At 46.2% G+C, this 57,671-nt stretch carries 49 protein-coding genes (2 of these 49 running past the window's edge); 11 read left to right on the top strand and 38 right to left on the bottom strand.

Annotation, left to right across the window (positions count from 1 at the left end; all coding sequences use genetic code 11):
* The 6 genes from pknB to NSQ38_RS15400 form a co-directional block, all read right to left on the bottom strand.
* Positions 1 to 1,471, bottom strand: partial view of a Stk1 family PASTA domain-containing Ser/Thr kinase gene (gene pknB, locus NSQ38_RS15425; RefSeq protein ID WP_339782774.1) — the 5' portion only. It extends 740 nt beyond the left edge of the window; only the first 1,471 of its 2,211 coding nucleotides appear in the window; it begins with the start codon at positions 1,469 to 1,471; its stop codon lies beyond the left edge, outside the window.
* Positions 1,468 to 2,244 (bottom strand): Stp1/IreP family PP2C-type Ser/Thr phosphatase, encoded by a 777-nt coding sequence (locus tag NSQ38_RS15420; protein ID WP_036614606.1) that lies wholly within the window; start codon positions 2,242 to 2,244, stop codon positions 1,468 to 1,470. Before NSQ38_RS15420 ends, pknB begins: the two co-directional genes overlap by 4 nt.
* Positions 2,245 to 2,251: 7 nt before the next feature.
* Positions 2,252 to 3,292 carry a 23S rRNA (adenine(2503)-C(2))-methyltransferase RlmN gene (rlmN, locus tag NSQ38_RS15415; RefSeq protein WP_017687452.1) on the bottom strand — a complete coding sequence of 347 codons (1,041 nt, stop codon included), beginning with the start codon at positions 3,290 to 3,292 and terminating at the stop codon, positions 2,252 to 2,254.
* 259 nt (positions 3,293 to 3,551) lie between these two features.
* Complete coding sequence (locus NSQ38_RS15410; protein ID WP_339782772.1) at positions 3,552 to 4,505, bottom strand: hypothetical protein; 954 nt, start codon at positions 4,503 to 4,505, stop codon at positions 3,552 to 3,554.
* A gap of 11 nt (positions 4,506 to 4,516) precedes the next feature.
* The gene (locus tag NSQ38_RS15405) at positions 4,517 to 5,611 is read right to left on the bottom strand and encodes a DUF3696 domain-containing protein (RefSeq protein WP_339782770.1); all 1,095 of its coding nucleotides are present in this window, start codon (positions 5,609 to 5,611) and stop codon (positions 4,517 to 4,519) included.
* Complete coding sequence (locus NSQ38_RS15400) at positions 5,604 to 6,884, bottom strand: DUF262 domain-containing protein (RefSeq protein ID WP_339782768.1); 1,281 nt, start codon at positions 6,882 to 6,884, stop codon at positions 5,604 to 5,606. The genes NSQ38_RS15405 and NSQ38_RS15400 overlap by 8 nt, the downstream gene beginning before the upstream one ends.
* Before the next feature lie 57 nt (positions 6,885 to 6,941).
* Between NSQ38_RS15400 and NSQ38_RS15395 the strand changes: the two genes are divergently transcribed.
* The gene (locus NSQ38_RS15395) at positions 6,942 to 7,133 is read left to right on the top strand and encodes a hypothetical protein (protein ID WP_339782766.1); all 192 of its coding nucleotides are present in this window, start codon (positions 6,942 to 6,944) and stop codon (positions 7,131 to 7,133) included.
* 163 nt (positions 7,134 to 7,296) lie between these two features.
* On the opposite strand, the gene rsmB is transcribed toward NSQ38_RS15395, so the two are convergent.
* From rsmB to NSQ38_RS15335, 12 genes are all read right to left on the bottom strand, one after another.
* A complete protein-coding gene (gene rsmB, locus NSQ38_RS15390; RefSeq protein WP_339782764.1) occupies positions 7,297 to 8,811 on the bottom strand; it encodes a 16S rRNA (cytosine(967)-C(5))-methyltransferase RsmB in 1,515 nt (504 codons plus the stop codon).
* On the bottom strand, positions 8,808 to 9,761 hold the full coding sequence (gene fmt, locus NSQ38_RS15385) for a methionyl-tRNA formyltransferase (RefSeq protein ID WP_339782761.1): 954 nt from the start codon (positions 9,759 to 9,761) through the stop codon (positions 8,808 to 8,810). Before fmt ends, rsmB begins: the two co-directional genes overlap by 4 nt.
* 12 nt (positions 9,762 to 9,773) lie before the next feature.
* Positions 9,774 to 10,262, bottom strand: coding sequence for a peptide deformylase (def, locus tag NSQ38_RS15380; protein ID WP_145322836.1), 489 nt, complete (start codon positions 10,260 to 10,262; stop codon positions 9,774 to 9,776).
* A gap of 117 nt (positions 10,263 to 10,379) precedes the next feature.
* On the bottom strand, positions 10,380 to 12,929 hold the full coding sequence (priA, locus tag NSQ38_RS15375; protein ID WP_339782759.1) for a primosomal protein N': 2,550 nt from the start codon (positions 12,927 to 12,929) through the stop codon (positions 10,380 to 10,382).
* A 3-nt stretch (positions 12,930 to 12,932) separates the two neighbouring features.
* Positions 12,933 to 14,168, bottom strand: a complete 1,236-nt coding sequence (gene coaBC, locus NSQ38_RS15370; RefSeq protein ID WP_339782758.1) for a bifunctional phosphopantothenoylcysteine decarboxylase/phosphopantothenate--cysteine ligase CoaBC — start codon at positions 14,166 to 14,168, stop codon at positions 12,933 to 12,935.
* Between the two features lie 138 nt (positions 14,169 to 14,306).
* Positions 14,307 to 14,519: a DNA-directed RNA polymerase subunit omega gene (rpoZ, locus tag NSQ38_RS15365; RefSeq protein WP_091028645.1), complete on the bottom strand. Its 213-nt coding sequence runs from the start codon at positions 14,517 to 14,519 to the stop codon at positions 14,307 to 14,309.
* A gap of 157 nt (positions 14,520 to 14,676) precedes the next feature.
* Positions 14,677 to 15,249, bottom strand: a complete 573-nt coding sequence (gene gmk, locus NSQ38_RS15360; RefSeq protein ID WP_017687445.1) for a guanylate kinase — start codon at positions 15,247 to 15,249, stop codon at positions 14,677 to 14,679.
* Between the two features lie 13 nt (positions 15,250 to 15,262).
* A complete protein-coding gene (locus NSQ38_RS15355; protein ID WP_006209218.1) occupies positions 15,263 to 15,523 on the bottom strand; it encodes a DUF370 domain-containing protein in 261 nt (86 codons plus the stop codon).
* A gap of 51 nt (positions 15,524 to 15,574) precedes the next feature.
* Positions 15,575 to 16,474, bottom strand: a complete 900-nt coding sequence (locus tag NSQ38_RS15350) for a YicC/YloC family endoribonuclease (RefSeq protein ID WP_339782756.1) — start codon at positions 16,472 to 16,474, stop codon at positions 15,575 to 15,577.
* Between the two features lie 19 nt (positions 16,475 to 16,493).
* Positions 16,494 to 18,383: a bifunctional homocysteine S-methyltransferase/methylenetetrahydrofolate reductase gene (locus NSQ38_RS15345; protein ID WP_017687443.1), complete on the bottom strand. Its 1,890-nt coding sequence runs from the start codon at positions 18,381 to 18,383 to the stop codon at positions 16,494 to 16,496.
* A 215-nt stretch (positions 18,384 to 18,598) separates the two neighbouring features.
* A complete protein-coding gene (gene dapF / locus NSQ38_RS15340; RefSeq protein WP_036614947.1) occupies positions 18,599 to 19,432 on the bottom strand; it encodes a diaminopimelate epimerase in 834 nt (277 codons plus the stop codon).
* A gap of 182 nt (positions 19,433 to 19,614) precedes the next feature.
* Complete coding sequence (locus tag NSQ38_RS15335; protein WP_339782754.1) at positions 19,615 to 22,473, bottom strand: cation-translocating P-type ATPase; 2,859 nt, start codon at positions 22,471 to 22,473, stop codon at positions 19,615 to 19,617.
* Between the two features lie 357 nt (positions 22,474 to 22,830).
* On the opposite strand from NSQ38_RS15335, the gene NSQ38_RS15330 reads away from it, so the two are divergent.
* Positions 22,831 to 24,603 carry an NFACT RNA binding domain-containing protein gene (locus NSQ38_RS15330; protein ID WP_339782752.1) on the top strand — a complete coding sequence of 591 codons (1,773 nt, stop codon included), beginning with the start codon at positions 22,831 to 22,833 and terminating at the stop codon, positions 24,601 to 24,603.
* A gap of 415 nt (positions 24,604 to 25,018) precedes the next feature.
* A complete protein-coding gene (locus tag NSQ38_RS15325) occupies positions 25,019 to 25,465 on the top strand; it encodes a GNAT family N-acetyltransferase (RefSeq protein ID WP_101313589.1) in 447 nt (148 codons plus the stop codon).
* Positions 25,466 to 25,609: 144 nt separating this feature from the next.
* Here the strand turns inward: NSQ38_RS15325 and NSQ38_RS15320 are convergent, their stop codons facing one another.
* The 8 genes from NSQ38_RS15320 to NSQ38_RS15285 all read right to left on the bottom strand — a co-directional run bounded on the left by NSQ38_RS15320 (position 25,610) and on the right by NSQ38_RS15285 (position 33,890).
* The gene (locus NSQ38_RS15320; protein WP_339782750.1) at positions 25,610 to 26,479 is read right to left on the bottom strand and encodes a PHP domain-containing protein; all 870 of its coding nucleotides are present in this window, start codon (positions 26,477 to 26,479) and stop codon (positions 25,610 to 25,612) included.
* Between the two features lie 66 nt (positions 26,480 to 26,545).
* Positions 26,546 to 27,469 (bottom strand): selenium metabolism-associated LysR family transcriptional regulator, encoded by a 924-nt coding sequence (locus tag NSQ38_RS15315; RefSeq protein ID WP_036614641.1) that lies wholly within the window; start codon positions 27,467 to 27,469, stop codon positions 26,546 to 26,548.
* Between the two features lie 132 nt (positions 27,470 to 27,601).
* Complete coding sequence (locus NSQ38_RS15310) at positions 27,602 to 28,039, bottom strand: hypothetical protein (RefSeq protein ID WP_017687436.1); 438 nt, start codon at positions 28,037 to 28,039, stop codon at positions 27,602 to 27,604.
* Between the two features lie 165 nt (positions 28,040 to 28,204).
* Positions 28,205 to 28,468, bottom strand: coding sequence for a YlbG family protein (locus NSQ38_RS15305; protein WP_026080981.1), 264 nt, complete (start codon positions 28,466 to 28,468; stop codon positions 28,205 to 28,207).
* 30 nt (positions 28,469 to 28,498) lie between these two features.
* Positions 28,499 to 28,936, bottom strand: a complete 438-nt coding sequence (locus NSQ38_RS15300) for a YlbF family regulator (RefSeq protein ID WP_036614642.1) — start codon at positions 28,934 to 28,936, stop codon at positions 28,499 to 28,501.
* Between the two features lie 152 nt (positions 28,937 to 29,088).
* Positions 29,089 to 30,798 (bottom strand): helicase-associated domain-containing protein, encoded by a 1,710-nt coding sequence (locus tag NSQ38_RS15295; RefSeq protein ID WP_339782749.1) that lies wholly within the window; start codon positions 30,796 to 30,798, stop codon positions 29,089 to 29,091.
* Between the two features lie 35 nt (positions 30,799 to 30,833).
* A complete protein-coding gene (locus NSQ38_RS15290) occupies positions 30,834 to 32,528 on the bottom strand; it encodes a DNA repair helicase XPB (RefSeq protein ID WP_339782748.1) in 1,695 nt (564 codons plus the stop codon).
* A gap of 192 nt (positions 32,529 to 32,720) precedes the next feature.
* Positions 32,721 to 33,890 (bottom strand): M20 family metallopeptidase, encoded by a 1,170-nt coding sequence (locus NSQ38_RS15285; protein WP_076318910.1) that lies wholly within the window; start codon positions 33,888 to 33,890, stop codon positions 32,721 to 32,723.
* 210 nt (positions 33,891 to 34,100) lie between these two features.
* Here NSQ38_RS15285 and NSQ38_RS15280 point away from each other — a divergent pair, with 210 nt between their 5' ends.
* Both NSQ38_RS15280 and ftsW read left to right on the top strand, forming a co-directional pair.
* A complete protein-coding gene (locus tag NSQ38_RS15280) occupies positions 34,101 to 34,448 on the top strand; it encodes a YugN family protein (protein ID WP_017687430.1) in 348 nt (115 codons plus the stop codon).
* 13 nt (positions 34,449 to 34,461) lie between these two features.
* Positions 34,462 to 35,751, top strand: a complete 1,290-nt coding sequence (gene ftsW / locus NSQ38_RS15275) for a putative lipid II flippase FtsW (protein ID WP_091028619.1) — start codon at positions 34,462 to 34,464, stop codon at positions 35,749 to 35,751.
* Between the two features lie 175 nt (positions 35,752 to 35,926).
* On the opposite strand, the gene NSQ38_RS15270 is transcribed toward ftsW, so the two are convergent.
* On the bottom strand, positions 35,927 to 36,289 hold the full coding sequence (locus NSQ38_RS15270) for an Asp23/Gls24 family envelope stress response protein (RefSeq protein WP_017687428.1): 363 nt from the start codon (positions 36,287 to 36,289) through the stop codon (positions 35,927 to 35,929).
* Between the two features lie 183 nt (positions 36,290 to 36,472).
* Between NSQ38_RS15270 and cax the strand changes: the two genes are divergently transcribed.
* Positions 36,473 to 37,543, top strand: coding sequence for a calcium/proton exchanger (gene cax / locus NSQ38_RS15265; RefSeq protein WP_036674882.1), 1,071 nt, complete (start codon positions 36,473 to 36,475; stop codon positions 37,541 to 37,543).
* Positions 37,544 to 37,904: 361 nt separating this feature from the next.
* Here the strand turns inward: cax and NSQ38_RS15260 are convergent, their stop codons facing one another.
* The 5 genes from NSQ38_RS15260 to NSQ38_RS15240 all read right to left on the bottom strand — a co-directional run bounded on the left by NSQ38_RS15260 (position 37,905) and on the right by NSQ38_RS15240 (position 42,961).
* On the bottom strand, positions 37,905 to 38,198 hold the full coding sequence (locus tag NSQ38_RS15260; protein ID WP_017687426.1) for a YlaN family protein: 294 nt from the start codon (positions 38,196 to 38,198) through the stop codon (positions 37,905 to 37,907).
* A 209-nt stretch (positions 38,199 to 38,407) separates the two neighbouring features.
* Positions 38,408 to 38,653 carry an HPr family phosphocarrier protein gene (locus NSQ38_RS15255; protein WP_339782747.1) on the bottom strand — a complete coding sequence of 82 codons (246 nt, stop codon included), beginning with the start codon at positions 38,651 to 38,653 and terminating at the stop codon, positions 38,408 to 38,410.
* Between the two features lie 96 nt (positions 38,654 to 38,749).
* Positions 38,750 to 39,865 (bottom strand): aminopeptidase, encoded by a 1,116-nt coding sequence (locus NSQ38_RS15250; RefSeq protein WP_339782745.1) that lies wholly within the window; start codon positions 39,863 to 39,865, stop codon positions 38,750 to 38,752.
* Between the two features lie 111 nt (positions 39,866 to 39,976).
* On the bottom strand, positions 39,977 to 40,834 hold the full coding sequence (locus tag NSQ38_RS15245; protein WP_339782743.1) for a hypothetical protein: 858 nt from the start codon (positions 40,832 to 40,834) through the stop codon (positions 39,977 to 39,979).
* A gap of 135 nt (positions 40,835 to 40,969) precedes the next feature.
* A complete protein-coding gene (locus NSQ38_RS15240) occupies positions 40,970 to 42,961 on the bottom strand; it encodes a sensor domain-containing diguanylate cyclase (RefSeq protein WP_338587877.1) in 1,992 nt (663 codons plus the stop codon).
* Between the two features lie 465 nt (positions 42,962 to 43,426).
* Here NSQ38_RS15240 and rpsD point away from each other — a divergent pair, with 465 nt between their 5' ends.
* The 3 genes from rpsD (at position 43,427) to NSQ38_RS15225 (ending at position 49,645) form a co-directional block, all read left to right on the top strand.
* Positions 43,427 to 44,026 carry a 30S ribosomal protein S4 gene (gene rpsD / locus NSQ38_RS15235; RefSeq protein WP_062835377.1) on the top strand — a complete coding sequence of 200 codons (600 nt, stop codon included), beginning with the start codon at positions 43,427 to 43,429 and terminating at the stop codon, positions 44,024 to 44,026.
* A 188-nt stretch (positions 44,027 to 44,214) separates the two neighbouring features.
* A complete protein-coding gene (locus tag NSQ38_RS15230; protein ID WP_339782741.1) occupies positions 44,215 to 46,320 on the top strand; it encodes a methyl-accepting chemotaxis protein in 2,106 nt (701 codons plus the stop codon).
* Between the two features lie 229 nt (positions 46,321 to 46,549).
* Entirely contained in the window at positions 46,550 to 49,645 is a 3,096-nt protein-coding gene (locus NSQ38_RS15225; protein ID WP_339782739.1) for a transglycosylase domain-containing protein, read from the top strand.
* Positions 49,646 to 49,884: 239 nt separating this feature from the next.
* Here NSQ38_RS15225 and acsA read toward each other — a convergent pair whose 3' ends face one another.
* Positions 49,885 to 51,609 carry an acetate--CoA ligase gene (gene acsA / locus NSQ38_RS15220; protein WP_339782737.1) on the bottom strand — a complete coding sequence of 575 codons (1,725 nt, stop codon included), beginning with the start codon at positions 51,607 to 51,609 and terminating at the stop codon, positions 49,885 to 49,887.
* A gap of 295 nt (positions 51,610 to 51,904) precedes the next feature.
* Between acsA and NSQ38_RS15215 the strand changes: the two genes are divergently transcribed.
* Positions 51,905 to 52,537, top strand: a complete 633-nt coding sequence (locus NSQ38_RS15215; protein ID WP_339782735.1) for a GNAT family N-acetyltransferase — start codon at positions 51,905 to 51,907, stop codon at positions 52,535 to 52,537.
* Between the two features lie 137 nt (positions 52,538 to 52,674).
* On the opposite strand, the gene NSQ38_RS15210 is transcribed toward NSQ38_RS15215, so the two are convergent.
* From NSQ38_RS15210 to NSQ38_RS15195, 4 genes are all read right to left on the bottom strand, one after another.
* Positions 52,675 to 53,370: a 5'-methylthioadenosine/adenosylhomocysteine nucleosidase gene (locus tag NSQ38_RS15210; protein ID WP_339782733.1), complete on the bottom strand. Its 696-nt coding sequence runs from the start codon at positions 53,368 to 53,370 to the stop codon at positions 52,675 to 52,677.
* 120 nt (positions 53,371 to 53,490) lie between these two features.
* A complete protein-coding gene (gene ccpA, locus NSQ38_RS15205) occupies positions 53,491 to 54,504 on the bottom strand; it encodes a catabolite control protein A (protein WP_062835383.1) in 1,014 nt (337 codons plus the stop codon).
* A gap of 92 nt (positions 54,505 to 54,596) precedes the next feature.
* Positions 54,597 to 54,944, bottom strand: a complete 348-nt coding sequence (gene ytxJ / locus NSQ38_RS15200; protein ID WP_076211424.1) for a bacillithiol system redox-active protein YtxJ — start codon at positions 54,942 to 54,944, stop codon at positions 54,597 to 54,599.
* Positions 54,945 to 55,066: 122 nt separating this feature from the next.
* The gene (locus NSQ38_RS15195; protein WP_338587884.1) at positions 55,067 to 55,480 is read right to left on the bottom strand and encodes a hypothetical protein; all 414 of its coding nucleotides are present in this window, start codon (positions 55,478 to 55,480) and stop codon (positions 55,067 to 55,069) included.
* A gap of 276 nt (positions 55,481 to 55,756) precedes the next feature.
* Here NSQ38_RS15195 and NSQ38_RS15190 point away from each other — a divergent pair, with 276 nt between their 5' ends.
* On the top strand, positions 55,757 to 56,281 hold the full coding sequence (locus NSQ38_RS15190) for a type 1 glutamine amidotransferase domain-containing protein (RefSeq protein ID WP_339782732.1): 525 nt from the start codon (positions 55,757 to 55,759) through the stop codon (positions 56,279 to 56,281).
* Between the two features lie 120 nt (positions 56,282 to 56,401).
* On the opposite strand, the gene ptsP is transcribed toward NSQ38_RS15190, so the two are convergent.
* A protein-coding gene (ptsP, locus tag NSQ38_RS15185; protein WP_036674873.1) for a phosphoenolpyruvate--protein phosphotransferase crosses the window boundary here: on the bottom strand, positions 56,402 to 57,671 show its 3' portion. The gene runs 491 nt beyond the window's last position; the window shows 1,270 of its 1,761 coding nt (coding positions 492-1,761); its start codon lies beyond the right edge, outside the window; the stop codon is at positions 56,402 to 56,404.

Here is a 57,671-nt window from a genome sequence, read left to right as displayed (position 1 = left end):
TCTGAACTATCGCAGGATCAAATTCCTCATTCACACCCGGTGTCTGGGAAATAACAGAACCTGAAGCCACATCATTGGAGAAGTCATCTTTCCGCTGAATCTGATCTTCCTTAATGCCAAGCGCAGTCAACTTCTTGACAGCCTCATCATAAGGGTCTTGCTTGACATCAATCATCTTCACCAGTTCTTTTTCTGCACCAACACTGATCTGGACCTCCGAACCTTCTTTGACAACATCGCCTTCTTTTCTGCTCTGGTCATAGACGATACCCGGTTCAACACCTTCCTGGTACATACGGATGACCTCATCACTGACGACGAGTCCTTTCTCCTCAAGCATTTCACGAGCCTTTTCTTCCGTCTGGGTAATCACGTTAGGTACGGTTACTTCAGGTACAACGAGCATACCCTTGACATACCATACAACGCCCACCATGGCGATTAGAATAAGAACGGTTAATGAAATGAGTAGAGCTGGCTTCTTCCAGCTCTTCGATTTTGCCTTACCCTTTCCCGTTTCTTCGTCAGACTCCATCACAGGCACTGCACCCGTCGATGTAACTCCGCGAGGTTCAGGCTTGATGGCTGGCATAACGCGAGTCTGATCTATATCATCCTCATCCGGAAAATCAATCTTCGTTTCATTACGTCTCTCCGGCATCAGGCAAGTTTCCAGATCGGTCTGCATTTCTTTGGCCGACTGATAACGTTCCTGAGGATTTTTACGCATGGATTTTAAGATGACATTTTCCACACTTTGCGGAATCAACGGATTGAATTTGCGTGGTTCATCGAATTCTTCCTGCAAATGTTTCAATGCCACACTGATTGGACTTTCACCCAGAAACGGAAGTTGCCCGGTAAGCATTTGGTAAAGTACGATCCCAAGAGAATATAAGTCCGATTTTTCACCAGTAACGATGCCTTTGGCATGCTCCGGTGAGAAGTAATGTACAGAACCAACTACGGAACCCGTCTGCGTAATCGTTGTAGATGTAACCGCACGGGCAATCCCGAAATCCGTTACTTTCACGCGGCCATTCCGGCCAATTAATATATTGTGGGGTTTGATATCCCGATGAATGATTTGATTATGATGTGCATGATCAAGAGCATCTGCAATCTGGGAAGCGATTCGCACCGATTCGTCCACCTGCAGAGGGGCGCGTTCTTTAATAATTTCATTCAGGTTTTTGCCTTCCACGTACTCCATGACAATATAATGAACGTCATCTTCCTGCCCCACGTCATAAATACTAACTACATTCGGATGAGACAGCGATGCTGCCGACTGTGCTTCCCTGCGGAAACGGCGAATAAACTCTTCGTCATGCACAAACTGTTGTCTAAGGACTTTGATCGCTACATTCCGGTTTAACAGAAGATCCTGGGCTTTGTACACAAGAGCCATGCCGCCACCGCCGACACGCTCAATCACTTCATAGCGTCCGCCTAGCTGGTGCCCAATCATGACTCACACCCCGTTTCCGTATCCACGGAACCTTCCCTCTGCAACTCGAACAAAGCAACCGTGATGTTGTCGTCTCCCCCAGCAAGTAAAGCCAACTGAAGCAGTCGGTCTGCACGATCCTCCAATGCCAGTTCCAGATTGCCGGCAACCTGAATAATCTGCTCATTGCTGACCAGGTTACTGAGACCATCACTGCACAGGAGAAGAACTTCGCCTTCCTCCAGCTTGACAGTATCCAGATCTACCTTCACCTCGGCATCTGTTCCAAGCGCACGAGTTAGTACGTTGCGACGTGGATGATGGGACACATCTTCTTTGCTAATCTGACCATTTTTGAACAATTCATTCACCAGTGTATGGTCCTCGGTTAGCTGGATCACAGCTTTGTTCGCAATTTTGTAGGCTCTGCTATCACCGATGTGTCCAATAACACCTTCCGTATCGTTCAATAATGCCGCAACCACCGTTGTTCCCATGTTATGGTACTTGTCATCTGTGGATGCCGTGCGGAAGATAACTTCGTTGGCATGCAAAATAGCATCGCTGAGAGCTGCAGACAGAGACGCATGTGACAGACCTGGTTCCAATGTTCCCAGATCTTTCACCAACGTCTCTACTGCCAAGCGGCTTGCCGTATCCCCTGCAAGGTGTCCACCCATGCCATCGGCAACAATACCCAGAATATATCCTGTATCGAGATTACGAATCCAGGCTGAATCTTCATTCACCGAACGCACTCGTCCGATATGGCTCACATGAACTGTTTTGATCAAAACGTTCTCACCTCAACTCCATATGCTTTGCACGAAGCTGACCGCAAGCGGCAGCAATATCATGTCCCTGTTCACGACGAATGGTTACATTAACACCCTGTTCCGAGAGAATCTTTTGAAAATTGAAAATGTCACTTCTCGATGTTCTTACGTATTTGCGTTCAGGTACATGGTTAACCGGAATCAGATTCACGTGGCACAACATGTTCTTAAGCACACTTGCCAGTTCTGCTGCATGCTCTGGCTGATCGTTTACCCCACCAATAAGTGCATACTCAAACGTAATTCTGCGACCTGTTTTGGCCAGATAATAACGAAGGGACTCCATCACGTCTTCAAAAGGAAAACGCCGGTTAACCGGCATCAATTTCGAACGCAGTGCATCATTTGGTGCATGGATCGAAATGGCGAGGTTAATCTGTGTATCTTCATCTGCAAACTTGTAGATGTTCGGAACGATTCCGCTCGTGGATACCGTGATGTGGCGCTGACCGATGTTCAGCCCTTTTTCATGAATCATAATGCGCAGGAAAGTCATCGTAGCTTCATAGTTTTCGAAAGGTTCACCCGAACCCATGATCACGATGCTGCTGACACGCTCGTTGCGTTCATCCAAAATTTTCTGAGCCTGCACAACCTGGGCAACAATCTCACCAGCCGTAAGGTTACGCTTGAGTCCACCCAATGTGGATGCACAGAACGTACAACCAATACGACAACCAACCTGTGTGGTTACACAGATGCTGTTCCCGTAATTATGCTTCATAATTACTGTCTCAATGGCATGATCATCATGAAGACCAAAGAGGAATTTAACCGTGCCATCTTTGGATTCAAACTTGGTAATTTCCTTAAGCGTTACAAATTCAAATTGCTCTGTCAGCTTTTCACGCAATGGCTTGGACAGATTGGTCATTTCACTGAAATCATTCACACGTTTTACATAAATCCAGTCAAAGATTTGGCCACCGCGAAACGCCGGCTCCCCATTCTCCACAGCCCATTGCTGCAGTTGTTCCAGAGAATAATCATATATAAAAGGTTTCATTTTGTTGTCAACACCTATTCCTTCTTTTCTTGTCGTTTGGCTTCCTTCTTTTCGTTCCATTCGTCCTATTCTATCACAAAAAAGGTCATACATCCACGTTACACCAACAATACACGATTCACTCATCGTTGTGAGCAAACTGCTACAATCGCATCCTAACATTAGAATAGGTTCGGAGCAAGTCGATCTGTAGTATGGAAAAAGCGACCAATCTGGTCGCCTTTAACAAAAATTATGATTATTGAATATGATTATTGAATTAAAATCGTTTTGTTTTTAAATGTTTTCCAACATATCCTATGTAGCATTTTTGGTTGGCTTTGTCGGGAAGAAAATGTATTCTGCCGCTGTAGTTCCCTGTGAAACTAATGTGGTCAAAAAAATAAGCCGTCTCCCCATTGGGCTTACAAAACAATCTTTGTTGTTTTAAACTAGGATTTTGTTGTACCGATTCAGATTCTGTACGAGCTTTCATGCCCAAAATATGCGGATTGTACTCTGTATCTTCATTACCAAAATACATATTCATCCGTCGGAATTTCGCCAAAATTTGCTTGATATGAAAATTTTGAGAATCCTCAACCAACTGATATTTAACACTTTCGCAGAACTCTAAGTGGGGGAACAAAACAGTTCTTTTTTCCCATAAATCTTGTCCTGAAGAAATATATTTAAAGGTGTCCTCCAGGACTTCATCTTGCAGTAACGTAATTTGGTCAGAGTGGAAAAGATTATCTATCTGCTCTTCTGTGCATTGTATGTCATCTGTATCAAGATCTAACAACATATACTCGCCTTTAATTTTATGATGATTCCACAACGAATGGGTATTCAAGCTAATGTTCTTACCACCTAATTCAAAAGCTATAAGACAGCCTATACCTCGGATTGATTCTTCTCCTACACGCACTTTAAAATCACTTAAAATATAATTTTCTTCATGCACACGTTGACATTTATTACCTAGGACAACTCGCATAAAGTCCTTATCTTTCTTGGCGACATTACTGTCTTTAAACCAATCTTGAATACCATAGTCCCGAGTTACAGAAAAAGAATAAAAATCTTCTGTAACGATAAAACTCTTAATCCCCATATGTGAAATAAGTCCGTGTAACAAGTTAACCCATTGATTGATGATCGTTCTAGCTTCTTGTGGCGTCTGTACATTATTTACCTTTGATAGGGACAATTCATTTATAACAATATTCATACCCTCTCCCCCTAGAACAACTCCTCAATTGCCTTATCCCACTCGTCAAAGAAACCATCTGGCCAATCGGAAAGACTGCCATCATCCAGAATAGCTGGCGAAGATTTTGCATGAATTAAGCGGTTCTCCAAAAGATAACGATAAAAATAGTTTATTCTGATCATATTGCGATCAAGTTCTTTCTTTTTTACCGCAAGGCGAAAACCATTCAACAAATGATCACTATGCGTCTCCACGATTATCTGTACACCACCAGCACAAGCTTTGGCAATAAGTTCCCCCATTTTCCGCTGCCCTTTAGGATGCAAATGAGCCTCTGGGTTTTCAATAATAATTAAATCACCAGGCTTCGCCTTCAATATAGATACAATGACAGGTAGAACATAACTTATTCCAAAGCCCACATTCAATGGATTGAAAGAGTAAGAGGCACCACCAACTGCATATGAGACACCAACAACACCGACTTGTTTATTTTCTTCTATTCCTAACTTTATATCCGGACTGATCTCGGATAACCAAGCTTCTGTTTGCAAAAGCAAACCATTGTCCGTACCTTTATACAAAACACTACTGTTGGACACTTTTTCGTCCAGACCACCTTCAGCTAGATAGTCGGCGAATAGTTCTCCTTTGTAACCGACTTGCTTTTTCTCAACAACTTGATGGTATGATTTTTTGTAAAAGCGTTGTGGTCCAATGCGATCAGCCGAGATATAACTAAAATTGGGTTGAAAAAGATTCAACGTCTCAAATTCGCTATGATCAATTGATTCGGATATAAGCTTGATATAATCCGAATCTCTAGAGTAATCGAAATTCCAATGGAAATTATGACTCTGAGCAGTAATATCTACACTAATTTCATCTCGGTTACTGTCACGATAAAGTAAATCAACGCCTATCCCAATGTTGACCATCTCTCCATTGAGATGAAGTCCATGCGAGATCGATCCAAGATCGTAGGATTGTCTCAATAAGAGTAGAGCTTGAACTAATGTAGATTTACCCATACTATTAATTCCGCACAGAACATTAAGGTTGGACAGTTCTACATTTAAAGTTTCGAAGCATTTGAAGTTTTGAAGTTGTACATTTTTAATCATGCGTTCGCTCCTCCTCAAGCACTTTTTTAACAAGATCCAGCACCATCTTAATTCTAAGACTAACGGAACTACGTTCGCTTCCTTTGAGAGCATTTGTAAATGTATGCTGCTCACATAAATCAATAAACTTTTCTTGGATAAGATACTTATTATTGATAATAATATCTAAACTATCCGAACTCTTAAAACTGTAAATAACAAGTGACCAAGTTTCATAGAGTGCTTTATTTATGGGTCTCCTTCTTCCATCAAGAGACATCTTTCGAAAAGCGTGTTTTCCAAAGATATTATGACATGCCGTCATAACACGAATAAAACTACTCGTAATTCTTTCTCTTTCATTTGCAGTTGTTTCATTGAGATAGACCATAGTATCATTTAGAAAATCATCCACCACACCATTGTACGAGCTTAGTGGCAGACAAGTAAAAGCAACATATCTTAAGCAAAATTCTCTGTCAAGCATTCTATCTACTTTGATGCTACCATCAGTTACCTTTAAAAAAGCAGGTTGTTTTGCCAATTCATTAATAAACTTTGTCGCATGTCCCTGATATAATGCATTTCTAATCTCCTGTGCTTCTAACGTCAGTCCTCCAGTATTAATTCTTTTGAAGATGTTGAATTTAACATTTGAAGGTGTAGTGGGGCTAACCAAATAAGTATTAATGTTCGTCTCTTCAATCCTTCTTTGAAGAGAACGGGGCAACTCCTTGAATTTGAGACCATTGAGCTCTTTTAAGAACTCCATACCAATTAACTCAAAACTCTGCTCAACCACAAACTCTTTAATCGTTGTGACGCGTTGAAGTCCATCAATAATCAAATACTTTTCCTCATCACTTGCATCAAAATAGAAAGCCGGTAGAGGTATTCTTAACAATAGGGATTCAATCAACTGGCTTTTCTGGACATTTTTCCACAATCCAGCCTTCCTCTGAAAATCTGTAGTGAATTCGAAAGCCTCATCTTCAATTCTTCTAATTAGCGAGTCAATCGTCATTTTATCCATCTTGATATCAATCTTGTTGGGATCAAATGGTTTTATCTTATTATCAGAATCTAAATTTTCTGTGTTTTCAATATGATCTGGCTCGACATCAGAAAAAATAACTTCAATATCATTTTTTTCAAAAAATTCCAGAACACTCTCAATTTCTTCTGACTTGGGTTTAATGGTAATAGCAACAAAAGAGAAATTGATCTGATTCTCTTGTTCTTGCGCTATTTTCTTTAGTTGATCTAAGTCTTGATTGTACTTTTCGGGTAACATATCGTGTATATCCTCCTCATATGGTTAAGAATATGTAGTAAGGAAGGAAGTGCTGCTATGCAACAACCTGCTTACAAAGTTGAGATTGGAGTAACACCAAACAACAGTGATAACAATAAGCAGCCATATTATTGGGTTTTGTATGTGTACACTAGTACTTGGTGTAACGAGGCAGCTGGTTGGGCAAGTACACCAGAATCAGCTTGGGAAGAAGCCTATCGTTTTTTTACTCGATATAAAAAATTATAATCTTGTAATTCCGAAGTTCCATACTCACTATAGTATAGGCATTAATGCAACTACAAGAAAATCCGCCAAAATCGCTTATGGCGGATAAGTTAAATCATCTAACTACAATTAACCTTTCAAAAGAATCATTTAAAAGCGACAATACTGTTAATAATTTTAGAAACTATCTAGCTCTCACTAGTCGTGCGATGAAAAATCCGTCACTGTGAGCGTATTGTGGCAAAATCTGAACGCCTCCGTTTACAACCTTCAAGTTTGCTGTCTCCGATTCAGACCAAACGGATGCTTCTGCTGGACGATATTCCGGATGTCGATTCAAGAAATCTGCAACCATATCCTCATTTTCAGCAGGCTCAATCGTACATGTGCTATAAACCAAAATACCCCCTGGTTTTAACAACGGCGCAACCCTATTAAGCAGTTCACGCTGTAAGCCTGCGATATCTTCGATATCTTCTACGGATTTGGTCCATTTTACATCTGGCTTGCGGCGAATAACACCCAGACCGGAACATGGTGCATCCAGCAAAATGCGGTCAAACGACGCTTCCGGGTACCGCTCGTTCAGATCAAGGGCATCTCCCGTTACAGCATCGATGCAACTCAGACCAAGACGCTCCGCCTGATCCAGGATCAGCTGGCGCTTGTGAGCATGTACATCGTTAGCGACAATACGACCACGATCGTGCATTTTCTCCGCCAAGTGAGCTGTTTTACCACCTGGAGCTGCGCAGCAATCCAATACAAGTTGGTCTTCTTCCGGCGCAACGGCTTCAGCGACGAGCATGGAACTTTCGTCCTGTACAGAGAACAAGCCATCCCGATACCAGGACGTTAGAGCCATATTTCCGCCACTACGTACAAGAATACCATCGGAACTCAGGCGAGAAGCTTCAACAATTGCACCTGTGCTTGCCATCTCATGCATCAGTTTCTCCCGTGTGGTCATTGTTGTGTTAACTCGCACACTCACTGCTGGCGGCTCATTATTCGCACGACAGATGGCTTCCGCTGTCTCCTCGCCGAAGTGGGCAATCCAACGTTCAACCATCCATAACGGGTGGGAATGTTCAAGTGAAATACGTTCAGCCACGGGCAGATGTTCTGGAATACGAAGTTCATCCCGATTGCGAATCATATTGCGCAGTACACCATTCACCATACCCGAGATTCCCTGATGGCCCAGTTTTTTCGCCAGATTAACCGCTTCGCTCACCACGGCATGCTCCGGAATACGATCCAGGTATATCATCTGATATACACTGATCCGCAGCAGGCTACGAACCCATGGTTGCAGTTTGGATACTCCTTTGGCGACGTAACGTTCCAGAAAATAATCAAGTGTATTCAATCTAGCGATTGTTCCGTACACCAATTCGGTAGCTAGTCCAGCATCCGCAGGGCTTAAATCCGCCTCTTTCAGACGACGGTTCAACTCCAGATTACTGTATGCTCCATCTTGCTCAACAGCACTCAGAACTTTGACTGCCAATGCACGAGCAGATGTTTTCGGTTTCTGGGAGCGAGATGCACCACCTGAGGCAGAATGGGATGCAGAAGCATTTCCAGGACCACCCGATTTTCCCGAATTCGGGCGGCGGTTTCCTTCACGCCCGGATGCATTTCCTGTGGCTTTATGACTTTTTCCCGACAAACGACCTGGTGTGTTACCACTCATCGCAGCACCGTTCCAGGTTTCAGTGTACCACCACGGGCAAAGTCAGCGGCTTGCATCACCTTTTTGCCTGCAGGTTGCACTTCAGTCAACCAGAGGGACCCATCGCCTGTGCGAACTTCGATCCCTGCCTTGCCCAATTGCAGGACGGTTCCCGGCTCTGCTTGTCCAGCATCCGAAGAAGTTGCCAGATCTACTTGATTGGGGTTAGCCGCAGCCCAGACTTTGAAGACCTGATCTTCCCACATCGTAAATGCACCGGAGAACGGCACAAGACCACGAATCTGATTGAACAGTTCACGTGAAGTACGACTCCAGTCCATTTTCTCATCATCCCGAGTCAGATTGCGAGCATATGAAGCCTCGGCATCATCCTGAGGGACCGCCGTTGTCTCGCCTGCAATCAATCGGGGCATTTCTGCCTGAAGCAGTTTGGAACCCGCCTCACTTAATTTATCAAACATCGATCCGGATGTATCTTCATCCGTAATTGGTAGTTCCACACGCGAGATCATATCTCCGGTGTCCAGGCCTTCAGCCATATACATCAATGTGACCCCTGTCACGGATTCTCCGTTAATAATGGAACGTTGAATCGGAGCTCCTCCCCGATATTTCGGCAAAAGAGATCCATGCACGTTCACACAACCACGAACAGGCATATCCAGCACGGCTTTGGGCAGAATCTGTCCAAAGGCCGCGGTCACGATCAGATCCGGCTTCCATTCAGCCAAGCGGGCTACGGCTTCCGGATCACGCAATTTAACAGGTTGAAACACCGGCAGACCGTGGCGTTCTGCCGCGGCCTTAACCGGTGTTGGCGTAAGTACTTTTTTGCGTCCCTGTGGTTTATCAGGCTGAGTCACCACACCCACCACATTGTATCCCTCTGCCATCAGCATATCGAGAGAAGGAACTGCAAATTCAGGTGTTCCCATAAAAACAATATTCAAATCGATCACTCCTTAATTACGACGCGGTCCCGTTTGATCGGCCGCAATTTCGTACACTTTCTCGGCGATATCCGTAAAGAGTACGCCATCCAGATGATCAATTTCATGCTGGAATGCACGGGACAGCAAGCCGCTACCCGTAATAATCAACTCTTTGCCTTCACGATCCAGCCCTTTAACCGTAACGGTCTCGAAACGGCGAACATCACCATTAATTCCAGGGATACTCAAGCAACCTTCCGGTCCAAATTGCTCTCCCTCACTTGCAATGATCTCCGGGTTAATCATCTTGATCAGCCCTTGCTCATCACCTGCGTCAATAACAATCAGACGTTTCAAAATTCCAACCTGCGGCGCAGCAAGACCTACACCTTCCGCATCGTACATGGTATCAGCCATATCATCCAGCAATTTTTGTACGTTTGGTGTAATTTTGGTTACTTCTTTGGCTCTCTTGTGGAGCACCTCATCTGGTTCTTGCACGATAATGCGAATCGACATGTTGTAAGCACCTTCCTAATCCTCATCATAATTTCAGGACGATATTCTGTATTTTTGGGGTATTCATTTTAATCTATGTTTATACCGCTTGTTTACATCCGCATCGCTGCAAAATGCTTACATTAACATTTGCGGGTCTACATCCAGACTAATAAGCAATTTCTGCGCCTGAACATCATCGTCCATGCGCCGGGCTGTTGCCAGAGCGAGTCCTATGGCGTCTACATCCCCCCGCCATTTTATCATACATTGGAATCTGTATCTATTCTTGATCCGAGGAATCGGGGACGCTACCGGCCCTAATACATCAAAGGCATCATTGCTGAAACGATCCAGACTGCCGAGCCATCCGGCCGCATTAGCCTTCTCTTTCAGTATCCGCGTGTAGTTCTCCGCAAGACGAATCAGTACCGGAAGCTGCTCATGCGAAAAGGTCACCAGAATCAGGCGACAGTATGGCGGATATTGTAGATTGCGACGGTGCAGCAGTTCCTCACGTACAAACGACACGTAGTCATGCTGACTCGCATGACCAATGGAGTAGTGCTCCGGCGTATAGGACTGAACAAACACTTCACCAGGCAATTGGTGCCGACCCGCTCGGCCTGCTACCTGTGTTAGTAACTGAAACGTTTTTTCGGCAGCACGAAAATCAGGCAAATTCAATGCTGAATCCGCTGTTATCACGCCAACCAGAGTCACATCCGGGAAATCAAGTCCCTTCGCAACCATCTGGGTGCCAAGCAATACGTCAGCCTTTTTCTCACGAAATTGTTTCAGCAGCTTCTCGTGAGCCCCTTTTTCCGTTGTTGTATCCACATCCATCCGTATGACCCGAATACCCGGAAATAGCTTCGCAAGCTCTTCCTCGACCCGTTGTGTACCTGTACCAAAGTATCGAATATGCTCACTTCCACAATCCGGACACACTTCCGGAGCGGCTTCCGCATACCCGCAGTAATGACAACGAAGATTATTCGAGCGCTGATGGTACGTCAGTGAAATATCACATTCGGGACAACCTGCCACATATCCACAACTTCGGCACATGACAAAGGTCGAATACCCACGGCGATTCAGCAGAAGCACCGTCTGTTCACCACGTTCCAAGCGCTCCTCCAGCCCTTTGTGCAAAGCCCTGCTGAACATGGAGCGGTTGCCATCCTTCAACTCTTCGCGCATATCAACGATTCGCACCTCTGGCAGCTTGTTACCCAATGCCCGTGTTGGCATCTCCAGCAAGAGTGGTGCAAAATCATCGTTGCTCTGCGAGCGTGCCGCATAATAACTTTCCAGCGAAGGTGTCGCTGAACCCAGAACAACCACGGCCTGATGCTGCTGTGCTCTTTTTACCGCTACATCACGAGCATGATATTTCGGAGTTTCCTCCTGTTTGTAGGAAGTCTCGTGTTCTTCATCCATAATGATCAACCCAAGCCGACTGAATGGAGCAAATACGGCTGAACGCGCCCCAATCGCAACCTTCACCTGACCCTCACGAATCTTGCGCCATTCATCATAACGTTCACCGCCAGACAGACGACTGTGCATAACAGCAACTTGATCCCCAAATCGCCCTTTAAAACGTTCTACCATCTGTGGTGTGAGTGCAATCTCGGGCACCAGTACGATAGCCTGCCGATCCTGTTCGATGCATTGTTGAATGGTTTGGAGATAGACTTCCGTTTTGCCACTTCCCGTAACACCATGTAACAAAAATACTCCATGCCGTTGTTCCTGCAATCGGCCATTGATATTGTCGTAGACAAGTTTTTGCTCATCGGTCAGAACCAGCGGTTCAGTCGCTTTGAACGTCCTGCCCTGATAAGGGTCACGGAAGACCTCAACATCCTCGGTGACGATCAATCCCTTTTCCTCAAGACCCTTAATCGTTGCGGCTGATACCTGCAGTGTAGATAACACTTCTTTCATCGGCATGGGCAGCAGTTCTTTCATTTCCAGCAAAAAAGCCAGAATCTCCTTCTGCCGCTGTGCTTTCGCCGGGAATGAAGCAAGTGCTTCCTGCGCAGCAGCAATATCTACAGCCAGATCAACGGACTTCATCGTTTTTTTATTTAACTTGTCCTTGATGGCCTGACTCTCCAGCAGTACACCACCAAGCAATAATTTCTTGATTAGTGCAGCATGATTGGGATATTTTCGACTCAGTTGTTGCAGCGGTACCTGACCCCGACTTTTGACAAAACGGATGATATCCTGCTGTACTTTCTCGGTCGTAGACTCTTCTCCCCAAACAAATAACACCTCATCATCCGGTTGTGCACCCGCCATCTGTCCATCAAGTGCATCTCCCAGCGAGATGTATCGCTCTGCTTTCCCTTTCAATGCCGTCGGCACCATGACCTGCAATGACAAAATCCGGTTACTGGCGTAACGTCCACTCATCCATTCAGCCAAATCAACCAAATCCTTTGACAACGGGGGAACAATGTCCAGCAACTCCTGAATCTGCTTAAGCTTGAATGATTCCTCTCCGGTACGCGGCACAAGATCAATCACGAATCCCTGCACCGTCCGATGCCCAAAAGGTACACCCACCCGGCTGCCAATCTCGATCCATTCCTTCATCGATTCAGGTACCAGGTAATCAAACGGCCGGTCTGTTTCCTTCACGGGAACATCGACTATGACCTTGGCAATCTCCATATCCTAATTCCTCCCGGCAATGCGCTCCGCCGCAATCCGGAGCAACCGATGAGCCACATCGTCCTTGGCCAACACTGGAAGCTCCTCCAACAAACCTTCCCGGTCATAGATATGTACCGCGTTGGTGTCTGTTCCAAATCCTGCACCCGTGCGGGTTACATCATTGGCTACGATCAGATCACAGTTTTTCCGTTCCAATTTCTCACGTGCATACATCTCAACCGACTGAGTCTCCGCAGCAAAACCAATCAAAAACTGATGGGTCTTCTGTTTGCCCAGCGTTTCAAGAATATCTATATTTTTAACAAGTTCGAGCGACAGCGTGTCGCCTTTCTTCTTGATCTTCTCGGTATAAACTTCCTTTGGACGGTAATCGGCAACTGCCGCCGCCTTAACCACGATATCAGCATCGTCCCACTCGCGTGTTACGGCTTCATACATATCCTGTGCAGACTGTACAGGGATCAGCTCAACGTTCTCCGGTGGCTTGGCTTGGGTACTGCCCATAACCAATTTCACATCCGCCCCCAGATCACGCGCAGCTGCAGCTATGGCAAATCCCATTTTGCCAGATGAATCGTTCGTAATGTATCGTACTGGGTCAATGCGCTCAATGGTACCTCCAGCCGTAACAACAACCTTCTTGCCTTGTAACAATGAAGCTTGTCCCTGCTGGCTAATGTCTGCAGACTCGCGCTGTTCAAAGAAACGTTCCACCACATCCACAATGCTCTCCGGTTCTTCCAGACGTCCCTTGCCCACATATCCACACGCAAGCAAACCTTCACCCGGTTCAATCATCATGGCGCCCCGTTCAACAAGCAGGTTCATATTATGCTTTACAGCTGGATGATCATACATATGTACATTCATCGCTGGAGCAATCATGACAGGGGCTGTCGTCGCAAGAAGAGTTGTTGAGAGCATATCATCTGCCATGCCATGCGCCATCTTGGCAATCACATTGGCTGTTGCCGGAGCAACCAGAACAAGATCCGCCAGATCGGCCAGATGAATATGAGATACAACTGCTGGTTCACGCTCATCAAATGTATCGGTATATACGGTGTTTCGGGTCAACGTTTGCAGCGTCAATTCGGTAATAAACTGTGTAGCGGAAGCTGTCATAATTACATGAACATCCGCTCCCTTTTGTACCAGTCTGCTGCATAATGTTGCCGCTTTGTAAGCGGCTATGCCGCCAGTCACACCAAGCACGATTTTTTTACCGTTCAACATGTTTATTTCCCCCGATATTTATACGACGTCTAAGTAAGATTCCGTTAAAATATGCTTATTCGTAAAAAAATAACAACCTCGCGGTTGTCAATTAATCCGGCTTGCGCCGTATGCAGTTGAAGAGCAGCCGCAGGCGGCTTACTCTTCTTCTTCGTCCTGTCCTTTGATGACAACGAGCAGGTCTCCATAGATTTCTTCCAGTGCAACGCCAACTTGTTTATGGGATCTCGCACCTCTTAAATCCGATTTTTCACCTTCACGTAGCTGTCTAGCCCGGCGGGAAGCAGCAACAACAAGGGAATACTTGCTGTCGACTTTGTTCATCATTTCATCAATAGAAGGATACAGCATATTAACAAACACCTCTTCGCATTAGTATAATCACAAGTTGCCGCCTGACAGAACTGATGTGGCATGTCTTCACACCCGGGCATCCCGAGAAGGAGTGCTTCAGTATATGATATGACAACTGCCCCACTTATATCGCATTCTGCAGCGGCAAAAGGGATTATTTATTGATCTTACAATGTTCGGCGATTATGATGCTTTCTATTCTCTTGCACGCCAAATCAATTTCATCATTAACAACAGCGTAATCATACTGCTCCAGCAGACTGATTTCATCAACCGCCACGGACATCCGGTGATCAATGGTCGCTTGGCTTTCGGTACCACGGCCCTGAATGCGATCTTTCAGCTCGTCCAATGAAGGAGGAAGCAGGAAAACAAAGATGCCTTCCGGGAATTTCTCTTTCACTTTTAACGCGCCTTGAACCTCAATCTCCAGAATGATGTCGCGGCCTTCGTTAATCGTTTTCTCTACAAAATCACGCGGTGTTCCGTAATAATTACCAACATACTCCGCATGTTCCAACAATTGATCTTCAGCAATCATGTTTTGGAACTCTTCATGACTTCTGAAGAAATAGTTCACACCATGTTCTTCACCAAGACGAGGCTGACGGGTTGTCGCCGATACGGAATAGATCAATTCCGGCACCCGTTTGCGCAAAGCGCTGCATACAGTACCCTTCCCGACCCCAGATGGGCCGGACAACACTACCAGTAATCCCTTAGACATATTACACTCCATTTTATTCGTCGTTATCATCATCTTTCGAAGAAAGACGATGGGCGACCGTCTCAGGCTGAACCGCAGACAGAATGACATGATCGCTATCCGTAATAATTACGGCACGAGTACGTCTTCCGTACGTTGCATCAATCAGCATGTGACGATCTCTTGCCTCTTGTATAATTCTCTTGATCGGCGCCGATTCCGGACTCACGATGGATATAATCCGGTTCGCCGATACGATGTTACCGAATCCAATGTTAATGAGTTTGATTGCCATAATCAGGTTCTTCCCCCTATACATGCGACTCTTTTGCCGAAATGTGGCCGTTCATTCGATATTCGCAGCTTGCTCACGAATCTTCTCCAGCTCCGCCTTCATCTCGACAACACGATTCACCAGAGCCAAATGGTTGGCTTTTGATCCAATCGTATTGACTTCCCGATTCATCTCTTGAATTAGAAAGTCCAACTTACGACCTACGGGCTCATCACTCTTCAGCAGTTCCCTGCTCTGTCCAAAGTGACTCTGTAGACGCGTAAGCTCCTCTTCTATGTTAGAACGATCGGCAAACATTGCAATTTCCATACCCAATTTATGCTCATCAAAAGGGAAAGAGCCTTCTTCCTGCATTTCCGTAAGCCTCTGTCTTAGCTTGTTGCGGTAATCACTTACCACAGTCGGTGCAAGATCAAGCATCTCGGTATGCAGTGACTCCAGACGGTTAATCCTCCGTTCCAGATCACTGGCCAGATGAAGACCCTCGCGAGCGCGCATCTGTTCAAGGCTGGACAGAGCCTCTTTCAATCCTTCCTGCAAAACTCGCTCCCATTCGTCCTTCTGCTCTTCGGGAATGGAACTTGTCCCATCCGAATGAACCATGACGTCCGGCAGCCCAAGCATATCCACAATACTTGGTTTGCCCTGCATTCCATATTGGGTTTCCAGTTGCTCTGCAGCCTGCAGATAGGCCCTGACCGTCTGTTCATTCAGAACAGCGGGAAGAGCCTGGTCTTCCTCTTTTTCTTTCATTACATAAACATCAATCCGCCCACGTTTCAAACGACTCTGTACGATCTTCCTCAAACCATCTTCATAATACGTCCACTCTCTTGGCAGACGCATCATCACTTCGCAGTAACGATGATTAACAGATTTGATCTCTAATTGTACCTTATAGCCGCCAAAATGAAAGGCGGATTGACCGTATCCGGTCATACTGAATGACATCGGCATCACATCCGTTTTACTATTGTAATTGATTATTAGGGTTGAAACAAGTAGGACATTGATGCTCCGACTTCTCCCATACGTATTGAGTCAGTTCGGCCGTCATGCCGTAGAACATAAACGGTGTCATAAGATAGATGCCTTTGAAATGCGCTGTTGCTACGTCCAGCAATTCCTTGGCAATTTTTACCCCCATCGCACGGCCTTCTTCGCCTTCCAGACCTGCCATACGGGAACGCACTTCATCCGAGAGCTGAATTCCGGGAACCTCGTTGTGCAGATACTCTGCATTCCGTCCACTCGCCAGCGGCATTACACCTACAAAAATGGGCACATCCAGATGTTTGGTCGCTTCGTGCATTGCTACAATCAACTCAGGATCATAGATCGGTTGTGTCATGATGTAATCAGCGCCAGAGGCAATTTTCTTCTCCAGACGTTGTACAGCTTTCTCCAAATATTTCACATTAGGATTAAATGCCGCTCCAATTACAAAACCAGCTCTTTGCTTCAGCGGTTTACCTGAGAAAGCCACTCCATCGTTCAACTGTTTGATCATGCGTATGATTTCAAAAGAAGTCAGATCGTATACTGAGCTTGAACCCGGCAAATCACCAAATCTTGCAGGATCTCCTGTTACAGCCAGTACATGATTAATGCCCAGAGCATCAAAACCCATCATGTGTGACTGTGTTCCAATCAGATTCCGGTCACGGCAGGCAATATGCACAAGTGGACGAAGGCCCGTGCGATCCTGAACGAGGTGACCCAGCGCCATGTTGCTCATCCGTGTTACCGCGAGTGAGTTATCGGCCAGTGTCAGGGCATCGGCTCCTGCTGCTTTCAGTGTCTCGGCACCCTTCATGAACTTGGCAATGTCCAAGTCACGTGGCGGGTCAAGTTCAACAATGACCGTGTGACGCTGCTTGACCAGATCAACGATTGTAGGCTGTCCTCCACGTCCGGAACGCTCATCCACATTTTCATGCAACACGATACGTGGTTTGGACTCTGACGGATCAGGCTCCAGAATAGGCGAAGGCACATAGTCAGCAAGCGCCTCTTTCATAGCGGTAATATGATCAGGTGTCGTACCACAGCAACCACCGATAATACGAGCACCCAGTTCAGCAAATTGCACTGCCGTCTGACCAAAGTACTCCGGAGTCGCACCATAACGGAACTGACCATCCACATAATCTGCGGCACCCGCGTTCGGGTAGACGGACATTGGAATACCAATACGTCCGGAGACGGTTTCCATGGCACGCATAATCCCGTTTGGACCTGAGCGACAGTTAAAACCAATGACGTCCGCACCCTGCTCCCGCATAATACGGAAGGCTTCAGGCATTGTATATCCGTCCAGTGTGTGTCCTACATCCTCTACCGCGAACTGTCCAATCACGGGCAGATCACTTAGCTTTCGCGCTTGCAAAAGGGCAATATCCATTTCCTCGATATCATAGAAGGTCTCAAGCAAAATGCCATCCACGCCTTCATCAAGCAGTGCAGAGATCTGTTGTTGATAAAAGCGTTTCAGTTCACTCGTTGATACATTCGTCCGCTTGCCACCTCGAATGGAACCAACTGCACCAAGCACATAACCGGTATCTCCAGCTACCTCTTTGGCAATGCGTACGCCGGCACGGTTCACGTCCTCCACCTTGGACTCCAGACCGAACTTGGACAACTTGTCGTAATTGGCAGAATACGTATTTGTTTCAAATATTTCTGTACCTGCATCCCGATAACGGCGATGTACATCCGCCACCACTTCAGGTGAAATCAAGTTTAATTCTTCATATGAAATCCCTACCGGGAACCCCATTTGGTACAGAAATGTTCCCATGGCCCCATCTCCAACGAGAACCCGTTCCTGCATAACTTTGCGCAAATCCGCCTTCATCCCATTTCCCCCCGCCTAGCTGTGATCATTTACATACTAATGTAACACAAAAAACGCTAAAAAACGAAGAAAAACACAGGTTTTGATGAGTATCCAGCTCATATGGACTTTCTTGCCATACAGCCCCCAATATGTCTCTGTACAGGAGACACGACCTGTTCTTATTGACAAAAAAAGAGGCCCGCAGGCCTCTTGTGTTACACCGTTCACTTGATTTATGAAGTGATTCCCTTAAAAACAACTTCAGCAGGTCCAGTCATGTATACATGATTGTCAGCTTCATTCCACTCAATGTGGAGATCTCCACCCTTGAGGCTGATGACAGCTGTACGATCTGTATGTCCATTCAGGACAGAGGATACCAGTGTCGCACAAGCTCCGGTTCCACAAGCAAGTGTTGGACCAGCTCCGCGTTCCCATACACGCATGTCCACATATCCACGGTCACGAACTGTGGCGAATTCAACATTGATTTTTTTCGGGAACATGGGATGTACTTCAAGAAGTGGGCCCCAAGTTGTGAGATCAAAATTAACAGCATCATCAACATAGATAACCGCATGCGGGTTACCCATGGATACGGCAGTGAATTTGAACGCATGTCCATTCGCTTCAATGTAGTGATCAACCACTGGATTGGCATCCACCGTTGTAGGCACTTGAAGACCGTTCAGAATCGGCTCACCCATATCGACACGAACCGTTTCCACTTTACCATCACGAATGTTGAGACTCACAGGTTGTACCCCTGCACCAATCGTTTCAATGGTGATCTGCTCCTGGTTCACGTGACCATGATCGTATACATATTTGGATACACAGCGAATGGCATTACCGCACTGTTCTGCTTCCGAACCGTCCGAATTCATGATACGCATCTGAAAGTCCGCCTTCTCTGAAGGCAGTATATAAACCAGGCCGTCCGCTCCGATGCCAAAGAAACGGTTGCACCATTTCACAGCCAATTCTGCTGCATCTGCCGGAAGCTCCTTTTCACCAAATACAACGATAAAATCGTTACCAAGTCCGTGCATTTTCGTAAATTCCATAATCTTGCCCACTCCTTTTGGCAGTCTGCTGCCAAAGCTATATTCTTGCTCTTCTACAGGATTACCATAGAAATTCATATTCAACATTTACACAAAAAAGCTATCCTGCAAAATGCCAAAGCTTCCGCTTCGAATCATTTTGAGGATAGCATACCGAAATGGGTAAGGAAAAGGTATTGATTTTATGCCGAAAACTTTGTACTTTTCGGTACGAAGCGGCCAGAACCACCCATACGGCGGCGGTTACGACGACCACCCCAGACGCTGCCTGCGCCCATAAGGAACGTTGGAATGCCTGCAGCAACGATACAGAGCGCCCATTCACGCAAACCAAGCGGTACGGTTTTGAAGATCGGCTGCAACGGTTCAACGTACATCACAACCAGCATCAGTACAACCGATGAAATCACGGCAAGAACCAGATATTTGTTCTGTAGTGGATTCCGATGGAAGATCGACCTCGAACTACGGCAGTCAAAGACATGAATAAGCTGCGCCAATACGAGTGTAGCAAAAGCCACAGACTGTGCCTTGATCAGTTGACCCGGATTATCCGGTGCAGCCTGAAGGGTGAGCCAGAACGCTCCGAGTGTGCATAATCCAATTAATACACCCCGGCTGACGATTTTCCAACCGAGTCTGCGGGCAAAAATGTTTTCCTTGGCTCCACGGGGTTTGTGTTCCATCAAATCTTTTTCCGGCTGATCTACCCCGAGCGCCATTGCAGGCAAACCATCCGTCACCAGGTTAACCCACAGAATCTGAATAGGTACAAGCGGCAGTGGCAGGCCCATCATCATTGCAAAGAACATCGTCAAAATCTCACCCACGTTTGATGCCAGCAAATAACGGATAAACTTTCGAATGTTCTCATAAATATTACGACCTTCTTCAATGGCAGCCACAATGGTTGAGAAGTTATCATCACTCAGAATGAGCGCCGAAGCCTCCTTCGTCACATCTGTGCCTGTAATGCCCATCGCGATCCCAATGTCAGCTGCTTTAATCGCCGGAGCGTCGTTCACTCCATCCCCCGTCATCGCAACGACATGCCCTTTGCGCTGTAACGATTTTACGATGCGAAGCTTGTGTTCAGGAGACACTCTTGAGAATACGTATATGCCCTCTACCTGTTTATCCAGTTGCTCGTCTGTCATGCCTGCCAGTTGTTGACCACTTAGCGAGGCACCTCCACGTGGAAGAATCCCGAGTTGATGAGCAATGGCTTCTGCCGTTGTTCCATGATCACCTGTGATCATGACGGTACGAATGCCTGCTTTGCGGCATGTGGCAATCGCATCTCGCACTTCACGACGCGGTGGATCTATCATACCTGCAAGCCCTACGAAGACAAGTTGACTTTCGGCGGCGTGTTCGTCAGCCACTTTTTCTTCCGGCCGCACTTCACGATAGGCCATTCCGAGGACACGCAGTGCTGCTCCAGCCATGCTCTCGTTAGCTGCCATCACTTTCTGCCGCAGCGTTCCAGTGAAAGGTACAACCTTGCCTTCCCACAAAATATAACTGCAGTGTCCGATTAACACATCCGGTGCACCTTTGGTGTAGATCATTCGGCCACCCTGATGATGAACCAGGACCGACATGCGTTTACGCTCCGAATCAAACGGGAATTCCTGCTGGCGGGCATACAACTCTTTGAGTCCGGCAGGAGTAAGCCCCATTTTGGAGGCCAGTGTGACGAGTGCCCCTTCCGTCGGATCGCCCTTCAGCTCCCAGAATACATTATCTCGTTGAACGGTTTCTTCTTGGGGGTCACCTTTTTTCGTGTTTTTCTTTCCGTCCTTTTTGTTATCCTTGCCCTTTTTCTTGTTCCCCACCTCGCTTGCAGCACTTTCCACAATACTCGCATTGTTGCAAAGCGCGCTGATCTGGAGCATTCTGCGTAGGGATTGATCACTCTTCAATTCCACCGTTCGACCGTTCTCCAGCATCTGCCCTTCAGGTGCATAACCATCTCCGGTAACCTTGATGCTGCGTCCCTCCAGCCACACATCCGTTACCGTCATCTTGTTTTGAGTGAGCGTGCCTGTCTTATCCGAACAGATTACGGATGCACAGCCAAGGGTTTCGACTGAAGGCAGTTTGCGTACAATGGCTTTACGTTTGATCATACGCTGCACGCCTAGTGCGAGTGCAATGGTTACAATGGCCGGCAGACCCTCCGGTATGGCAGCCACCGCGAGGCTGACCCCTGCCAGAAACATGCCAACGGCTGGTTGTCCGTGCAATATCCCGGCGACGACAACCATAATGGTTAATCCCAATGCGACAAAAATCAGAATTTTGCCCAGTTGTTCCAGCCTGTGCTGTAACGGTGTTTCCTGCTCCTCCGTATTCTGGATCAGATCGGCGATTTTGCCCATTTCCGTCTCCATCCCCGTACGGATAACCACACCTTTGGCGGTACCACGAGTGACCATGGTACCCATAAAACCAATATTCTTCTGATCACCAAGCGGGACGTCCTCATCGGCAATCGGAAGGCAATGTTTGCTTACGGGAACCGATTCCCCGGTAAGGGCTGACTCCTCCACATCCAGACTGTTCGTTTGCAGCCAGCGCACATCAGCGGGTATGCGGTCCCCACTCTCCACCATGACAATATCCCCGGGGACAAGTTGTTTGGCGGCAAGGTGTACTTCCTGGCCTGAACGAAGCACTTTGGCAAGAGGTGCAGACAACTGTTTCAATGCACGAAGAGATCGTTCAGCCCGGAATTCCTGTACAAACCCCAGAATCGCATTCAGTACGATAATAGCTACAATCGTTACCGCATCCAGGTACTCACCCAGCAATCCGGATACCAACGTTGCTCCCATCAACACCAGCACCATAAAATCCTTGAACTGATTCAAGAGCAATGTAATTGGAGAAATGCGTTTCCCCTCGCTCAGCTCATTCGAACCGACCACTTTCCTCTTCTCTGCTACAGCTTCATCCGTCAATCCTTCCTGCGGGCTGACGCCAAGAGTGTTACGAAGCTCTTCATCACTAAGTTGATGCCACTTGGTATGTTCCATGCTTCAAGTTTCCCTCCCAGTCTGTATTTCATCTGCTAAATAAGCTCACATGACTCACCGGCGTGCTGGTCGACAGGCTGTACACTATGCCGGACAAACTACCTGCTCTATATGTATTCGGACAGGTCTGTGATTAGCACCCGGAAGGTGAATCCTTTCCCTGATGGACAGAATAGGCTAAAATAAAAGTCTGCGATGTTCTGCGCAGTACCAATTCCAGCGTTCAACAGGAAAGCAACGAAGAATCTGCAGCCAGTCCTTGTTTTTTTTACATACCTGGTTGCACGTTTAAGTTATATAGATGAAGCATTTGCCATGATAAATGCAGATGCTCGATAGAGAGAGGAAGTGGAAAAAATGGCATTGGACGGCATCGTAACACGGGCCATTGTTCATGAACTGCAAGGCTGCATTGGTGGACGTATCAGCAAAATCCATCAGCCGAATGGCCATGACGTAGTTCTCACACTGCGTGCTCAGCGCGGAAATAGTAAATTGCTTGTTTCGGCAAGCCCAACCTATCCCCGTGTGCATTTTACGGAAAAGACATTCCTTAACCCTACGGAAGCACCCATGTTCTGCATGCTGCTCCGCAAGCACTGTGAAGGTGCAATCATTGAGGAGATCCGTCAGATTGGCATGGAGCGTATTATCCACATCAATGTGCGCCAGCGCGACGAACTGGGGGATGTTTCGGTTAAACGGATCATCATTGAATTGATGGGGCGTCACAGTAATATTATTTTGCTTGATCCTGTAACAGGAACAATTCTGGATGGTATTCATCATGTAACTCCGTCCATCAGCAGCTACCGGGTAATTATGCCCGGATTCTCGTATACTGCCCCACCCGAACAACATAAAAGTAATCCGCTCGAAGTGAGCCTTGCAGCATTCGAGGACAGCTATCATGCCGCTGAAGAAGAGGCATCACGCTGGCTTGTGAACTCCTTTAGCGGTCTTAGTCCGCTGATCGCGGGAGAGATTGCAGCCCGTGGGATTGCTGCTGAAGGCACAGCGAGCACTCAGGCTGTGGCGGAGGGTGAGAGCCGAGTAGAGGCTGGTGCACTCTGGAACGCTTTTGAAGCCGTGATGGGACCTGTCAGAGATCATATCTATACGCCTGTAACCGGATTGAACGCCAAAGGCAAAATGATTTTTTCGGCCGTTCATCTTCAGAGCATTCAGGACTTGGAGAAAACCTATGACACGATGAGCAAGTGCATGGAAGATTACTACGGAGACAAGGCTGAACGGGACACGGTAAAACAAAGAGTAAGTGATCTGCTCCGTTTTCTGCAGAATGAGCGAAGCAAAAACATCAAAAAGCTGGACAACCTGAACAAGGATCTGCTGGAAGCGGACGATGCTGACAAGTTCAGACTATGGGGTGAGTTGCTGTTTGCCTCCCTGCATCAGGTCCACAAAGGGGATAAGAGCGTGGAGCTTGTGAACTTCTACGATGAAGACCAAGCCAACATAACCATTCAGCTTGATCCGCTGCTTACGCCGTCTGACAACGCACAACGCTATTTTAAGCGGTATAACAAATACAAGAACAGTCTGGCTGTCATTCATGAACAGCTTGGCAAAACCAAAGACGAGATTGACTATCTCGATAACCTGTTACAGCAGCTATCCATTGCATCCATGAACGATATTGAGGAAATACGGGATGAGCTTGTGCAGCAAGGATATCTGCGTGACCGTAACAAAAAGGGTAAAAAGAAGAAGAAAAGCGACCGTCCGACCGTACACCAGTTTACCTCCTCGGAGGGAATTGATATTCTTGTGGGTAAAAACAACCTGCAGAATGAGTACGTGACCAACCGTCTCGCTTCTTCCAACGACACCTGGCTGCATACCAAAGACATTCCAGGCTCACATGTCGTTATTCGCAGTACGGACTTTGGTGAAGCTACATTGGAAGAAGCAGCACAGCTTGCTGCCTATTTCAGCCAGGCCAAGGAGTCCAGCAGTGTGCCTGTGGATTACACGTTTATCCGTCATGTGCGCAAACCAAGTGGTGCGAAGCCTGGTTTTGTGATCTATGATCATCAGAAGACCTTGTTTGTCACGCCAAATGATGAATTGATCAAAAGTCTGCCATCCACGATTAAAAATGGATAAGCTATATAAGTTGAACTAAAGATTATTTACACTGACACTACGATGACAGGACAACCTTCCAATCGCTGTTATCCCCAGATTTTTCTGATCCTCTTTTCCAAGGGTAAATCCGGGGATAAAAGCGAAGCTTATGCTTCCGAAGTAGCTTTCTTGCAGAAAGCTTTTAGCTCCGCTTTTTCAGGTTTTTTCTGTCCTCTCCGTTATCGTATAAATGATTATTTTAACTTATATAGATGTAACAGTAACAATAGAAAAATCCCCTGACCATTAACGGTTCAGGGGATTTTTGTTATTACATTACTTGTTTCAATAATATGTGAAGCTAAGCTTATTTATCATTTTATTGAATATTAATTCATTTATACGTATAATAATTCAATTGTAATGAATAAAACTACTGATAAGGAAGTGTACCGTGACCATACATATCAGAGAAACTCAACCTGATGATCTGAAACCCCTGATGGCATTAATGCATGACTATGTGGTGGGATTCTACAACAACCCCTGGCCTGGTGATCAATCCATCCAGCTTCTGATCAACAACCTGCTTAATCAGCAGATCGGTGCTCAATTCGTGGCAGAAGAGGACGGGAAGCTTATCGGATTTTCTACCCTGTTCTTTACATACAGCACGATGAAAGCAGAGCGTGTCGCCATCATGAATGACCTATTTGTTACGGAAACATTCAGAGAAGGCGAAGCAGAAGCCAAATTATTTGCACACTGTCAGCAATATACGCGTGACCATGGATGTGCATATATGTCTTGGATCACAGCAGTGACCAATGAGCGGGCACAGCAATTATTCGAACGTCTCGGGGCTACACGTGGCGCTTGGGTAAACTATTCCATTACATAGACTATTTTCAGAACAAAAAAAAGGGACATGCAAACATGAACGTTCAGCCCTATCATGCTTGCATGTCTCTTACTCCTTCGATCTTAAAATGTATCCAGTAATACAGAATTTATTATAGTCAGATAGAGCGTTGCAACGTCTCGCTTACTCTCCCCTTTGCTGTGAAGCAGCTGCCTTCAGCCTTTCCAACACATCAACCGTTACGGTCTTGCTACCAAGATCCCCGTGGAAAACAACACCTTGCCGTTTGCCATGATAATCAGATCCACCTGTTTCAATGAGGTCGTATTCCTTGGCCAGCTTACCATACCTGCGTTCCTCTTCCGGGCCATGGTCCGAATGAAACACCTCAATGCCATCTGGACGAGAGTCTTCGATGATACGTCGCACCAATTCATCATCGTTATAGAGACCCGGATGGGCAATCACAGCGGCTCCACCTGCGGCTCTGATCCACTCACACGCATCCTCTGGTGCAACGCGGGGTACAGATATAAAGCCCGGCTTGCCTTCAGCAAGATACTGATCAAATGCATCCCGCATGTCAACAGCGTAGCCTTTTTTCACCAGCACATCGGCCATATGAGGTCTGCCAATACTCTCATCCGGCTCTAACGGTCGTCCAAGCTCATCCAGTACCTCCTGCCAGCTTATATCAAGCCCGAGTTCTTGCAGCTTGGCGATAATCAGATGATTCCGCTCATCTCGCGCTTCTCGTAATCCGCCCAACCGTTGCAGGAATATCTCATCCTCCGTATTAACGTAATAGCCCAGTACATGAATATCTTTGCCGCCAGCCCGGGTGCTGATCTCCACTCCGGCAACAACATCAATATCGTACTCTTTTCCCGCTTGCTGTGCTTCCGCTACACCAGCTACTGTATCATGGTCCGTCAGGGCAACCGCAGATAGCCCTTTTTGTTTGGCAAGCTTCACATTATCAGCAGGTGGCTGCATTCCATCGGAAGCCTGACTATGCGTATGAAGATCACAGCGTCCTTGGCGCTGATCCATGATCAACAGCTCCTTTGTGTAAATTGATTATGATTTAATCTTATCTACCATTGATGTTGCCAACTATTATGCCTTCCCCGTTTTATGTACCGACTTAGGCTGCTCCTGCTGACGCAGATAATTCAGGAAAGCGACTGCTGACAGGGGCAACAAGGACGATTTTAGATGGATGGCATAGAACTGCCTTTTGAATTCAAGTCCGCGGATATCCACAATATGAACAAGTCCCAGAGCCAGTTCATGCTGCACCGAAGAAGGAGATAACATCGTAATGCCTACCCCTGCCTCCACGGCTGATTTTACCGCTCCTGTACTGCCAAGTTCCATTACAACATTCATATCCTGTGGATCAATCTTTTTCTTTTGCAATTGGTCTTCCATCACCTGACGAGTACCCGAGCCCTTCTCACGCAGCACAAAAGGATAATTCATGACATCCTCAATATTCACTTTGCTACGCTTAGCCAGATCATGCCCGGCAGGTACAATCAGTTTCAGCTCGTCCTGCATGACAGGCTCTACAATCATGTCCGGGTGGTGCACTGGCGCTTCAATCAGACCAAAATTAAGCTGGTGCTTTAATATATCATCCATAATTTGCGTTGTATTCATCACTTTCATGACGATTGAAATATCCGGATATTGAAGCGCAAATGGTCCAAGCATGCGTGGAAGCACATATTCCCCGATCGTTAAACTGGCTCCCAGCTGGAGTCGACCTTGTAACATCTGAGTAAACGCCGACATCGCTTCGTCCGTCTGTCTGACCAGCTCTACACTCCGTTTCGCATGAGGCAATAAAGTCCGGCCCGCCTCGGACAATTCTATTTTTTTGGTGGAACGATGCAGTAACTTGGTCCCAAAATAGTCCTCCAATGATTGAATCTGCATCGTTACTGCCGGTTGAGTCATATGTAATGCTTGTGCAGCAGCTGAGAAACTCCCCTTCTCTGCTACCGTATAAAAAATATGCAATTGGTGAAAATTCATATCTTCGCCCCTCTTCGATTACACTCTCTACATTGTAGCCGATTTCCCGCTTGGCAACAAAAAAAGCATGCAGCTTGTCTGCATGCGATAATACTTAAATCTATGATTTCAACATATTGAATCTACTCAGGCTTACTTATGCTTACGGCTATTTTTGACCAGCGTCATTCTTCTTGAATGTCTTAACCATGAATAATATGACTTCAGGTCCCTCAATTCAATGGTCTCCGACATACGTCCCAGAAACGTAACTACAATCATTTTGTGCAGCGGGTTGCCCGCAATATCATATTCTCCTTCAAGTTCGGAAAATTCGGCGACCACCACCAGATCCTCATCAATCAGGTAGACGTCCTGTTCATTACGGTAGTATGGTGTTATACGGTCCTGCTTCAGACACTCCCATAACCACGCCGCAATATGGTCATCATCACTACGTGCAGGCTCAATACGGTCTGCATACCGCATCTTGGCATGATGGGTAATGACGATGTCGGCCACTTTCTTGTCTCCAAGAGCCACGAAAAACGGCTCGTAGGTGCTCCAACGTTGCATCACCTTATCACGCATGGGAATCACTCTCCACCAGATAGGACTTTCTATCTATTTATTACCAAATATATTACAACATTAGTCCCGCAACCTCAAGGCGTAAGTTTAACTTTTTTTCACAATAGCCAATTTGTGTATAATTCAAGAAAAGAGCGACCCCAAAGGGTCCCTCCAGTTTCTCTTCTATATTCCATAAAAGCTCGTTTTGTCCATCGTTTTGCTGGCATACTCGGTTTTGATCTCATTACGATACGAGCGTTCGATCTTGCGCACATAGGAAAGCCGCTTCACATTTTTCATCGTATCATCTGCCCGTTCTGCATTAACATACATGACCACATAATGCATACGGCGGGAGATATAATGCACGGTGCCATATTTTTCGAGATTACGGGCAGCCTTCAAATCACTGACCCAAATAATGAATCCTGTCCTTTCCGCAAACATCATCGTTCCCCGCCCTTCTATAATGATTACTTAACTGCAACCACACTTGCCGCCACTACCGCAGCCGCCCTTCGGATTCGGGTCATTGCTCGGTACTTTAATGGTCGTTGACACTGCAAATGCAATGGTCTCTGACATCTGGAACAACATATCATCCAGGGACTTCTCTGCCTGTTTGAAGCGGATTACCGCCTCGAAATTTTCCAACTCCTGTTCCAGAGCCTTCACCTGGTCTTTTGCTGCATGATAATCCGGGTGAAAATGACCGAAACGCTGTGTTTCTTCAAACAATTCCTTCTTGGCATTCAGCTTCCGAATCCCCATCTGAATCTCAGGGGTAGTCTCGACTTGCTGCTTCCAATATAAATAATCCGATACTTCGGCAGATTGGTTAATCATGTCGCCCAGTTCATATGCGCCCGTTAACACTTGGGCCATATCGACCGTGTTCATTTCCGCTACGCTCATGAAATATTCATCCTATCTATATATAAAGTTCTACTTAACGTAGACTACCTCATCATAGCATATCCATGAATAGTTAAGAAGAGTTTTTCCTGCAATTAGAAATAGGGGGAACTCGAAAATTCGCCTTTCAACCTGATATTCACATGAAATAGTCAGGTTATGACATCATCTGGCAGGATAAGACGCATTGTATCCCACTCTGACGGGGAGAATGTACGCCATTCCGTCTCTGATGTATTTTCACTTGAATCCAACATGCACCAACCGCTTAAAGTCCATTGTTCATGACCCTCTACCTGATGTGGAATGAGGTATTGCGTACGATTTTCCTGTTGTATCCCCAGCTTTGTCTGCCACTCAATGGCTTTGGCAGCAATCTGTCGTGCGGTTGAACTATGATATCGACGCCACTCCTTGTACCAGTTCTCCGGTATCTCCTCAAATCCCAACAGAGAGAACTTCTTCTCAATGACAGAATGATCATGCTCCAACCCATGCAGAGAAGCAGGGACATCAACCAGACCTTGATTATCGGGAGTGTAGAAAGAAGAATATACACCGCTAAACATATCTTTTTCTAATAACTTCGGATCATCTGCGGAGCCTGTACTTTCCTCCATACTTCTATCTACAGTCAATGGTGCAGCATCCGTCTCCTTGCCCCAATCTGCTAACGCAATCCGTACATTCTCCGGTATACCTGTCAGCGCATATTGATCCAGAAACTCTATCACTGCAGGTAATCCATACCCGCTGGCTATGGCCGAAATGAATCGTTCTCTTGTCATGCGGTAGATCGACATTCGATCACGCGTCACCCGTTCTGCGCATTGCTCCAGCATCCAGATCACATCAGGCCCTGCGTCCGGTGGCACCAACATTTCAAAATCAGGCTGGATATAGAATCCACACGGCTCCGTCTCACTTACCATCTCATGTTCCCGATTTAACAGGCTCTGTGGTTCGATCAGCCAACGGAATGCCAGCGCTCCCGACTGATCTTCTCCTACTTCACCATAACCCCAGCCAGCCAGTGCGTAGAGCCAGCCCCTGACCCGTGGTTTCAATTCCGAATTCTCTATATGGCACCATATGTTTTTTTCTGGAGCAAACACTGCCAATTGATAACGGAAATGCTGCAACGCGGGTTCAGATTCTCCGTATCTTTCCATACACGCTTGATATATTTCCCGATGCATCTGTCTCCACGAGAGCTTCAACCATTTTTGTAATCGATGTTCTACAATCTGAATTCGGCCATCTGACTTCTGAACCAGATTCAGACTGAGCAGTAGATCGAGAAGGATCGCTACGTGGGTCGGATACATATCCGAATGTTCATATTGGATGCCCATACCATCAAAGTCTGTAGCGGATAGTACTGTTATTGCACTTAATTTTTGAACCGTTCTCTTATGTATCGTACCTTTACCTGTCAAAGGAAGTCCTTCTCTTCCGATCCAAGCGATCAGATGAATCAACTCTGCAGCGAGATCCGGCTTTCCTTCCTGTAGTACATGAGCATGCTGTGCCATCTTTTCAACGGTTATACCCACTCTTTGTGCGTAAGCAATCGTCAATGTCTCCATCAGTGAAGCAGGAATATAGAATAATCGCTCCCCCCAACTCTTATATACAGATTCAATCCATCTTTGCTGCCTAAGGTTGGCGAATGAAGATTTGGCTTCTGCCACACTTAGGCCTTCGATGGCCCACTGTTCTCGCGGCAGGAGGGAGGAAAAAGGCTGACCGGCATGTTTGTGAAAAATTGCACCAAGTACTTTTTGTTCCACCAAAGTAAGCTTTGACCATGAATCAAGGTTCAGTACCACAGGCTCATCTATTGGTTCAAATGAAGACATATCCAATCCCTCCTGTTTGCGCGAGTATAAATGGACTATTCGTTCTCATGAACGATGGCATATTCATATCCCTGCTCCACCAAGAACATCTGACGGTTTAATGCAAACTCCTGTTCCTTACTATCCTCTGATACCAGCGCATAGAAATAGGCTTTGTTTTCTCCAGCTTTTGGTCTCAGAATTCTCCCCAAACGCTGTGCCTCTTCCTGCCTTGACCCGAAACTCCCGGATATCTCAAGCGCAACAGCAGCATCGGGCAGATCCACAGCAAAATTGGCAACCTTGGATACCACAATCGTTTTAATCTCTCCACGTCGAAAAGCGGCAAACCACTTGATTCGCTCTTGCTGTGACATGGTTCCCGAGATTAGCGGTGCTTCAATTTCCCGGGCAATCAACTCGAGTTGATCCAGATATTGTCCAATCACTAGCGCAGGCAAATCCCGATGACGTTCCAGCAAACGCTTGACTACACGTACTTTCGCCGGATTCTCAGCAGCCAATCGAAATTGGTGCTTAACCTCGGCTTGCAGATAATTCGATCTTAGTTCCGGGGAAAACGGGATACGTATCTCCTGACATTGTACATCAGCAATCCACCCTTGCTGCTCAAGTTGTTTCCACGGCATATCATAGAGCTTCGGACCAATCAGCGAGAAAACATCCTGTTCACAGCCATCCTCTCGAACCAATGTAGCCGTTAATCCCAGTCTTCGCGTAGCTTGAATATCCGCAGTTGCACGAAACACTGGTGCTGGCAGCAAATGTACTTCATCATATATGATCAGGCCCCATTGCCGCTCACTGAGCAGTTTGATATGGGTAAAATCAGCATCCTTTGATTTCCGGTGTGTAAGAATCTGATATGTGGCTACAGTCACAGGTTTCACCTGTTTTTTCTGACCTGAATACTCACCAATCTGTTCGCTGGTAATCGTTGTTTTGTCTTGAATTTCTTGAATCCACTGTCGCACAGACGTTGTATTGGACGTCAAAATAAGGCATTCACATTGAAGCCGCTCCAGCACGGCCATGCCGATGACCGTTTTGCCTGCTCCGCAAGGAAGTACGAGCAAACCGCTTCCTCCCATGCCCTCACTGCCCTCGAATGCATCCACAGCCTCTCTCTGGTAAGAACGCAGCGCAAATCGCTCAGAGTGGTCCCCTGGATCATTGGTTCGCCATTCGAATGAAAGCTTGGTTCCCGCCCGATACCCCACGTAATCAAGCACAGGGTAACCCAATCGTGTTAATTCCCTTTTTAATAACCCTCGCTGTTCTCCTGGGAGCAGAAGTTCATGAGCGTCCTTGCGTTCCATGCGAAAGGCAGCTATCGTTTTCAATTCACTTAATTCATCCAGCAAATGCTCATCCTCACTGTAAAGGCGCATTCTGGTGTGATCTGCTTCGGAATGCAGCTTTAATTTGCCATACTGATCCATGATTCTCCGAACATCCTGTATCAGTGCAGCAGGCACGTTCCAGCGGGATACCAGCTCCAGACTTGCGATGACCTGATCTGCATTCCATCCCAGCGCAGCCGCATTCCAGAGCGATAACGGAGTGATTCGGTAAGTATGAAACGCTGCCGGTGTCTTAACCAGTTCTGAATACATCCCAAGCTGCTCTCTTGCTCTTTCGAATCCGGGGTGGCCGACTTCCAGCAAAACTGTAAAATTTCGCTGAACGATACAAGCATCTGTCCTTACCATATGTTCTGTTCCTTCCATTTGGAGCCTTCCTCCTATCACAAAAAAGTCCAGTTCCGGCAGCTTCCGAAAATGAACCTGTATAATTGCGAGTTCAAAAAGTTTGGTTTTCTGTACCGATAAGTGGACTTTTTGAACAACATCTATAAAAATCCACAAAAAAACATCCTGCCCATACCTCGGTATGAACAGGATGCCCAACTAGCTATAAAGTCATTCGGCTGTGTAACCCTTGGCCATGGCGATAAATAATCTCACGGCCGTCTGCATCGCGTCCTCATCAAAATCAAACATCGGATGATGATGCGGATAGATCGCATTTTTATCCGGGTTGCCTGCTCCAACAAACATAAAGCAACCTGGAACCTTTTGTAGATAATACGCGAAGTCTTCCGCTGGCATCAGCATTGGGGATGCTTGCACTCGTTCTGCTCCAAATAATTCTGTAGCTTCTCTGAAGAAACGCGCTGTCTCCTGCTCATCGTTCACCACAGGTGGATATCCCATAATATATTTCACTTGCGTCTCAGCTCCATACGCTGCCCCTGTCTGAGCTACCATGGTAAGCACGCGCTCTTTCATCCCGTTTCGGGTCTCTTCATCAAACGTTCTTACCGTACCGCTCATTTTGCATTGCTCTGCAATTACATTCTGAGCCGATCCTGCCTGCATTGTACCAATGGTCAGCACCGCCGGTTGTAATGGATCCACCGAACGACTGACAACGGTCTGAAGCTGCATCACAAGCGCAGAACCCGCGATGAGACTATCTATCGTGGATTGTGGCATCCCGCCATGTCCACCTTTGCCTTTGATCTCAATGTAAAAATCGTCCGCCGCAGCCATCATCGGTCCTGCTTTGCTGGCAACCACACCTACAGGCAGCGGGGTCCACAGATGAATTCCGTATATGACATCCACGCCTTCAAGCGCACCATCCGCAATGACCTGGACTGCACCGCCCGGAAGCAGTTCTTCTGCTGGCTGGAACAAAAAGCGAATCTCTCCTTGGATCTCCTGCTTGTGACGGCTGAAATACAATGCCGTACCGAGCAGGATTGAGATATGACCATCGTGGCCGCATGCATGCATCGCTCCTGCTTGTTGTGATGCATACTCGATATTCTTTTCATCCTGAATTGGAAGTGCGTCCATATCAGCTCGCAGCATGACGACAGGACCCGGCTTGTCCCCACGAATGGTACCGATGACCCCGTGACCACCAACATGACGCCTCACTTCCACGCCAAAACTCTCCAACATATCCGCTACAAAAGAGGATGTCTTCTCCTCATGAAAGGAAACCTCTGGATTGCGATGAAGGTGACGCCGCCATTCCACCATGTGGATCTGCAGATCTTCCCACCATATATTATTAGTCATTTCTCTCCACCCTTTCAATCTTGAACGGGACTTGTGTCAAGCCCGAACCTTCCTCTTCAAACCTATTGCTGTATATTGTAGCAGAATTGGAAGAAAACCGATACGAAACACCTTTGGAAAGCTTGCACGGGAAGGGGAAACATACTATCATGAACTAGAGAAATACTCGAGAAATTATACTCGGAAGCTTATGAGGAGGATCAAACGCTTATGATTTTTGAGAATACAGGCTTGGATGGCTTGAAGAGCGACTTGGCATACCTGGATGAGAGCGCCGAGAAAGTCGGATTTGTCCGGTGGCAATGGGAATATTACCGTGCTACATACGACTACAAAATTGAAGATGAACAAACCAACTCAGAATACTTTGTACGCATTAATACCCGCGCTGTGGAAGGCAAATTGGAAAAACCGGATACCGTTCTTGCTGTTGAAGCAGTATACCTTGGCAAAGCCACTTTCCCTCACGGCCTGGATTATGACTCTTCCGTTCCGCAACCAGTCGTGAAGCTGGCAGCCCAAAAATTACAGCAGCTCAAAGAACTGCTGGAAGCATAGGCTGGGCCAAACGATGAAACAACAAACGGCCCAAACGAAAACGAAGAGAGGCACGCCGGATTTTCAACTGCTAATCCTCACTTTATTGTTGGTGGGCTTTGGACTGGTGATGGTATTCAGCTCCAGTTCCAGCATTGCAATCGCAAGCGATAAATTTAACAATGATGCCCTTTACTTCACGAAAAAACAACTTATGTGGGCGATTATCGGTCTATTTGGCATGTTTTTTGCCATGAATATCCGCTTCAACAAGTACAAAAAGCTCTATGCACCCTTTTTCCTGCTCACTACGGTCATGCTGGTGATTGTTTTGATCTCAGGTGCAGTATTGAACGGTGCACGAAGCTGGATTCACATTTTCGGTTTTAGTCTTCAGCCTGCAGAGTTCGCGAAAATTGCTATCATTCTCTATCTCTCTGCTCTTATTACCAAAAAAGGTGAGAAATTCAGGGTTTTCAAGACAGGGTATTTTCCCGTCTTGTTCATCGTTGGATTCATCGCAGGACTGATTATGCTGCAACCAGACTTCGGTACCACCTTTATCCTGGTGTCCACCTGTGGTCTCTTGATCTATGCCGGGGGAGCCAGTATGAAACATATCCTGGGTTCGATTCTCTTGGTTGTACTCGGTGGGGCACTGGCGTTTGGAGCAAATTCTCTGTTTTCTTCCATGTCTCCTTCCGACACAACAACTGCTACAACAGCAGTCACTGCGGAGCAGAACTACAAGATCGGACGTATTCAGGCTTTCCTTGATCCATTGTCCGATATTAATGGCGGAAGTCTTAACCTCTACCGTTCTCTTGTTGCCATTGGTGATGGCGGCATGACAGGTTCCGGGATTGGACAAGGTACGATGAAGCTGCACTATTTGCCAAATGCGTATAATGACTTTATTTTCTCCGTAATTGGGGAAGAACTCGGATTCATCGGAAGTTCATTATTCCTGCTAGTTTACCTGTACTTCATCTGGCGCGGAATTATTGTCTCTCTCCGCTGTCCCGATCCATTCGGAACATTGGTCGGCATAGGTATCATGGGACTAATCGCGATTCAGGCATTTATCAACATCGGTGGTGTAACTCAGACCATTCCGGTGACGGGGGTTACGCTTCCGTTTATCAGTTATGGGGGTACCTCACTCTTTGTGATGATGGTTGCCATGGGCATTCTGCTCAGTATCTCACGTACCAACAATCTGGACGTGATCAAGGAAGAGAAAACGAAGTCCGTGACTGTACAGACACAGACTCGCACCTCTCCTGCTCTTCGTTCACGGGAGTCCATCCGTCGGATTCGATAAACGGGATTATACCTTCAGAAACAGAACAGGTACCCATTCAAAAGAAAAAGAAACATAAAAAAAGCTGTGCACCCAATGGATGCGCAGCTTTTTTTGTGTGTACTAGGTATAATTCTGTCTATCAAGATGAAGAACAGGTCAATGTAGCTCTGTCCCCCATTGCGGATTGCGAATTCTACAGATCGTCGCCTTTGAAAGATACGCCTTCTACCTTTACATTGACTTCAACCACGCGTAATCCGGTCATGGTCTCTACCGCTTCTCTTACATTCTGCTGAAGCATACGGGAAACTTCATGAATCGGGGTTTCGTACAGGACGATGATGCGCAGGTCAATGGCTGCTTCCAGCTGGCCGACCTCAACGCTCACGCCTTTCTGTACGTTTTTACCGCTGAGTCGCTTCGCCCAGCCCTCTGACAATCCTCCAGACATTGCGGCAATTCCGGGTGTTTCCATTGCAGCCATTCCGGCAATTTTTGCAACCACGTCATCGGCAATCCGGATGTTTCCGCTCTCCAGTTGAAGTTGTTCTGCCATGCCACATCCTCCTTCACTTCGTTACTCGTATTTTAAATCCTTTCCACCCCAAAAAGCAAATTAAACTCAAAAAGATGCGTTTACAACCTACCACCATTTGGTTATATTGAAATATGAAAATAATCTCATAAGCGATTTACAATGCAATTCAAAACAAAATAATTTATAACCGAGGTGTTTGTTGTGAGAAACCGGATTTCATCCATTTTGCTGATTGCGTTCTTTGCACTCAGTGCCATCGCCCACTACTTGAAATGGGATTCGATTCTACAGTTCGTGATATCAGCCATTTCGGTTATTTTTGTGGCCGGTTTTTTAGGCAAAGCCACCGAAAATGTAGCCCACTACGCCGGACAGCGGCTAGGTGGATTCTTGAATGCCACCTTCGGCAATGCTGCCGAATTGATCATCGCCATTTTCCTCGTGAAAGAGGGACTGTTCGACATGGTCAAAGCAAGTCTGACAGGCTCCATCATCGGAAATCTGCTGTTAGTGCTCGGGTTAAGTATTTTTGCCGGAGGACTCAAGTTCAAAATCCAGAATTATAATGTTTCACTCGCAGGTCTGAATGGTTCCCTGATGATTGTTGCCATCATTGCCCTGTTTATCCCGGCAGTCTTTCTCAATACACATTCCATTACACAGAAAGACACCAATACACTTAGTCTCATCGTGGCCGGATTGCTCATCCTCGCGTATATTGCCTGGTTGCTATTCTCCATGGTGACGCATAAGAACTACCTTGCAGACGTCACTGAGGATCGCGATGAAGAGCTACCTCATGAGCATGCTCCGGCGTGGTCCAAGAAAAAATCTATTCTCTACCTGGTGCTCGCAACAGTCATGGTTGCCTTTGTCAGTGAATGGCTGGTGGGTACGCTCGAAGTCTTCACTTCGGAATTTGGACTTAGCGAGCTGTTTGTCGGTGCATTCCTTGTGGCCATCATCGGTAATGCGGCCGAACACAGTGCAGCCATCATGCTTGCCATGAAAAATAAAATCGGAGCAGCCGTCGAGATTGCGGTTGGCAGCAGCTTGCAGATCGCGCTCTTCGTCGCTCCTGTTCTGATTTTTGTCAGCTACTTCACAGGCAGAACCATGGATATCGTATTTACAACGATTGAACTGGTCGCCATCGGCGTATCCGTATTTATTGCAAAGTCCATTACCCAAGATGGTTCAACGAATTGGTACGAAGGTTTACTCCTGCTCGTGGTATATATCATACTCGGTGTATCCTTCTTCCTGGTGTAACTAGGCCCTCACCAAGCTATATAAGTTGAACTAAAGAATATTTACACTGGACACTCCGATGACAGAACAACCTTCCGATCGCTGTTATCCCCAGATTTTTTTTGATTCCTTTTATAAAGGGTTAAATCCGGGGATAAAGGCGAACGCTCCGCTTCTTCAGGTTATTTCTGTCCTCTCCGTTTTGTGTAAATGTTTAGTTTAATTTATACAACAAAAGAGGCAGCCCGAATTTACATTCGGTGCTGTCTCTTTGCTTATATACGCCTTCGGGCTGGCTTGCCTCCCCCATTCCGTTCAGACGCACAAAAAAAGCATGCATAGACGCCTGCATGCCTTCTATTCTGACCCGCGCATTTGCAGGCTATTGCTCATTCTTCTTGTTCAAGGCTTCATATAAAATTGCCAAATTCCGCTCAAGCGCGCTAACCAGCTGCTTACCTGCACCTTCTGGAAGGAGCCCTGCACGAACAGCAAAATCAACTTCCTTGGAGAACCCATACATCTGTGTATCCAATACTTCCTCATAGAGAGGGCAGTAGCGGGTAGCCAGATTCTCCATCTGTACTTCAATAAGCTTCTGTATTTTATCTGCATCTTCTTGAAGAAGACTGATCGCTTTCAAATTCAGCTGGTCCTGCAGATCAGATGAAGTCATGCATTTTTCCCCCCTATGTCCCAAAAATCGCGTAAAGACGTTCTACCTCTAATATTAGACGAAATGAAGAGCTAATACAAGAACCTGACCAAAATAAGCCCGCAAAGTTAAGCCTTCTGTTGAAGCTTAATCCTCCTGTTCCAGTCCCGTCCAGATGTGTATTCAGGTCATGTTATGCCAAAAAAGGCAGAGGTGCTTCTTGAGAGTTATTACTCAGCTGCGATGCTTACATTCAGTCCATGCTTGGCAAATACTTCTGACATGGCTGCTTTCGCTTCAACTGCATCTGGACCATGAACATGCAGTTCATAGCTATGCGTGCTGATCAGCGTTGTAAACAATCCGAGAATACTTTTGACATCGATATACTTGTTCTCCGAATGAAGCACGATTGAAGAAGTAAACTTGCCTGCTGTTTGAGCAATTTCCACTACAGCCGCGTTATTACTCGACATAGGAATCCCTCCGTCTTTTTACTATTGGTATCATCTATTAATTACCACTACATGATACCGTGAATCCGCTTTCCTAGCAACAGCAAAATCCTGTTCCTACTTCAAACGGTCCGGGTTCAGGCATTCCAGCTCAGGAATAACAAAGATACCGTCTTTACGAATCAGCACATCGTCAAAATAAATCTCTCCGCCGCCATAATCTGGACGCTGGATCAACACCAGATCCCAGTGGATGGATGAGCTGTTGCCATTGTCTGTTTCTTCGTAAGCCTGACCTGGTGTAAAGTGCAAACTGCCTGCGATTTTTTCATCGAACAGGATATCTTTCATCGGATGCAGAATATGCGGGTTGAATCCGATTGCGAATTCACCGATATGACGAGCACCCTCATCCGAATTCAGGATTTCATTCAAACGCTCTGTATCGTTGCTTGTCGCTTCAATGATTTTTCCATTCTCGAACGTGAACTTGATATTTTCAAATGTCACTCCGTTATACAGCGTTGGCGTGTTATAACTAATCGTTCCGTTCACGGAATTACGCACAGGGGCACTGTACACTTCGCCATCCGGGATATTTTTTTGCCCAGAACATTTCTCTGCACCGATATCTTTGATGGAGAAGCTCAGCTCTGTTCCTGGTCCGGTGATACGAACTTTGTCCGTCCGCTTCATCAGATTAGCGAGCGAGTCCTGCGCTTTGTCCATTTTGGCGTAATCCAGGTTACATACGTCGAAGTAGAAATCTTCGAACGCTTCTGTACTTGTGTTGGCGAGTTGCGCCATACTTGCGTTAGGGTAACGAAGCACAACCCATTTCGTATGTTTGACACGTTGTTCACTATGTACCGGGTGGGAGTACAACGAATTGTACATTTTCATTTTTTCTTCCGGCACATCAGACAGATCATTCACATTTTCTCCCGCACGAATACCGATATAACAATCCATCTGTTTCATCCGGTTCAGATCAATCTCTGCCCATGTTTTCATCATTTCTTCTGTGGCATTTTTCAGCATCGCACGCTGTACGGTTTTATCAGTCAACTGTACAAAGACGTTACCACCTTTTTTGCCTACCTCTTCGATAATGGCGTTAATCAGATCACGTTCCGATCCAATCATCTCAACCAATACATTTTCACCAGGCTGTACATCTACTGAATAGCCCACCAGGTTTGCTGCAAGCTTTTGAATTCTTGGGTCTTTCATCTTGGTAAAATCCTCCTGTCATCTGCCATACTTGAATTGAACAACGGTAAATTACGATACTATTGTAGCACGCGAACAGTCATCCCGTCAGCAGGCAGTCCCTCACTTCGTTTATTGATATGACTTGAAGTTTACATCGGTGACAAGGGCTTCTTTGTTACTTTTACGGTTGTTGTCCGTGTAACTCATCTGACTTTCAGAGGATAAGCGAAGAGGCAGACTGCTCTTCCGATCTACCGTGAGATGATATACCGTCTGCACGCTCGCTTGTTTCATCATCTGTTGCATCGTTGTTTCACCCTGTTTCCAAACTTTCTCCAGATCCTTCTCAAGCTTCTCCTTACGCGTCCCTTTCACCGTAGCTGCCTTATGCATATATTCTGCCCGAATGGCGTTCATCTCGTCGTTTAGCTGGGCTACAGCCCATGATTTGGCGTCTTCCGGTGCAAGTTCAATCCGTAATGTTCTGGTTCGACGACCATCCCCATACTCGGATTGAATGGTTTTGTTCATCTTATCGATCTTCTCCATTTGAGCAATTGGATTAAAACGAGAAAGAGACCCTCGCAGCGGCTCATGCTGCGCCGACAATGCCATCCATTGCCCTTGTTTCCGCTCGAAAGAAGCGCTAAACCCACTGGGCTGTCCATTATTTTTTACGGCAGACGTTTGAATGCCTGTCCCCACAGCAGTTACTTCTCCAGGTAATCGGGTCTGAAGGGTCAGACGATCATGATTCTCCAGCTTGCCTTCAAATTTGAATTGATTCTCAAACAACCCGCTGTTCTCCCGTCGAAGTCCTGCCTCTCCTTCAAAACTCAACGTTTCTTTTCCCGCTATCCCGGATAAAGCCAAGGAAAAAACCTCTTCAGGCGTTCGATCTCGCTGGATGAATCCACAACCTGGAACACCAATAATCACAATGCTCACAAATAACCATAATGTACGTACCGAATGGCGGTTAAACATGTCTATCTTCACCCTTCCGTGAACTTTCTCCATAGATTGCCCTGCCCGTATACGCTTATACTTCCTTCTATACACAACTTGATCTCCAATGCACAAAAAAAAAGAGAACGACTCCGCAATTGGAATTGTTCTCTCTTAACGAGTTACATCCTGTTCCTCTACAACGATTCTGTTACGACCACCATTCTTGGCGCTGTACAAAGCCATATCAGCCCGATAAAACAAGGACTCTACACTGACCTTTTCATCCATCCAATTCCACTCTGCGATGCCACTGGATACCGTAACGGGCGGTCTCGTCTCTTCTGCGACTCTCTTTCGAATCACTTCCGCATAATCTAACGCTTGCCTTACACTCACCTGTGGCATATAGATCGCCAGTTCTTCTCCACCCCATCTGGCGCAGACATCCTCCGAGCGAACAGAGCTGGTGACGATCTCACTCACTTGCTTCAATACTTGATCCCCCGTCTGGTGTCCAAATGTATCATTCACCTGTTTGAACTGATCAATATCCACCACAATGAGGGAGCCACAGAATTCATGAGCCTGTCGCTCGTGAATCACACTATCCAGATAATGCCTCACGTACAAACCTGTCAACATATCCAGATTAGCCAAGCGCCGAACCTCGGCATGCAGCGTGGCATTTGACAGGGCAAGCCCGATATGAATGGATAACATCTGCAAAAGCCGATAGTTATCATATGAAAAGTAGTGCTCTCTACTGTGTCCAAGCAAAATGGCACCCTTCACTTCACCATTGACTCTGATCGGTGATGCAATCAGTGACATGGATCCCGTATCTTCCATGAAAAAGGAGGATACTTTATCAAATTGCGCATAATTGGCTATAATAAGCGGTTCCTCTGTTCGATACACCAAGCCTGCAATACCGTAGTCTACAGAAAAGGATTGGTGAAAAACATCTTTCACGTTAGAAGACATGACTTCGAAGTCATTGGTACTTTCATTGAGTTGAAGAATGCAACACGTTTCAGCCTGGAATATTTCCTTTAACTCTTGCTCGGATAGTTGATAAATCTCCGAAAGATGCAGGCTTTTGTTCAACCGCTGTGTAAGATCATTAATTAAACGAAGTTCCTGAATTAACATATTGGATTGTTCATGCAACTTGGCGTTCTCAAAGGCCGTTCCTGCAGTGTCTACCATCATCGTAATCAATTGCAAGTCCGATTCTTCCATAATCTCTTCATTCATTTCGATATGGAACACACCGTATATTCCTTGTTTGCCTTTCAGCGGAATCCCTACATCTACAATGCGGTTCTCTACATCATCTGAGCGAGCAACGATCAGCTTACCTTCCATAAATGAACGCACACAAATATCTTCTCCTCGCTCGTGAACAAGCAACGGTTTAATCCGTGGATCAGAGTTGCTCTGATCCTGAGACATATACAATTTGATATAAGTGGCCGGGTACAAGTAGTCCATACTGTCAAATACCTCATCCAATATGGCCTCGACATCCATTTTGTCATGCATTCGCTGAACAATCTGAAAGAGGATGGACCTCCGGTGTTCCTCACGGGCTGTTTGTTCATGAGCATGTAACAGGTCCGTCATAAATATGTATTCAAATCTTCGGTAAAAGCAGGTGCGATAATGCAATGCCTCAGATTGAACCACAGCTTCAGACGTTTCATATCCATTGGATTCATAGATCACAGCAGTGAATACGGCAAACATATCCTTGTTTGTTCTGGAAAATAAGGGATGTGTTATTATAAGATATTCTCCGTGTTCGCTTGTCCCTTTAAGAGACAGGACCTGTTTCTTATCCAAACATTCCAATACCAGCCTGCGTGCATTTACGCCCGGATTAGCTTCATGATCGCTATCGTATCCTATGCAATCGCCTTCCGTGTTCCACACGCTGTAAAAGGTTGATGTTCTGGCCAGCCTTGAACCCACTCTGGAGTTCCAGTCACTGTATGCCTGCTCTAGCAAGCTGCCCAAATATGAAAAATCAAAAGGTGTGATATCCATTTTTTGCATCCACAACACATGCTCTTCATGAGAACGAGGAGCGGCAAAAGATGCGGAATCGCCCGAACTTCGTGAATTCAAGCTGGCAGGTAAACTTCTTAGATGTTCTAACATGTCAGGCGCTCCTTTGCACCGTTTTTGCATCCACCAGGATGCATTAATCTGCAGACGTTATCGCAAACCTGCAATTTCGTTGCGATAACCTTGTTACATAAAGATGATTTAAAGTTAAGATACAATCTATTTTACTCTGTTTAAAGCTTTTTTGCATCCATATTTCAGAAAATTGTCCCATTATTTTAGGCCCAATGACCTATCGACAAATTTAGACGTTTTTTTGCTTTTATTCTACGCTTGACTTTGTTTATCTTAAACTGTAATATAAATTGTTGATGAAGACTACTAATGGGTCTTTAAATTTGGGCATTACCGGTTGTGTCACCCTCATTCTTTTTGTTGCTTTCAGGACAGCGGCTGAACTTTCCTGATCGTTCTATGCGAGGCCAAGCCCGCATCAACAAATTGGAGCGCAAACAGAGCCCTAATATGAACTTTAACTAAAAAGGAGCTACTTTAAACATGGCACGTTACACTGGTCCTAAATTTAAATTGAGCCGTCGCCTCGGCATTTCCCTTAGCGGAACAGGCAAAGAATTGAAACGTCCTTTCCCTCCAGGTCAGCACGGAGCTAACCAACGCAGAAAAATGAGCAACTACGGTATGCAATTGCAAGAAAAACAAAAATTGCGCCACATGTACGGTTTGGGCGAGAAGCAATTCCGCACACTGTTCTCTAAAGCTCAAAAAATGCAAGGTATTGCCGGTGAGAACTTCATGTTCTTGCTTGAGTGCCGCCTTGACAACCTCGTTTACCGCCTTGGGTTTGCTAACTCCCGCGCTGGAGCGCGTCAGTTGGTAGCACACGGTCACGTAACTGTAAACGGCAAAAAAGTCGATATCGCTTCTTACCAAGTAAGCACTGGCGATGTAATCGGCTTGCGTGAGAAGAGCCGCGCTCTTTCTTCCGTTAAAGAAGCTTTGGAAGGCCGTTCGCATCTTCCAGCATACGTTGAATACAACGAAGCAGCTGTAGAAGGTAAATTCATCCGCTTGCCTGAGCGTGCTGAATTGTCCCAAGACATCGATGAAAAACAAATCGTCGAGTTCTACAACCGTTAATCGTTGCAATCACATTAAAGTTTCAATCCAAACAGCTGTCGAGATTTTCTCGGCGGCTGTTTTTCTATGCTTTTTTTTAATTATCTTCATTATAGGAACGTAAATAACGATATAAAATATAGACTCCCTTCAGGAGAAGCACACATCCATATATACATCACAAGAATGACATCGAGGGGGATTAAAACATGCATTTTTTTCGCAATCGCAAGCTCGCTGTTAAGCTTGGACTTTTACTCGGTATCGTATTACTCTGTTGTATTGGAGCCCTGATTGCATTTAATACCAAATCCATTTACGACAAAAGCCTCCAGTACGGCGAAACCGTTGCTGGACAGGCAGCAAACCGGGCTACGAATGAGTTTATGACTGACATTAATCAGGTTAAAAACACGTTGGACACCATGAGTACCACGTTATTGGATGCTGCTCAGAACGGATCACTCAACCGTGAAGAAATCGTCAGACTTCTTGAACAATATCTGAAAAAGGACGAGAAAGTTTTTGGCTTTTATACGGGTTGGGAACCTGATGCCTTTGATGGAAACGATGCGGAGCACATCAACAAAAAAGAATATGATGATGCTACGGGTCGATTCGTTCCATACGTTATACGCGATGGCAACTCCCTGCATTTTGAGCCAATGCCTACTTATGAGGGAAGCGGTGAAACTAGTACTTACTATCAGCAACCTAAGAAAACCAAATCCATCTATTGGTCCGAACCTGTTACCTATACGGTTGGTGGAAAAGAAACACTGCTCGTTTCGATTGTCCTCCCCCTATTAGATGAAAACAATACTTTTCTGGGCATTGTTGGGGCCGACTTTACCATTGATCGTTTTCAGCAAAATATAGCATCACTTAATCCGGATCAGGGTTATGCCATGCTTATTACTAGCGAAGGACAGATCGCTGCACACGGCTCCAAACCGGAACTGGCTAATGAAGGAGCCGTAATTCCATCTGAAATGAAGACGATCATTCAGCGTATACAATCTGGTGAGTCTCAGTTTTACGCTACAGACCCTGAAGTAGGGGAAGAACTGTTTATTGCCGAGCCCGCCAGGTTACAAGGAACGGATTCAAACTGGTACCTTGTATCGGCGCTGCCAAAGAGCCACATCCTTCAACCGTTCTATGACAGCTTGAACTGGTCCATACTGATTGCCGGACTGGCAGTACTTCTGCTTGCAGGTGTGGTTACCTACACTATCGTCTCCATTGTAAGGCAGCTGAATCAAGTTAATATCGTCGCTGGACAGCTAGCTGGCGGAGATTTGACACAAAAGTTACCTGTACGATCCAAAGATGAATTTGGCGTCATGGCGGGTCATATGAATCAGATGATGGATACACTGCGACATACCATATCAGTTATATCCGAACATGCTTTATCTGTCGGCTCCACTTCTCAACAATTGACCGCAGGTGCCGAAGAAACAGGTAAAGCAGCCGAACTGATTGCATTAACAGGAGTAGAAGTTGCAGATAAAGCAGGTAAACAGGTGCAGGAGCTGCAAGAGTCCTCCCGTTCCATGAATGAAATATCTGAAGGGATCGGAAGAATTGCAAAGGCCGCCTCCGATGTATCGGATTCATCGCGAGCTGTGGCTGAGCGAACAACGGTTGGAACCGATAAGATTCAGTCCGCCATGCGTATGGTCGATAGTGCCACCTCTTCTGTGCAGACGTCCGTGACCGCACTGGAGAATTTCCGCCAACGTTCGGAAGAGATTGGCCATATTACAGGCATGATCACGGAAGTTAGCCGTCAAACCAATCTTCTTGCCCTTAACGCTTCCATTGAAGCATCACGAGCAGGTGAACACGGGCGCGGCTTTGGTGTTGTTGCTTCCGAGATCCGTAATCTGGCTGAACAATCCAGAACATCAGCAGCGCAGATTGCAGCGTTGATTCATAGCGTTCAGCAAGAGGTCCTTTCTCTCGTTGAAAATATGGAACAGGGGAATGCCGAGGTGAGTCATATAGCGGAAGTGATTAATGAAAGTGGTGAACTCTTCCTCTCCATTTCATCACAGATTACAGATGTGAATGAGCAGATTGAGCATGTCTCAGCCATTGCGCAGCAGATGTCAGCTGGATCACAGCAGGTTGATGCCACATTAGCGCAACTCAAAACCATTGGTCATGAGACAGCAGATCATGCAACTCGTGTTGCCTCTGCCTCTGAAGAACAACTCGCATCCATGGAAGAAATTACGGCGGCATCTGCCTCTCTCGCTAATCTTACCCAGGAACTATTGGAACTGATTCAACGCTTCAAAACCTAATGTAAAAGACCTCCAATACGACAAATCATTAAGGCCACCCTATGCACCTCAGCATGGAGGTGGCCTGCTTATTTTGGCTTACAACTCATGAAATGTGCTTCAATATCGCATGATATATAGCATAATGCATGGCAGAATGGCAAATTTCGACCATTACTTGTATTTCTCAGGCATGCAAACCCGCCTTTTTATGCTATAATAAGTGCTGTTAAAAGGAGGAAGACACTGAATGGTTGATGTTAATAAGAAAAAGCCCGATGAACAGCCTGTACGCAAACGCAGCTTTGCCCGCAGACTGGGAAGTTTCGTCAAATGGATGGTTGTCCTTGGATTTATGGGGGCACTATTTGTAGGCGGTGCTTTGATGGGATACGTCAGTTCCATTGTGAAAGACGAGCCTGTCCGTTCAAGGGCCCTGATTGAACAAAAAGTCAGCGAAAACTCCATCACAGGCTTTGCTTACTTTGCCGACGGCAGTCCGATCGGTCAATTACGTACGGAAGAAGACAGGCGTCCGGTCACTACGGACCAGATCCCACAGAAGGTCATTGATGCTGTCATTTCGATTGAAGACAATCATTTTTACGAACATAAAGGTGTAGACATGAGCGGAACACTACGTGCCGTGAAACAGAAAGTGCTGAAAGAATCAGTACAAACCGGCGGTAGTACACTGACTCAGCAATTGGCACGTCGTGTGTTTTTGAATCTGGATCGCACGGAAGATCGGAAAGTGAAAGAAATTTTGCTCTCACTCCGACTCGAACGTTTCCTGACCAAAGACGAGATCATGACTGCCTATCTGAACAAAGTTCCTTTTGGTAATGGTTCCAGCGGATACAACGTTTACGGAATCAAAGCGGCCGCCAAAGGATTGTTCAATATCAACGATCTGGAAAAAATCAACATCGCTCAAGCTGCTTATCTTGCTGGATTGCCACAACTCCCCTCCTCTTACTCCGCTTTTAACGGTAAAGGTGATTTTGTAGAGGAGAATTTTGACCGCGCAATCAACCGTCAGCATCTGGTACTGCGCCGTATGCTTGAACTGGGCAAAATCAATCAGTCCGAGTATGACGAAGCTCTTGCTTTTGATATCAAAAGCTCGCTCGCTCCGAAGACCATCAAGGCTTACAACACTTATCCATATCTTATGATGGAAACGGAACGACAAGCTGCACAGATTTTGATGAAACAGTTGAATTCCGACACAGCTGAATCTACAGACAAAGCTACGGATGCAGACACACCTCAGAAGGAAAGCAGTGCATTATTAGAGGAAGCTCAGACGCAACTGCGGACAGGTGGATATCGTATATACACGACCATCAACAAAAGTATCTACAAAACGATGCGTACCATTGCGGAAGATGACAGCAATTTCTCAGCAGATGATCCTGTCAAAGGAAAAGAACAAACTGCTGCTATGCTGATTAATCACAAAACCGGTGCTATTCTAGGTATGATTGAGGGTCGGGATTTCCAGGACGAACAGATGAACTATGCAACACAGATGGTACGTCAGCCAGGTTCAACGATGAAACCTATTGCAGCTTATCTGCCAGCTCTGGATGAGGGTCTTGTCCAACCTGCTTCTATTATTGATGACTCACCGATCATTCTCAAGAATGGTCCGAGCGGCTACCACATTGCCAAGAATGCCAACAACCGGTATCAGGGACTAGTCACTGCCCGCAGAGCACTGAATTATTCTCTTAATATACCGGCTCTGAAGTTGTTTAATGAAGAAGTAGGGATCGAGAAGGCTTGGACCTTCGCCAAGAAACTGGGGATTACCACCATTCAGAAGGAAGATTATCAGGCTCAGACAGGTGTTCTCGGAGGTCTCCAATACGGTGTAACCGTTGAAGAATTAACCAGTGCCTATGGTGCGATCGCCAACAATGGTGTATATAACGATTCTTACATGATTAGCAAAATTGTAGATTCCAAAGGCAACATCGTTTATAAACACGATACTGAACCTGTCCAAGCCTTCTCGGAGCAAACAGCATACCTGATGACCGATATGCTGCGGACCGTTATTACAGAAGGAACGGCAGATAAAGTACGTGAAAATTACAAATATTCCAAGAGTGTGCCAATCGTAGGTAAAACGGGATCCACTCAAAACTACGCAGATGTCTGGTTTGAAGGTTATACACCAGATGTCACACTTGGCGTGTGGGTTGGATACAAACAGCCGGTGAATACGCTGGAAAGTAAATCACAGAGAAAACGTGCGCAGCAACTGTGGTCGAAAATCCTGAACGAAGTGATCGATACGCAAAAAGATCTGTTCGTCACGGATTCGTTCAAAAAACCATCTGGCATCGAAACGCGCACGGTGTCGGCGTACAGTGGCAAGTTGCCAACATCCATGACTGACAAATTTGTTACGGATATTTTCAACAGCAAGTTTGTTCCGAAGGATAGCGATGACGGTGTAGCCAAAGCCAGGTACATTACTTACAATGGTGTAAACTATATTCCGCGTGACGGAACACCTTCGGACATGTTGAAGGAAAAAACAGTAATCAAGCGTAAAAAACCAATCTCGGATCTCATCAAAGAATTGCAAAATGCATTCTCACGTATGAGTCGACATGAGTCACTTGCTTATTACCTTCCTGAAGATGCTGATGCAGACATGCCAACACAGATTGATCCAAGGACAGATAACGGTAAAGCTCCTGATGCACCAGGCAACGTACGCATCTCAACCTCAGGTGACAGAGCAGTCATTACATTTAATGCCACACCTGAAAATGATGTCGTCGGTTATCGTCTGTACCGTTCTGTAAACGGTGGAGGATTCCAGAACCAGGGTCAAGTTGTCCTGACTGGTGAATCCAGATCATTCTCTGCATATGCAGCGCAAGGCGGTAACTTCGCCTTCTATGTAACGGCAGTGGATGTTGCAGGCAGAGAGTCTGCTCCTAGCGCTACAGTAAATAGTGCTGGTGTAGCTCCTCCTGTGGAAGAAGAGATTAATGAGCCGATTGAAGTTCCAGGTACAGTCATTACGCCAGGAGAAACGCAGACCGACAATACAACAACGACAGCCCCAGGCACACCTGGTCAAGTCAGCGTAACTGCTCTCTCTCAAGGACTGCGTATTCAATGGGCGTCCAGTCCAAACGCAGATAGTTATGCTGTATATTACAGTGAAACAGGCTCAGCTCCTTACACCAAAATTGGAACAACAGCAGGAAATACCATGGATTATGGAGTACCCGCATCTACCAGTGGATGGTTCAAGGTATCTGCCAGTAACAGTGCGGGTGAATCCGAACCTTCTACAGCCATACATTTTCAACCCTGATTCAGGCATAGCGTTCCAAAACAAGCCGCATCCTCAGACTGTATCTGAGGGTGCGGCTTTTTATTTGTATTTACAGCATCCAAAAAGCCTGCTTCATGCCATTGGCATAAAGCAGGCTTTTACAACCGATTTTAATGGGTAGAGTCACTGTATTTGGAATCGTAGAATATTAACTTCTTCCCCACTACTCAATGTATCGGTATCGATAGCGCCACATTAATGATCCAAGCACTGTCACGTTAGTCTTCAATGGTGGATAGATCTCCTGTTGGCAGATCAAGCTCCCAGGCTTTCAGTACACGCCGCATGATCTTGCCGGAACGTGTCTTAGGCAGTTTATCCTTAAACTCAATCTCACGCGGAGCAGCGTGGGCAGACAGGCCCTCTTTGACAAAACGATAGATCTCTTCTTTCAGCTCCGGTGTCGCCTCATATCCTTCACGAAGCGCCACAAAGGCCTTGATGATCTCCCCACGTGTCACATCCGGCTTACCGATTACACCCGCCTCTGCTACCGCAGGATGCTCCACAAGCTTGCTCTCCACCTCAAAGGGGCCGATACGCTCGCCTGACGAATTAATCACATCATCAATACGTCCCTGGAACCAGAAATATCCTTCTTCATCCATATAAGCGGAGTCACCGGATACATACCAGCCCGTAAGCCTGAAATACTCCTCGTATTTCACAGGGTTATTCCAGATCTTTGCCATCATGGATGGCCAAGGTGCCCGTATGGCCAGATTACCCATACTGTACGGCGGCAATACCTGCCCGCGATCATCAATAATGGCTGCTTCGATGCCAGGCAACGGACGTCCCATGGAGCCTGGTTTGATCGGCATTCCGGGATAGTTACAGATCAGCTGTGCGCCTGTTTCCGTCATCCACCATGTATCATGAATTCGCTGACCATAGGCTTTCCATCCCCAACGAACAACCTCTGGATTGAGCGGTTCACCGACAGACATGACATGACGCAGACTGCTCAGATCAAACTGGGAGATGGTCTCTTCTCCCGCTCCCATCAGCATGCGGAAGGCCGTTGGTGCACTGTACCAGATCGTGACTTTGTTCTTCTGAATGGTGCTGTACCAATCTTGAGGACTGAAACGACCGCCACGTATCACATTAGTCACTCCGTTGAGCCATGGAGCAAAAATACCATAAGAAGTCCCTGTCACCCAACCAGGGTCAGCAGTGCACCAGTACACATCATCCTCACGTAAATCCAGAACAACCTTACCCGTATAATAGTGCTGAATCATGGCATTTTGAACATGGTACACCCCTTTGGGTTTACCCGTAGAGCCAGAGGTATAATGAATAAGCAAACCATCCTCACGATTCAGCCACTCTACTTCCATCTCATCCGAAGCGGCAGACATCTCTGCATCAAAATCGATGAGTCCTTCTTCAGTCTGCACGCCCCCACCCACAATAAATATATGTTTGAGTTCGGGCAACTCGGAACGTTTAATACGTTTCAGTAATTCTGGAGTTGTGACGAGTGCTACTGCTCCGCTATCCTCCAACCGATCCTTCACTGCTGTTTCCATAAAAGCTTCGAACAAAGGGCCCGCGATGGCTCCAGCTTTCAATATGCCCAGGAGACTAAAATACAGCTCAGGACTTCGAGGCATAAAAATAAACACCCGTTCCCCTTTGGCTATGCCATATTTGCGGAGAACGTTCCCGAACCGACTCGACTGTTCACTCAGATCAGCGAAAGTATAGGCCTCTTCACGTGAAGCATCGCTATACAATAAAGCGGTTTTTCCTCCCCTTCCTTCCAGTACATGACGATCAATCGCTTCATGCGCCATGTTTACTTTTCCGCTGGCGTGCCACGTAAAGTGCCTTTCCACCGATTCCCAATCGAACCGGCTTCTCGCCTCCGTGTAATCGCCCAGATTAGATTCAGACACAACCGTTTGCAGCATCTCACCATGTGCTTGACTCATGCTTGCCAGCCTCCTTCAACTCGACATTTCGATTCCCGTTAGGGGTCATTTCTCATTGCCTTTGTGTTGACTGAACTTCCAGTTAGCGCTTACATTAGTAGAGAGAACTTCTCATCATGTACTTGCTCGGCCAAACAGATGTTAACTATACTGTATTGAATTGTGAACATTTTTTGTCTACGCAATTATAGCAAATCTTTTCAATTGTCGTCTATGGCTTTTCAATTTTTTGGATTTTTGCTATAGCGTTCTTTTTGAACAACCTCTATAAGTAGGAGAGAGAGGAGCATGAACCATGGAACATATCAAAGAACATCATATGCGTTCCATCTTCAAGTCCGGACACCGGATTACTGTTGAAGGCCCCGTGCAGGCCGAGGAGATAACCCGTCTTGCCTTCCATCCGGATCTGGATGCCTTTCGGCGCCCAACGGAGCAGCAGGAAGCTCTCGAAGAGATCGCAGCATTACCTGAAGGGCGAATTATCATTGCACATGAAAATGAGACGATTATTGGTTATGTAACTTTTCACTATGCGGATGATTGTGAACGCTGGTCCGAGGGTAATATGACTGATCTGATTGAGCTTGGGGCAATCGAGGTTGCGGACGACTATCGCTCGCTTGGCATTGGACGTGAGATGTTGCTTACCGCTTTGGAAGATAAATACATGGAGAACTACATTATTTTCACCACAGAATATTATTGGCATTGGGATCTGAAGGGCAGCGGACTAAACGTATGGGATTATCGCAAAATGATGGAGAGGCTGATGGAAACAATCGACATGACCTGGTATGCAACAGACGACCCCGAAATCTGTTCACATCCTGCGAACTGTTTGATGGTACGTATCGGAAGTCAGGTGCCCATCACATCGGAAGAACAGTTTGATCGTGTACGCTTCCGCCATCGGTTCATGTACTAATTCAATGATCTGTTCGAAAAACGATATACATAACAAAAACCGCCTCTCGCAGCGTTGCTCCATACTTCATGGAACAGCTAATCGAAAGGCGGTTTTTCATTGATTTTGGATGGATTTTGTAACTGAAGCTTATGCCATTACATATTTTCTAACATATGCTCCACAATACGATGTGAACGCTGCGAAGATTGCACGGTAAATTCAGCAAAGTTAACATGCGCCGAACCATCTGCTTTATCTGACATCCCACGCAGGACAACAAATGGTACACGATTCATGTAACAGACCTGAGCAACTGCTGCCCCTTCCATCTCGGCACATGCACCGTCCATTTCCGTATATAACATGTTAACCGTATCTTTATTCGCAATAAATTGGTCTCCAGATAACACTTTACCGATCAGGTAATTGGCTCCCTGAGCTTTACACGCTTCTTCAGCCAATGTAATAAGCGAAGCCTCGGCAGGGAATGCAGATGTCTCTTGGTAAGGAATAACCCCGCGTTTGAACCCCAGTGGCGTTACATCCATGTCGTGCTGAATACATACAGACGATATAACCATATCTCCAATGTTCAGATCCGGGTTAACTGCACCCGCAACACCTGTGAAGATAATGCGATCAACCTGAAAACGATCAATCAAGATCTGCGTCGTAACCGCTGCATTGACTTTACCTACGCCGGATTTGCACACGACAATTTGCTTGCCCAGCCACTCGCCTGCAACGTATGTAATCCCGGTTTGTTTGACCGTCTCAAGCTGCTTCATACCCGCCAGCAAAAGCTCGACTTCCTCATCCATCGCTCCGATAATCCCAATCGTTTCACGCATCTTCTGCTACCTCCTATTTTCACTTTTAACCTCATTCAGCACAAAAGCTCCGTCTCCGGAGCTTTCGCATATCCACTATGTAGAGAGAATGGCTTCTCCCTTTCCTGTATAAAATCCCGATTAAACTACATCCGCGTGACTTACAGACAGACGAAGAATCGTTTCATGCGGCAAAATAACCCGTGGGTTTTCCACATTTTCCTTTTTCATCAACTTGGTCAGCAAACGCATCGCTACTGCGCCAAGGTCGTACATTGGCTGAGCCACTGTTGTCAACTGAGGACGCACCATGGAAGCCATACGGATGTTATCCACACTAATAATGGAGAAATCATCCGGTACTTTCAGACCTTCATCCTGAATACTGTGAATGGCACCAATCGCCATTTCATCTGTTGCAGCAAAGATCGCCGACGGTTTCTTCTTTAGTCCGAGGAAATATTTCATCGCTTCCACACCGGATTCATAACGATAGTTACCGATACGTACCAGATCCTCCTGGTATTCCATGCCTGCTGCTTCCAGTGCTTTCTTGTAACCTTGGAAACGTGCATATCCATTTGCAGGATCTTGCAATGTACCACTGATCATTGCAATTTCCTTGTGTCCATGACGAATCAGGGTGTTTACCGCGTCAAACGCAGCCGCCTCATGGTCAATATCCACCGAAGGGAATGTACCCTTCTCATCACTCGTTGCACAAAGTACGATCGGCACAGCCGCAGACTGGAACGCCTGAATGTGCTCGTCCGTTACTGTTCCGCCCATGAAGAGCAGTCCGTCTACTTGCTTTTCGAGCAACGTGTTAATAACACGAATTTCTTTTTCTTTCTTCTTGTCTGCATTACACAAAATAATATTATAGTGATACATATTCGCAATATCTTCAATTCCGCGGGCAATCTCCGCGAAGGTTGAGTTCGAAATATCTGGAATAACGACCCCGACCGTGGTTGTCTTCTTGCTTGCCAGACCTCTTGCTACCGCGTTCGGACGATATCCCAACCGTTCGATGGCTTCATATACTTTTTTCCGCGTTTGCGGTTTGACATTAGGGTTATTATTAACTACCCGTGATACCGTTGCCATAGACACTCCAGCTTCACGTGCCACATCATAAATGGTTACCGTCACAGTACTTCTCTCCATTACCAGTAAATTTTCATACCATTTTCATTAAGATTTATATTACGACAAATTTTTGCATTAATCAATTAAAATAGGCTTTAGGACTCACTCAAAACATTCGTAAGTGTGGTTCTAGTAATATCTGAATGGGAAGTATGCCATACAGGAATTCCCTTTTTGATCAGGATCGCCTGTGGAGATTCGTGCTTAACACCCAGCTTATCTGCTACTTCATTGGATACCGGGCGATCTTCCACAACATAGATGATGCCATATTTCACTTGTTCATTGGCATTGTTAAGCAAATAATCGTTCATCTCCTGATAAGCGTTCGAGCTGATCGGACAGCGCGTGCTATGCTTAAACAGAAGCAAGGGTTGATCCTTGGTAGCCTCCAATGCGGAGTTTAGCTGTTCAATACTTGTCATTTTAGTCATGTCAGCCATTAGATATACATCCCCCTTTACCAGGAATACCGCTATGTTGAGCGTTTTCACTCTTCGATATCTTAACAAAAAGTGCGCGAAAAAGCCAATTTTCATGAAAACAAGCATTTTACACGTCAAAATTAGACAGCATTTGAGAAGTATTCCTGCCACACAAATCCGGATAATTGACTTAATCTGCGCTCCGTGGTCTCAATCCACGCTGTATCACCAGACTTCGTTGCGTAACCCATAATGTCCAGCAGCAGATTGATACGTTCCTCCACTGCTTGCTGCATTCGATATTCCATCTCCCGATCGGTCGCATCCGGCCAGGCCAGCAGTAGCTCATGAAACAGGTCTGCCAGTTCATTACGTTCACCAAAAGATACGTCTTGCTTCACGGGTTGTTCACCCAATGTGCTTATGCATTCTGTTAAGTCCGGCTTGACCGGCGGAAGCACTTCGTATGATACACAGTCTGTACACGCAAATACGGGTACGTTTCGAATCTCCACTTTTTTGGCGTATACCACTGTTCTTAATTCCAACTCCATTACATGTCCACATCTGCACGACTTGCGCACAACCATCACCTCATTCGTTCTATACTCTATATAAGTACCATTCGACCTATTTCGGCTCAAATCCTGCTATAAACGAAAGGTTGCACAAATTACCACTCCCTCCAGATGAAGGTTGTCGAATGCAGGCAGTTACTGACTTGTAATCGCTTCCTCCAAACTGAATATGCACTTCCATGAAGTCCCTTGGAGAATCTGTTACAATTAAAGACGCAACAGACCTAATCACCGCAAAAAGGAGAGATGGACATGAGATTAACCGGTAAAAAAGTCATCGCTCTGGTCGATGAAGAATTCGAGGATTTAGAATTGTGGTACCCTGTACATCGGGTTCGTGAAGAAGGTGCAGAAGTGCATCTTGCCGGAGAGAAAAAAGGAAAAACCTATATTGGCAAATACGGTGTGCCTGCTGAAGCCGAATACAGTTTCGATGAACTCGACAGTTCAGATTACGATGGCATTCTTGTGCCAGGCGGCTGGGCGCCAGACAAGCTGCGTCGTTATCCCAAAGTACTGGAGCTTGTGAAGGAAATGAATGCAGACCGGAAACCGATTGGACAGATCTGTCATGCGGGCTGGGTGCTGATTTCTGCCAAAATTCTGGACGGGGTTACAGTTACCTCTACACCAGGCATTCGGGATGACATGGAAAATGCAGGTGCGATCTGGAAAGATGAAGCCGTTGTTGTTGATGGACATATCATCTCAGCACGTCGTCCGCCTGACCTTCCACCTTATGGCAAGGCATTCTGTGATGCACTCGCTGACATGTAAAAATAACCCCATTGTGCTCTCATGCACAGTGGGGTTATTTTATATAACAAGTTTTTCAATAAATAATTATCACAAATGTAAATATATTAACTTAAAGGTATTTATATCCAGTTTCCCTAATCACGATGCGTTCGAACCACTTTGTTCATCCGGACTTCCCGTGGAGTCATTAAAAACTTGCAGTCGCTCCTCAATATCTCCGCTGGTCCGTAAGGCGAAGCACTTTCGTGCTTCTTCTTTGGCGGTCGATGCTGTTGTGTTCAGCACTCTGTGCTTCACACGTAACAGGGATTGTGGAGACATGCTCAAGTGGCGAATGCCAAGCTCCAACCAAAGCGGAATGGCACGTTCGTCCCCTGCCATCTCTCCGCACACACTGACATCAATTCCAGCCGTATGAGCCGCATCTGCTGTTGCACGAAGCATCCTCAGAACAGCTGGATGATAGGGGTGATACATATGAGCGATCTGCTCATTCATTCGATCTACTGCCAGTACATATTGAACCAGGTCGTTCGTACCAATACTGAAGAAATCAGCTTCCTCTGCGAGCAGGTCAGCAATCATCACCGCTGCAGGAACTTCGATCATAATTCCCACCTGAATGTGAGGGTCGTATGATAATCCCCGCTCGTCCAGATCAGACATCGCCTCACGGAGAATCTCATTGGCCTGCTGAAGTTCTTCCACCGAAGAGATCATAGGGTACATAATTTTGACATTTCCGGCCGCACTGGCACGCAAGATGGCTGTAAGCTGTGTTTTGAACAGATCCTTGCGGTCCAAACTAATCCGAATAGCACGATACCCCAGAAACGGATTGTCTTCCTCCGGCAATTCAAAGTAATCGAGTTGCTTGTCACCACCGATATCCAGTGTACGAATAACAACGGATTGTCCTGCTGTTTTCTCTGCCACAAGACGGTACACCTCATACTGTTCTTGCTCACCAGGGAAAGTAGCACGGTCCATATACAAAAACTCTGTTCGGAACAAGCCCACACCTTTGGCTCCTTGTTTCAAAGCAAGGTCCAATTCCTTCACCGAACTGATATTGGAAGCCAAGTGCAGAACGGCCCCATCTTTGGTTACAGCATCCACGGTAGCAAGGACTTGAAGTTGTTCCTTTTTCTTCAGTTGTTTGCTGCGAAGCATGGTATACCGTTCAATCGTCTTGCGATCCGGGTCCGTAAATACCAAGCCATTGTCACCATCCACCACAAGCATATCCCCTGTCTCTACCGGCATGCCAAGACTCGCTTCCAGACCGGAAACGAGAGGAATGCCAAGGGCACGAGCCATAATCGCAGAATGTGATGTTTTCCCGCCAATCAAGGTTACAATGCCCAGTACATGGGTGGGATTCAGATGCGCCAGTTGAGATGGCGAC

It is taken from the genome of Paenibacillus sp. FSL R7-0313 (assembly GCF_037969885.1).
Classification (GTDB): Bacteria; Bacillota; Bacilli; order Paenibacillales; family Paenibacillaceae; genus Paenibacillus.
The sequence above is the reverse complement of the archived record's forward strand: the minus strand, read 5'-3'. Positions and strand labels throughout refer to the sequence as shown.

Bases quoted from the DNA above. Each gene is read 5' to 3' on its own strand.
- NSQ38_RS15295 (WP_339782749.1), bottom strand. From the start codon at position 30,798: ATGTCTTCATTTGAACCAATAGATGAGCCTGTGGTACTGAACCTTGAT.
- gmk (WP_017687445.1), bottom strand. From the start codon at position 15,249: ATGTCTAAGGGATTACTGGTAGTGTTGTCCGGCCCATCTGGGGTCGGG.
- ytxJ (WP_076211424.1), bottom strand. From the start codon at position 54,944: ATGGCTGACATGACTAAAATGACAAGTATTGAACAGCTAAACTCCGCA.
- NSQ38_RS15335 (WP_339782754.1), bottom strand. From the start codon at position 22,473: ATGGAACATACCAAGTGGCATCAACTTAGTGATGAAGAGCTTCGTAAC.
- NSQ38_RS15285 (WP_076318910.1), bottom strand. From the start codon at position 33,890: ATGACTAATAATATATGGTGGGAAGATCTGCAGATCCACATGGTGGAA.
- NSQ38_RS15395 (WP_339782766.1), top strand. From the start codon at position 6,942: ATGCAACAACCTGCTTACAAAGTTGAGATTGGAGTAACACCAAACAAC.
- NSQ38_RS15320 (WP_339782750.1), bottom strand. From the start codon at position 26,479: ATGGATCAGCGCCAAGGACGCTGTGATCTTCATACGCATAGTCAGGCT.
- NSQ38_RS15315 (WP_036614641.1), bottom strand. From the start codon at position 27,469: ATGAATTTTCACCAATTGCATATTTTTTATACGGTAGCAGAGAAGGGG.
- NSQ38_RS15250 (WP_339782745.1), bottom strand. From the start codon at position 39,865: ATGAAAGACCCAAGAATTCAAAAGCTTGCAGCAAACCTGGTGGGCTAT.
- NSQ38_RS15255 (WP_339782747.1), bottom strand. From the start codon at position 38,653: ATGTCGAGTAATAACGCGGCTGTAGTGGAAATTGCTCAAACAGCAGGC.
- NSQ38_RS15280 (WP_017687430.1), top strand. From the start codon at position 34,101: ATGATTTTTGAGAATACAGGCTTGGATGGCTTGAAGAGCGACTTGGCA.
- dapF (WP_036614947.1), bottom strand. From the start codon at position 19,432: ATGGAATTTACGAAAATGCACGGACTTGGTAACGATTTTATCGTTGTA.
- NSQ38_RS15245 (WP_339782743.1), bottom strand. From the start codon at position 40,834: ATGTTTAACCGCCATTCGGTACGTACATTATGGTTATTTGTGAGCATT.
- NSQ38_RS15270 (WP_017687428.1), bottom strand. From the start codon at position 36,289: ATGGCAGAACAACTTCAACTGGAGAGCGGAAACATCCGGATTGCCGAT.
- NSQ38_RS15400 (WP_339782768.1), bottom strand. From the start codon at position 6,884: ATGTTACCCGAAAAGTACAATCAAGACTTAGATCAACTAAAGAAAATA.
- NSQ38_RS15195 (WP_338587884.1), bottom strand. From the start codon at position 55,480: ATGGAGTTGGAATTAAGAACAGTGGTATACGCCAAAAAAGTGGAGATT.
- NSQ38_RS15405 (WP_339782770.1), bottom strand. From the start codon at position 5,611: ATGATTAAAAATGTACAACTTCAAAACTTCAAATGCTTCGAAACTTTA.
- NSQ38_RS15345 (WP_017687443.1), bottom strand. From the start codon at position 18,383: ATGAAGGCGGATTTGCGCAAAGTTATGCAGGAACGGGTTCTCGTTGGA.
- NSQ38_RS15330 (WP_339782752.1), top strand. From the start codon at position 22,831: ATGGCATTGGACGGCATCGTAACACGGGCCATTGTTCATGAACTGCAA.
- coaBC (WP_339782758.1), bottom strand. From the start codon at position 14,168: ATGTTGAACGGTAAAAAAATCGTGCTTGGTGTGACTGGCGGCATAGCC.
- NSQ38_RS15230 (WP_339782741.1), top strand. From the start codon at position 44,215: ATGCATTTTTTTCGCAATCGCAAGCTCGCTGTTAAGCTTGGACTTTTA.
- acsA (WP_339782737.1), bottom strand. From the start codon at position 51,609: ATGAGTCAAGCACATGGTGAGATGCTGCAAACGGTTGTGTCTGAATCT.
- NSQ38_RS15300 (WP_036614642.1), bottom strand. From the start codon at position 28,936: ATGAGCGTAGCGGAAATGAACACGGTCGATATGGCCCAAGTGTTAACG.
- NSQ38_RS15355 (WP_006209218.1), bottom strand. From the start codon at position 15,523: ATGGCAATCAAACTCATTAACATTGGATTCGGTAACATCGTATCGGCG.
- NSQ38_RS15260 (WP_017687426.1), bottom strand. From the start codon at position 38,198: ATGACTTCATCTGATCTGCAGGACCAGCTGAATTTGAAAGCGATCAGT.
- NSQ38_RS15305 (WP_026080981.1), bottom strand. From the start codon at position 28,468: ATGTTTGCGGAAAGGACAGGATTCATTATTTGGGTCAGTGATTTGAAG.
- NSQ38_RS15210 (WP_339782733.1), bottom strand. From the start codon at position 53,370: ATGCGTGAAACGATTGGGATTATCGGAGCGATGGATGAGGAAGTCGAG.
- def (WP_145322836.1), bottom strand. From the start codon at position 10,262: ATGTCGATTCGCATTATCGTGCAAGAACCAGATGAGGTGCTCCACAAG.
- NSQ38_RS15310 (WP_017687436.1), bottom strand. From the start codon at position 28,039: ATGCGTGATAAGGTGATGCAACGTTGGAGCACCTACGAGCCGTTTTTC.
- rsmB (WP_339782764.1), bottom strand. From the start codon at position 8,811: ATGAGTGGTAACACACCAGGTCGTTTGTCGGGAAAAAGTCATAAAGCC.
- NSQ38_RS15240 (WP_338587877.1), bottom strand. From the start codon at position 42,961: ATGTTAGAACATCTAAGAAGTTTACCTGCCAGCTTGAATTCACGAAGT.
- NSQ38_RS15215 (WP_339782735.1), top strand. From the start codon at position 51,905: ATGGAACATATCAAAGAACATCATATGCGTTCCATCTTCAAGTCCGGA.
- priA (WP_339782759.1), bottom strand. From the start codon at position 12,929: ATGGAGATTGCCAAGGTCATAGTCGATGTTCCCGTGAAGGAAACAGAC.
- NSQ38_RS15350 (WP_339782756.1), bottom strand. From the start codon at position 16,474: ATGTCATTCAGTATGACCGGATACGGTCAATCCGCCTTTCATTTTGGC.
- ftsW (WP_091028619.1), top strand. From the start codon at position 34,462: ATGAAACAACAAACGGCCCAAACGAAAACGAAGAGAGGCACGCCGGAT.
- rlmN (WP_017687452.1), bottom strand. From the start codon at position 3,292: ATGAAACCTTTTATATATGATTATTCTCTGGAACAACTGCAGCAATGG.
- NSQ38_RS15225 (WP_339782739.1), top strand. From the start codon at position 46,550: ATGGTTGATGTTAATAAGAAAAAGCCCGATGAACAGCCTGTACGCAAA.
- rpoZ (WP_091028645.1), bottom strand. From the start codon at position 14,519: ATGCTGTATCCTTCTATTGATGAAATGATGAACAAAGTCGACAGCAAG.
- NSQ38_RS15290 (WP_339782748.1), bottom strand. From the start codon at position 32,528: ATGGAAGGAACAGAACATATGGTAAGGACAGATGCTTGTATCGTTCAG.
- NSQ38_RS15190 (WP_339782732.1), top strand. From the start codon at position 55,757: ATGAGATTAACCGGTAAAAAAGTCATCGCTCTGGTCGATGAAGAATTC.
- NSQ38_RS15410 (WP_339782772.1), bottom strand. From the start codon at position 4,505: ATGAATATTGTTATAAATGAATTGTCCCTATCAAAGGTAAATAATGTA.
- rpsD (WP_062835377.1), top strand. From the start codon at position 43,427: ATGGCACGTTACACTGGTCCTAAATTTAAATTGAGCCGTCGCCTCGGC.